50 protein-coding genes and 1 pseudogene are annotated in these 52,943 nt (G+C 60.3%); 26 read left to right on the top strand and 25 right to left on the bottom strand.

Features of this window, described 5'->3' with window-relative positions; all coding sequences use genetic code 11:
* Positions 1–104: 104 nt before the first annotated feature.
* Both ABVS03_RS09215 and ABVS03_RS09210 read left to right on the top strand, forming a co-directional pair.
* On the top strand, positions 105–893 hold the full coding sequence (locus ABVS03_RS09215) for a hypothetical protein (protein ID WP_368018876.1): 789 nt from the start codon (positions 105–107) through the stop codon (positions 891–893).
* A gap of 8 nt (positions 894–901) precedes the next feature.
* Positions 902–1,675, top strand: a complete 774-nt coding sequence (locus ABVS03_RS09210) for an NUDIX domain-containing protein (protein WP_368018875.1) — start codon at positions 902–904, stop codon at positions 1,673–1,675.
* On the opposite strand, the gene ABVS03_RS09205 is transcribed toward ABVS03_RS09210, so the two are convergent.
* From ABVS03_RS09205 to ABVS03_RS09180, 6 genes are all read right to left on the bottom strand, one after another.
* Positions 1,672–3,507, bottom strand: a complete 1,836-nt coding sequence (locus ABVS03_RS09205) for an adenine deaminase (protein WP_368018874.1) — start codon at positions 3,505–3,507, stop codon at positions 1,672–1,674. The genes ABVS03_RS09210 and ABVS03_RS09205 overlap by 4 nt on opposite strands.
* 155 nt (positions 3,508–3,662) lie before the next feature.
* Positions 3,663–4,547: a type I methionyl aminopeptidase gene (gene map, locus ABVS03_RS09200; protein ID WP_368018873.1), complete on the bottom strand. Its 885-nt coding sequence runs from the start codon at positions 4,545–4,547 to the stop codon at positions 3,663–3,665.
* Positions 4,548–4,718: 171 nt separating this feature from the next.
* On the bottom strand, positions 4,719–6,329 hold the full coding sequence (locus ABVS03_RS09195) for an MFS transporter (RefSeq protein ID WP_368018872.1): 1,611 nt from the start codon (positions 6,327–6,329) through the stop codon (positions 4,719–4,721).
* An 88-nt stretch (positions 6,330–6,417) separates the two neighbouring features.
* The gene (locus ABVS03_RS09190) at positions 6,418–6,861 is read right to left on the bottom strand and encodes a hypothetical protein (protein WP_330972762.1); all 444 of its coding nucleotides are present in this window, start codon (positions 6,859–6,861) and stop codon (positions 6,418–6,420) included.
* A gap of 2 nt (positions 6,862–6,863) precedes the next feature.
* Positions 6,864–10,181 carry a glycoside hydrolase family 3 C-terminal domain-containing protein gene (locus ABVS03_RS09185; protein WP_368018871.1) on the bottom strand — a complete coding sequence of 1,106 codons (3,318 nt, stop codon included), beginning with the start codon at positions 10,179–10,181 and terminating at the stop codon, positions 6,864–6,866.
* A gap of 129 nt (positions 10,182–10,310) precedes the next feature.
* Positions 10,311–12,263 carry a glycoside hydrolase family 2 TIM barrel-domain containing protein gene (locus tag ABVS03_RS09180; protein ID WP_368018870.1) on the bottom strand — a complete coding sequence of 651 codons (1,953 nt, stop codon included), beginning with the start codon at positions 12,261–12,263 and terminating at the stop codon, positions 10,311–10,313.
* Between the two features lie 481 nt (positions 12,264–12,744).
* Here ABVS03_RS09180 and ABVS03_RS09175 point away from each other — a divergent pair, with 481 nt between their 5' ends.
* On the top strand, positions 12,745–12,954 hold the full coding sequence (locus tag ABVS03_RS09175) for a hypothetical protein (protein ID WP_330972759.1): 210 nt from the start codon (positions 12,745–12,747) through the stop codon (positions 12,952–12,954).
* A gap of 399 nt (positions 12,955–13,353) precedes the next feature.
* Here ABVS03_RS09175 and uxaC read toward each other — a convergent pair whose 3' ends face one another.
* Genes uxaC through ABVS03_RS09160 form a run of 3 tightly spaced genes read right to left on the bottom strand, consistent with a single transcriptional unit; the run spans position 13,354 to position 17,520 of the window.
* Positions 13,354–14,775, bottom strand: coding sequence for a glucuronate isomerase (gene uxaC, locus ABVS03_RS09170; protein WP_368018869.1), 1,422 nt, complete (start codon positions 14,773–14,775; stop codon positions 13,354–13,356).
* A 5-nt stretch (positions 14,776–14,780) separates the two neighbouring features.
* Positions 14,781–15,875: a mannonate dehydratase gene (gene uxuA / locus ABVS03_RS09165; protein WP_368018868.1), complete on the bottom strand. Its 1,095-nt coding sequence runs from the start codon at positions 15,873–15,875 to the stop codon at positions 14,781–14,783.
* Between the two features lie 28 nt (positions 15,876–15,903).
* Positions 15,904–17,520 (bottom strand): mannitol dehydrogenase family protein, encoded by a 1,617-nt coding sequence (locus ABVS03_RS09160; protein WP_368018867.1) that lies wholly within the window; start codon positions 17,518–17,520, stop codon positions 15,904–15,906.
* Positions 17,521–17,818: 298 nt separating this feature from the next.
* On the opposite strand from ABVS03_RS09160, the gene ABVS03_RS09155 reads away from it, so the two are divergent.
* The 3 genes from ABVS03_RS09155 (at position 17,819) to ABVS03_RS09145 (ending at position 20,628) form a co-directional block, all read left to right on the top strand.
* Complete coding sequence (locus ABVS03_RS09155) at positions 17,819–18,538, top strand: GntR family transcriptional regulator (RefSeq protein ID WP_368018866.1); 720 nt, start codon at positions 17,819–17,821, stop codon at positions 18,536–18,538.
* Positions 18,539–18,684: 146 nt separating this feature from the next.
* Positions 18,685–19,308: a TMEM175 family protein gene (locus ABVS03_RS09150; RefSeq protein WP_368018865.1), complete on the top strand. Its 624-nt coding sequence runs from the start codon at positions 18,685–18,687 to the stop codon at positions 19,306–19,308.
* A gap of 201 nt (positions 19,309–19,509) precedes the next feature.
* Positions 19,510–20,628 (top strand): glycerol dehydrogenase, encoded by a 1,119-nt coding sequence (locus ABVS03_RS09145; RefSeq protein ID WP_368018864.1) that lies wholly within the window; start codon positions 19,510–19,512, stop codon positions 20,626–20,628.
* Positions 20,629–20,736: 108 nt separating this feature from the next.
* Here the strand turns inward: ABVS03_RS09145 and ABVS03_RS09140 are convergent, their stop codons facing one another.
* The 3 genes from ABVS03_RS09140 to ABVS03_RS09130 form a co-directional block, all read right to left on the bottom strand.
* Positions 20,737–20,997 (bottom strand): hypothetical protein, encoded by a 261-nt coding sequence (locus tag ABVS03_RS09140; protein ID WP_330972752.1) that lies wholly within the window; start codon positions 20,995–20,997, stop codon positions 20,737–20,739.
* A complete protein-coding gene (locus tag ABVS03_RS09135; protein WP_368018863.1) occupies positions 20,982–21,701 on the bottom strand; it encodes an AEC family transporter in 720 nt (239 codons plus the stop codon). The genes ABVS03_RS09140 and ABVS03_RS09135 overlap by 16 nt, the downstream gene beginning before the upstream one ends.
* Positions 21,702–22,894: 1,193 nt before the next feature.
* Complete coding sequence (locus tag ABVS03_RS09130) at positions 22,895–23,668, bottom strand: PhzF family phenazine biosynthesis protein (protein WP_368018862.1); 774 nt, start codon at positions 23,666–23,668, stop codon at positions 22,895–22,897.
* A 180-nt stretch (positions 23,669–23,848) separates the two neighbouring features.
* Here ABVS03_RS09130 and ABVS03_RS09125 point away from each other — a divergent pair, with 180 nt between their 5' ends.
* The 3 genes from ABVS03_RS09125 (at position 23,849) to ABVS03_RS09115 (ending at position 25,165) form a co-directional block, all read left to right on the top strand.
* Positions 23,849–24,298, top strand: coding sequence for a hypothetical protein (locus tag ABVS03_RS09125; RefSeq protein ID WP_368018861.1), 450 nt, complete (start codon positions 23,849–23,851; stop codon positions 24,296–24,298).
* 79 nt (positions 24,299–24,377) lie between these two features.
* Complete coding sequence (locus ABVS03_RS09120) at positions 24,378–24,683, top strand: DUF1805 domain-containing protein (RefSeq protein WP_330972748.1); 306 nt, start codon at positions 24,378–24,380, stop codon at positions 24,681–24,683.
* A 179-nt stretch (positions 24,684–24,862) separates the two neighbouring features.
* Complete coding sequence (locus tag ABVS03_RS09115) at positions 24,863–25,165, top strand: YhbY family RNA-binding protein (protein WP_368018860.1); 303 nt, start codon at positions 24,863–24,865, stop codon at positions 25,163–25,165.
* A 96-nt stretch (positions 25,166–25,261) separates the two neighbouring features.
* Here ABVS03_RS09115 and ABVS03_RS09110 read toward each other — a convergent pair whose 3' ends face one another.
* The 3 genes from ABVS03_RS09110 to ABVS03_RS09100 form a co-directional block, all read right to left on the bottom strand.
* Positions 25,262–26,533, bottom strand: a complete 1,272-nt coding sequence (locus tag ABVS03_RS09110) for a DUF4143 domain-containing protein (RefSeq protein ID WP_330972746.1) — start codon at positions 26,531–26,533, stop codon at positions 25,262–25,264.
* A gap of 151 nt (positions 26,534–26,684) precedes the next feature.
* The gene (locus ABVS03_RS09105; RefSeq protein ID WP_368018859.1) at positions 26,685–27,632 is read right to left on the bottom strand and encodes a tRNA dihydrouridine synthase; all 948 of its coding nucleotides are present in this window, start codon (positions 27,630–27,632) and stop codon (positions 26,685–26,687) included.
* A 344-nt stretch (positions 27,633–27,976) separates the two neighbouring features.
* Entirely contained in the window at positions 27,977–28,243 is a 267-nt protein-coding gene (locus tag ABVS03_RS09100) for a hypothetical protein (protein ID WP_368018858.1), read from the bottom strand.
* Between the two features lie 182 nt (positions 28,244–28,425).
* On the opposite strand from ABVS03_RS09100, the gene ABVS03_RS09095 reads away from it, so the two are divergent.
* The gene (locus ABVS03_RS09095; RefSeq protein WP_368018857.1) at positions 28,426–28,785 is read left to right on the top strand and encodes a DUF488 domain-containing protein; all 360 of its coding nucleotides are present in this window, start codon (positions 28,426–28,428) and stop codon (positions 28,783–28,785) included.
* On the opposite strand, the gene ABVS03_RS09090 is transcribed toward ABVS03_RS09095, so the two are convergent.
* Positions 28,782–29,555 carry a MerR family transcriptional regulator gene (locus ABVS03_RS09090; RefSeq protein ID WP_368018856.1) on the bottom strand — a complete coding sequence of 258 codons (774 nt, stop codon included), beginning with the start codon at positions 29,553–29,555 and terminating at the stop codon, positions 28,782–28,784. The two genes, ABVS03_RS09095 and ABVS03_RS09090, sit on opposite strands and share 4 nt — an antisense overlap.
* 157 nt (positions 29,556–29,712) lie before the next feature.
* Here ABVS03_RS09090 and ABVS03_RS09085 point away from each other — a divergent pair, with 157 nt between their 5' ends.
* The 3 genes from ABVS03_RS09085 (at position 29,713) to ABVS03_RS09075 (ending at position 33,505) form a co-directional block, all read left to right on the top strand.
* The gene (locus ABVS03_RS09085; RefSeq protein ID WP_368018855.1) at positions 29,713–31,068 is read left to right on the top strand and encodes an NAD(P)/FAD-dependent oxidoreductase; all 1,356 of its coding nucleotides are present in this window, start codon (positions 29,713–29,715) and stop codon (positions 31,066–31,068) included.
* Positions 31,069–31,278: 210 nt separating this feature from the next.
* On the top strand, positions 31,279–31,929 hold the full coding sequence (locus ABVS03_RS09080) for a cupin domain-containing protein (protein ID WP_368018854.1): 651 nt from the start codon (positions 31,279–31,281) through the stop codon (positions 31,927–31,929).
* A gap of 31 nt (positions 31,930–31,960) precedes the next feature.
* Positions 31,961–33,505 carry a DUF438 domain-containing protein gene (locus tag ABVS03_RS09075; RefSeq protein WP_368018853.1) on the top strand — a complete coding sequence of 515 codons (1,545 nt, stop codon included), beginning with the start codon at positions 31,961–31,963 and terminating at the stop codon, positions 33,503–33,505.
* Positions 33,506–33,567: 62 nt separating this feature from the next.
* Here ABVS03_RS09075 and ABVS03_RS09070 read toward each other — a convergent pair whose 3' ends face one another.
* Positions 33,568–34,449 (bottom strand): NAD-dependent deacetylase, encoded by an 882-nt coding sequence (locus ABVS03_RS09070; protein WP_368018852.1) that lies wholly within the window; start codon positions 34,447–34,449, stop codon positions 33,568–33,570.
* A complete protein-coding gene (locus tag ABVS03_RS09065; protein ID WP_368018851.1) occupies positions 34,394–35,188 on the bottom strand; it encodes a protein-ADP-ribose hydrolase in 795 nt (264 codons plus the stop codon). The genes ABVS03_RS09070 and ABVS03_RS09065 overlap by 56 nt, the downstream gene beginning before the upstream one ends.
* A 299-nt stretch (positions 35,189–35,487) precedes the next feature.
* Between ABVS03_RS09065 and ABVS03_RS09060 the strand changes: the two genes are divergently transcribed.
* From ABVS03_RS09060 to ABVS03_RS09035, 6 genes are all read left to right on the top strand, one after another.
* On the top strand, positions 35,488–36,096 hold the full coding sequence (locus tag ABVS03_RS09060; protein ID WP_368018850.1) for a 4Fe-4S binding protein: 609 nt from the start codon (positions 35,488–35,490) through the stop codon (positions 36,094–36,096).
* A 4-nt stretch (positions 36,097–36,100) separates the two neighbouring features.
* Positions 36,101–37,645 (top strand): glycine betaine ABC transporter substrate-binding protein, encoded by a 1,545-nt coding sequence (locus tag ABVS03_RS09055; RefSeq protein ID WP_368018849.1) that lies wholly within the window; start codon positions 36,101–36,103, stop codon positions 37,643–37,645.
* Positions 37,642–38,460, top strand: coding sequence for an ABC transporter ATP-binding protein (locus ABVS03_RS09050; RefSeq protein ID WP_368018848.1), 819 nt, complete (start codon positions 37,642–37,644; stop codon positions 38,458–38,460). Before ABVS03_RS09055 ends, ABVS03_RS09050 begins: the two co-directional genes overlap by 4 nt.
* 51 nt (positions 38,461–38,511) lie before the next feature.
* Positions 38,512–39,492, top strand: coding sequence for a zinc-binding dehydrogenase (locus tag ABVS03_RS09045; RefSeq protein WP_368018847.1), 981 nt, complete (start codon positions 38,512–38,514; stop codon positions 39,490–39,492).
* A gap of 35 nt (positions 39,493–39,527) precedes the next feature.
* Entirely contained in the window at positions 39,528–39,950 is a 423-nt protein-coding gene (locus ABVS03_RS09040; RefSeq protein ID WP_368018846.1) for an Rrf2 family transcriptional regulator, read from the top strand.
* A gap of 306 nt (positions 39,951–40,256) precedes the next feature.
* Positions 40,257–40,832 carry a xanthine phosphoribosyltransferase gene (locus tag ABVS03_RS09035; RefSeq protein WP_330972966.1) on the top strand — a complete coding sequence of 192 codons (576 nt, stop codon included), beginning with the start codon at positions 40,257–40,259 and terminating at the stop codon, positions 40,830–40,832.
* 64 nt (positions 40,833–40,896) lie between these two features.
* Here the strand turns inward: ABVS03_RS09035 and ABVS03_RS09030 are convergent.
* Positions 40,897–41,793: pseudogene (locus ABVS03_RS09030) on the bottom strand (DUF5131 family protein).
* Positions 41,794–41,795: 2 nt separating this feature from the next.
* Positions 41,796–42,716 (bottom strand): alpha/beta hydrolase, encoded by a 921-nt coding sequence (locus tag ABVS03_RS09025; RefSeq protein WP_368018845.1) that lies wholly within the window; start codon positions 42,714–42,716, stop codon positions 41,796–41,798.
* Positions 42,717–42,966: 250 nt separating this feature from the next.
* Between ABVS03_RS09025 and ABVS03_RS09020 the strand changes: the two genes are divergently transcribed.
* The gene (locus ABVS03_RS09020) at positions 42,967–43,497 is read left to right on the top strand and encodes a pyridoxamine 5'-phosphate oxidase family protein (protein ID WP_368018844.1); all 531 of its coding nucleotides are present in this window, start codon (positions 42,967–42,969) and stop codon (positions 43,495–43,497) included.
* Between the two features lie 136 nt (positions 43,498–43,633).
* The gene (locus tag ABVS03_RS09015; protein ID WP_368018843.1) at positions 43,634–44,767 is read left to right on the top strand and encodes a hypothetical protein; all 1,134 of its coding nucleotides are present in this window, start codon (positions 43,634–43,636) and stop codon (positions 44,765–44,767) included.
* A 68-nt stretch (positions 44,768–44,835) separates the two neighbouring features.
* Here the strand turns inward: ABVS03_RS09015 and ABVS03_RS09010 are convergent, their stop codons facing one another.
* Positions 44,836–45,522 (bottom strand): transaldolase family protein, encoded by a 687-nt coding sequence (locus ABVS03_RS09010; protein WP_368018842.1) that lies wholly within the window; start codon positions 45,520–45,522, stop codon positions 44,836–44,838.
* A 267-nt stretch (positions 45,523–45,789) separates the two neighbouring features.
* On the opposite strand from ABVS03_RS09010, the gene ABVS03_RS09005 reads away from it, so the two are divergent.
* The gene (locus ABVS03_RS09005; RefSeq protein WP_368018841.1) at positions 45,790–46,587 is read left to right on the top strand and encodes a methylated-DNA--[protein]-cysteine S-methyltransferase; all 798 of its coding nucleotides are present in this window, start codon (positions 45,790–45,792) and stop codon (positions 46,585–46,587) included.
* Positions 46,588–46,777: 190 nt separating this feature from the next.
* On the opposite strand, the gene ABVS03_RS09000 is transcribed toward ABVS03_RS09005, so the two are convergent.
* Complete coding sequence (locus tag ABVS03_RS09000) at positions 46,778–47,218, bottom strand: hypothetical protein (protein ID WP_368018840.1); 441 nt, start codon at positions 47,216–47,218, stop codon at positions 46,778–46,780.
* A 33-nt stretch (positions 47,219–47,251) separates the two neighbouring features.
* Positions 47,252–47,581: a hypothetical protein gene (locus tag ABVS03_RS08995; RefSeq protein ID WP_368018839.1), complete on the bottom strand. Its 330-nt coding sequence runs from the start codon at positions 47,579–47,581 to the stop codon at positions 47,252–47,254.
* 357 nt (positions 47,582–47,938) lie between these two features.
* On the opposite strand from ABVS03_RS08995, the gene ABVS03_RS08990 reads away from it, so the two are divergent.
* From ABVS03_RS08990 to ABVS03_RS08975, 4 genes are all read left to right on the top strand, one after another.
* Complete coding sequence (locus ABVS03_RS08990; RefSeq protein ID WP_368018838.1) at positions 47,939–49,237, top strand: amidohydrolase family protein; 1,299 nt, start codon at positions 47,939–47,941, stop codon at positions 49,235–49,237.
* A gap of 469 nt (positions 49,238–49,706) precedes the next feature.
* Positions 49,707–49,904, top strand: a complete 198-nt coding sequence (locus ABVS03_RS08985; protein WP_368018837.1) for a hypothetical protein — start codon at positions 49,707–49,709, stop codon at positions 49,902–49,904.
* A gap of 177 nt (positions 49,905–50,081) precedes the next feature.
* Positions 50,082–50,348, top strand: coding sequence for a hypothetical protein (locus ABVS03_RS08980; protein ID WP_368018836.1), 267 nt, complete (start codon positions 50,082–50,084; stop codon positions 50,346–50,348).
* On the top strand, positions 50,345–50,833 hold the full coding sequence (locus ABVS03_RS08975) for a hypothetical protein (RefSeq protein WP_368018835.1): 489 nt from the start codon (positions 50,345–50,347) through the stop codon (positions 50,831–50,833). Before ABVS03_RS08980 ends, ABVS03_RS08975 begins: the two co-directional genes overlap by 4 nt.
* Positions 50,834–51,216: 383 nt before the next feature.
* Here ABVS03_RS08975 and ABVS03_RS08970 read toward each other — a convergent pair whose 3' ends face one another.
* Both ABVS03_RS08970 and ABVS03_RS08965 read right to left on the bottom strand, forming a co-directional pair.
* Positions 51,217–51,600, bottom strand: coding sequence for a type II toxin-antitoxin system death-on-curing family toxin (locus tag ABVS03_RS08970; RefSeq protein ID WP_368018834.1), 384 nt, complete (start codon positions 51,598–51,600; stop codon positions 51,217–51,219).
* A complete protein-coding gene (locus ABVS03_RS08965; protein ID WP_368018833.1) occupies positions 51,597–51,809 on the bottom strand; it encodes a type II toxin-antitoxin system Phd/YefM family antitoxin in 213 nt (70 codons plus the stop codon). Before ABVS03_RS08965 ends, ABVS03_RS08970 begins: the two co-directional genes overlap by 4 nt.
* Positions 51,810–52,943: the final 1,134 nt, after the last annotated feature.

Here is a 52,943-nt window from a genome sequence, read left to right as displayed (position 1 = left end):
TTTCCGACTAGCAGATTGTTACCCTCGGCAAACGTAACAGCGCCGCAAAACGCGGACCCCTTAGACTTGAACCATCAGGCAATGCACTTTCCGGAGGGCAGGCTATGGATACCATCTTCTCCTTCACGCTCCGCGGCACGAAAGCAGCCAACGAAGATGTCTTCGGCAGGGCAGGCAGCTATGCCTGGATGATCGACGGTGCGACCGATGTCTTCCCCGACCGCCATTTCGCGTCAAGCGACAGCCAGTTCCTTGCGCGTCTTGTCTCCTTCGAGCTCGCAACCCATGCAGATGAATTCCCGGCCTTTCCGGAAGACGATCCTGCCTCCCTTATGAAAGAGGCCCTCTCCTTCTGCAGCGAGCTGGCCACAGAGTTTGACCCCACTATTGAGGAAGTCCCCGCCTATACACTCCCCTCCTTTGCCTTCGTGCTCGTACAGGACAGACATGACGGCACAATCGAAGCAGCAGCCCTCTGCGACTGCCATCTCTTCATGGACACCGGCACACATTTCACCGACACACGCTTCGCCTCAATCGTCGAGCGCAACAGGCGCGCAATCGCAACGCTCGAGCATGACACGCCGGAAGCGCGGCGGAAGATCTTCCAGGACACCCGGAAGCTCATGAACCGGGAGGATGGCTACTGGGTAGGGACGCTCGACGGACAAGGCCTCGCCCATGTCGCGAGAGCGCGCATCAATGCCCCTGCCGGCACGAGGATCGCGCTTGCAAGCGACGGCTTTGTGGCAGCGCTCGAGCAGGAAGCGAAGGACAGCACCGATATCTTTGCCGCCATCCCGAAAGCGGCAGCGCACCTCGCGGCATCATGCAGCCAAAAAGATGCCTCTGAACACCGCGATGATGCCTCTGTTCTTGTGGTCGAGGTCTAGGAGCGTCCATGTTCATAGCCGCGCCGGAACACATGCGCTACGAGCTTCTGTCTTCGACCTTCTCCTCCGTCTTCACGCCGGAAGAAGAGACGATCCTTGCAGGCGAGATTGCCCAAGGGGCCTGGAACGGGAAGACCGTACGCCTCGAACGTCTCTTAAAAGAAGCCGATACGCTCACGCTCGGCCTGGCACCTTCGCGCTACTTCGACCTTCTGTCCACGAACCTGCTCGTGAGCCGCGATGTCTCAGGCTGGACGCCCGCGATGCAGGCACTTGCTGCACGCCTGAAGCAGAAGGCCGCAGCTCTGAGCCTTGCAGAAGATCCGCTCCAGATCCTTTCCTGTCCCTTTCTGGCGAATGACCTCGCTGTGAGCGTGCTTGTGCATGACGGGAAGGGAAGGTGTCTTCTTGCAGAACGGTCAGGCGCTGTCGCAATCGCGCCGAGAACGTTCTCCGTCTCCGTGACAGGAGCGCTCGACGAGCGTGACTTGGAAGCAGAAGACCCCATCCGTTCCTGCGCTGCCCGCGAATGCGCAGAGGAGCTCGGAGCCGCGATTCCTGAGGATGCCTTCCATCTGCTTGGCATCTTCATCGGCGAGCGCAAGCTCCAGCCCATAGCCCTCATTGAGGCAGTGCTTCCCTCATTCGAAGGCATCTCCCAGAACTTCGAGACAAGACGCTTCCTCATGGTGCCGAAAGAGGAGCTGGACAGCTTCTGCGGGCTGCCCATGAGCGAGGCAGCCCGCTTCCAGCTCAATCTCTTCCAGAAGAGAGAAGCCTAGCCTTCGTCCTCGACGAGGAGCGGCACGAAGCAGTAGCGGCAGCAGTCGACAAGGCCACGGTCAGTAAGCCTCAGCTCCGGTATGCAGGCAAGCGACAGCAGCCCCATTGTCATGAATGGGCTCGGCATCGTGCATCCCATCTTCTTCCAGGCGCGCTCGATGCCCGCGACATCATGCGCGACGTCCTCGACAGGAGACGTGGACATGATGCCGAAAAGGGGAAGGGCGACCTTTCCCAATATCTTCCCATCCTGGACGGCTACCTCGCCACCGCCCGAAGCGATGAGCGTGCGTGCTGCGATGGCCATATCCTTGTCCGAGTCTCCGACGACGAGCAGGTTGTGCGCATCATGGGCCACGGTCTGGGCAAGCGCGCCGTGGATGCCGAAGCCTTTCGCGAAGGCGCAGGCATGACGTCCGCCTGCGTGGTGGCGGTCGAAGACGAAGGCCTTGAGGATATCCTGTGCTGGGTCTGCCAGAAGCGCTCCGTCCCGCACGGGCACCGTGAGGTGTTCCTCTTTCGTCAGGGTCGAGCCTGCTGAGGAGGCGATGACGCGGACAAGGGCAGCTCCGTCTGCAATCGCCGTGCCATCCTTCTTCACGGCAGGAATCCGGAACGTCTCGGCCGAGATCTCGTCCGTGATATGCATCGTATGGAGGAACTCTTCTGGCCAGGCGAAGGGCTCGGGCGCAAAGAGCGCGCGTCCATCTTCTGCCACAAGATCGCCGTCGATGAAGACAAGGTGGGCATGGAAGTCCTTGAGGTCGTCGAGCACGACGATATCTGCACACTTGCCTGGCGTCACAGAGCCCAGGTCTCCTGCAAGCCCGAAGCACTGCGCCACATTGATCGTGACCATCTGGATGGCGGTGATGGGGTCGATCCCGAAGGAGACCGCCTTCCGAAGGATCCGGTCGAGATGCCCCTCCGAGACAAGCGTCTCGGGATGGGTGTCATCCGTCACGAGATTCACGAAGCGCGTATCGATCTTTCTGTCCGTCACGGCATGCGCAAGCTCTTCGAGATTGTGCCAGGCAGAGCCTTCACGCAGCTGTGCATACTGCCCGAAGCGCAGCTTTGCCAGCGCATCTTCGCGCGTGACCGACTCATGGCAGCATGAGACGCCGGAAGCGATATAGGCCTCGAGGCCCCGGTCGGTATCCCCCATCGTGTAGTGGCCTGTGACGGTCTTTCCTGCCCTGAGCGTCTCCTCGATCTCTTCGAGCGGGCCTTCTGCGCAGGAGAGCACACCAGGGTCGTTCATCATCTCGCCGAGGCCTGCCACCTCGTCGAGCTTCATCGCCTCATGGATGTCTGACGCATCGATCGTGGCCCCCGTATCCTCGAAGCCCGGTACTGCCGGCACGCAGGAACCCGGCGTCACATAGCATTTGAGGGGCACGCGCTTCGCATCCTCCATGAGAGCAGAAAGCGCGCCCATGCCGGCGACATTCATTGCCTCATGCGGGTCCCACATGATCGCAGAGGTGCCATGGGGCACGACCGCACGGGCATACTCGGCGGGGCCGACCATAGCGGACTCCACATGGATATGGCCATCCATGAAGGAAGGGGCCACGTAGGTACCGGCAAGGTCGAAGACCTTGGTCTTCTCGCCGATGCAGTGCTCTGCCGTATGCCCTTCTATCCCGATATAGGCGATGCGTCCTTGAGCGATCGCGATGTCGGCATCCTCCAGAAGCTCATGGGTCGTCACGCTCACGAGCGTGGCATGCCTCAGAACGATATCGGCCGGCTCCTTGCCCTGCGCCACCCGGATGAGCGTGGCGTGGCACTCCCAGAGAGGATGCTTCGAGAAATGGTTCAGCATGGCAGGACCCCTTTCCTGTACGCATTTCCTCCAGTCTAGCCGCGCGCTCCGGCGCTTCAAAGACCCCAGCATGCAGACGGCACGCCCGATACGGAAGAAGGCATGCAGGGAATGCCCCCGCATGCCTTCCGACGAAGCGTCCTTCGAGTCTCTGCCTACCAGGACAGAAGCTCGTAGCCATCCTCGGTCACGACGAGCTGGACTTCCCACTGGGCGGAGTCGGAGCCATCCCGCGTGCGGACGATCCAGCCGTTGCTCCGGTCCGTGCGGATGCCCGGCTTGCCGGCGTTTACCATCGGCTCGATCGTGAAGCACATGCCCGGCACGAGGATGGGGCCGGTTCCTGGATCGGAGACGAAGCTCACGAACGGATCCTCGTGGAACTCCTTGCCGATACCGTGGCCACCGTATTCCTCTATGACCGTGAACCCTGCGTCGGTGCAGACCTTGTGCACGGCTGCACCCACATCTCCCAGATGTCCCCAGGGCTTCACGGCAGCAAGGCCGGCCTTCACCGACTCATGGCAGACCTCGACCAGGCGCCTGCGCTCAGGCGAGACCTCGCCGATGCAGAACATGCGGGAGGAATCGGAGAAGTAGCCGCCCTTGATCGTGGACATGTCCACATTGATGATGTCACCATCCTGGAGCACGTCATCATTGTTCGGGAAGCCGTGGCATACGACATCGTTGATGGAGGTGCAGACGCTATAGGGGTAGCCCTCGAAATTGAGGTCGGCCGACACGGCGCCATGTGCCGAAAGATAGGACTCGACCCACTCGTTGATGTCCATCGTCGAGACGCCGGCACGGATATGCTCTCCCACATAGTCGAGCACGCCCATGTTCACGGCAGCAGAGGCCTTGATGCCCTCGATATCTCTCGGCATCTTCAAAAGCGAGCGCGGCAGCACTTCTTCGCCGTCATCGTAGAGCCGCTCCATCTTCATGTCGGATGCTTCATGGCATTTCTTGTATTTCTTCCCGCTTCCGCACCAGCAGGGATCGTTCCTGCCCGGCACCGGCTCATGATCGAACATCGGGTTTCCTCCTTCGGCCACACCATTTCATCAGCTCCACCATACTCCAAATAGGAGCGGCGCAAGGCACGGCACGGCCCCTCCCCTGAGGCTCCACTCCAAAGCCTCCGGAAAAGAGAAAGTCCGGCCCTTTCGGGCCGGACTCCATATAGACCGATCGCAAGCGGCTATCTAGGCCTTAGCTCCATCTTCGAGGTCTTGCGCATCCTTCCAGCGCTCCATCGCCTCTTCAACCGGCATGCCTGCCTCGATGGCGGCCTTGCGGGCGCCATTCACGGCCTGGATCTCCTCCATCCTCTTGCCGGTCAGCGTGTAGCCCTTCATAGCGACAAGGGTGAGCACCCAGGCAACCATCGGGATGATGCAGAAGAGCACGATCGTGAGGCCCTTCATGCCCGGCACATAGGCCGTGGTGGTATCGGGCAGATGGCTGAGGCCGACCGCCAGGAGGGCGATGCCTACCACCGTGGTCGAAAGCGAGCTCACGAGCTTGTCCACGAACGAGAAGAGCGTGCCGATCACGCCCGGCGCATAGCTGCCCGAACGGAACATCTCGTAGTCGGAGACATCGGCAATCATCGGGATGGCCATGTCTGCCGTCGAGTAGTAGGCGCCATAGCCCAGCCCATAGAGCACGATGAAGACAATCGTGTAGGCATTGAGCGTCAGGTGGAAGCCGCCCTCTGTCGAGAAGATGGAAAGAGTCAGCGCAGGATTGCCTGGCTGCCACAGCATGAGCAGCGCGCAGACGCCGAGGTACAGCACAAGCGCAAGCGACGTGAACGTGACCAGCGTCTTCTTCTGGCCCTGCTTCTGCGAGAGCTTCAGGCCGCCCAGGAAGAACGGAGCCGAGAACGCATAGCCAAGGACATACATCGGCAGGTAGAGGCCGTTGTAGTTGCCCATCATGCAGCTGTAGAGCAGGATGCCGACCGAGGTGTTCGTGGCGACGGCGAAGGCGAACTTCGTGCCGGAGGCAGCGACGATCAGGCGCTTGAGCTCATGGTTCTCGCGGAAGATCCGTACATAGTCGCGGACCTTGAGCTCGGGAGCATCTGCGCCGGTGCCGAGCCCCCAGAACTCGGGCCTGTCCTTGCCTGCGATGCCGATGACGGCCAGCGCCGTCAGGGCAGCGGAAAGGCAGATCACGAGCGGGATCACGATGTCGAAGAACTGCTCGGTCCTGAAGCCGACGACGCCGCCCACGAGCGATGCCACTGCCATGGTGACGCCCATGCCGACGAGGGAGGCGATGGTGTTGAAGAGCGTGAAGGTCGGGCGCTGCTTCGGGTCGTTCGTGAGGCAGGTCTGTCCCGCACGCGTACAGGAGGTCTGGATCGAGTAGCCGACCATGAGGAGGATGTAGAAGAACGTGTAGCCCACGTAGCGCACAGCGACATTGTCCGCCGGGATGAGCCTTGTGCCATAGAACAGGCAGAGGGACGAGACGACCATGACAAGGTTTCCGAGCACCATGAAGGGGCGGAACTTGCCGAAGCGGGTCTGGGTGCGGTCGATCAGCATGCCGACGACGGGGTCGATGAAGGCATCGAGCGCACGCGTCACCGTGACCATCGTCGTCGCGAAGGCCAGGAGCAGCCCGAGCACGCCTTCTGCATAGTAGGCGATATAGTTCATGAGGAGGACGTAGTAGACGTTCGTCGCGCCATTGTTGAACGGGAAGAGCACGAGCTGGTAGAGCTTGGCGCGGTTGAGCCCGTCTGCCCCTGTGCGCATGCTGGCGGCGTCCGTGCGTCCGTCAGTCTTGCTTGCCTGTGGCATAGGATATCTCGCTTTCTTGTTCGGACAGATCGGATTGCGCATCAGGCGCTGCCGCCTGCACGGGAAGGATGCAGGCGGCAGCCAGATGCTAGGCGCGCTTTGCGTCAGGAGCGAAGGCCCTCACGACGAGGAGCACGGCAGCCGCAAGCAGAAGGGCAGCCGCTACCACGGTGGCCCTGAAGACGCTCCAGCCGACTGCATTGCCGGAGTTCCAGGTGAAGAGGCCGGAGATCAGCAGGATTCGCGCTGCGAGCACATCGAGGGCGACGCGCGCCAGCAAAAACACGCTCACGCCCTGGGCGATGAAGGGCACGAAGAGCTGTGCCTTGCCCTTGAGCTGGACTGCCTTCGGCACGGCTGCGAGCACGATCGCGCAGACGATGCCCAGAAGGACGAGTGGCAGATTGGCCAGCGCATAGTCGGCGCTGATCGTGCTCGAAAAGACAGCTGCAGCGGCACCTGCCACAGCCAGGATGAGGGCGACGGCTCCGATGTAGAAGCCTGCGCCTTTCTTCTTGTTCATAGCAGCCATTGCTATTCCTCCTTGCCGGCGCCATCGCCGTCATCGGCTGCGCCCTTGGATGCGAGACGGGCCTGGGATGCGAGCGCGCCGATGGCAAGGACGCCGGATGCGGCAGCGAGCCCCAGATACGATCCTCTCCACCAGGTCATGCGCTTCTCGACCTTTGCCGTCGTGTTGTAGCGGTTCACGAGGTTGCTCTGTGCCAAGGCATAGAGCACGTTGTGTGCCGATTCCTTGACATGCTGCTGCAGGTTCGCATCATGCTCGACCGTTGCCATGCCTGCCTGGATCCCATTTGCCTGGGTCCTGAACAACTGGTTGCCCTCGATCGTGGTGCCGGCGCTGTCGAAGCCGGAGATGCCACGAGTATCGTAGCAGCTGACGCCGGAATTGAGGACAGCGGCATAGAGGTCGACGTCGTCGTAAATGTCGGTGACGAAGTAGCCGCGCCCTCCCCATTCGTTTTTGAGGATGTCGGTCATGAGGCCTTCGGAGCAGGTGCACTCGACGGCACCGATCTTGCTGAACGATGTCATCACGCCCTTGAGGCGGCGCGACGGATCGTCTGTGGCATACTTCGCAGCCTCGAACGCAATCTGGAAGGCGCGCAGATCCCCTTCGCGTGCCTTCTGCTCGCTCATGTACGGAGCGACACCGGCGCGGTTCGTTTCCTGGTCATTGAAGGCAAAGTGCTTCGGTGCGACCACGAGGCCGAAGTCCTCGGCACCGACCGCGAATTCCATGCCACAGGTGCCGGTCAGCACCGGATCTTCGGAATAGTACTCGCCGTTGCGGCCGTTATAGGCATGGCGGTGGGTATTGAGGCCCGGACCCCAGAGGATCGGCAGGCCGACAAAGAGCGATTCCTCGCCGACGAGCTGGCCCTCCGCATACATGAGATCGGGATCGAACGATGCAGCGAGCAGCGTGGCTCCGCCCAGGACGCTTCCCTGCCATGCGGCATTGGGGTCTTTCGCATCGATTGCCCAGGGGGAGTTGGCATCGACATTGGCTGTCAGCGACACCGCGAAGCCGATGCCCATGTTCTCGGTCATGTTCGCTTCGCAGAGCCCCAGAGACTTCACGCCTGGGATGGCAGGGCCGCCGAACGTCGCAAGGAAGAGCGCTTCCTTGAGAGACATCTTGTCGAGGGCATCGTTCCAGAGCTCGTCGTCGTAGTCGAGTCCCGCAAGATCCCAGAACATCACGTCCGAGCTCTTGTCCCAGACGATGCCGGAAGTGTCGTCTGTGGTCCTGACCTCGTAGTAGTTGCCGTTCAGGTAGTCGATAAGCTGGGAGTCCGTGAGCGTGAGGTCGGAGTAGGAGTGCGGGTAGGTCCCTGCCCAGTCTGCGCGGGAAAGATAGGTGACCTCGCCCGGCTGGAAGTGGTTCCAGTCTGCATAGTCGAGATGGTTGCTCACTGCCACGCCCGTCTTCGAGACCGAGAACGCATCGGCAGGAAGGACGGCATCCGTGACATCGAGACGCCAGGCATGGGACGCATCTGCGCTTCCCGCGAGGCGTCCGGCATCGACGCCCGAGGCAGCAAGGACTGCATTCAGGGCATCGTGGGCGCCATTGCCAAAGGCGAACCAGTAGGTGCCCGGCTCGAAGACAAAGGAGCCCGTCGTGCCGTCCGCATTCGTCTTTGTCCCGTCATAGCTTGCAAGGTGCTCGAGATCGACCTCGACCGTCACGGTCTCATGGCCACCCGGCTGGATGACGGAGGTCTTCGCGAAGCCCAGAAGCTGGATGGCAGGCTTCTCGACGCCTCCTGCCACATACGGTGCCTGTCCATAGATCTGGACGACCGAGCGGCCCTCAGAAGACCCGGTGTTTGCGACATCGACCGCGACGGTAAGGCGCACCTCGGTGCTGCCCTGCTTGCCCTTCGTGACCGAAAGCTTCGGCTCGCCTGCAAATGTCTGCACGAACGTCGTGTAGGAAAGGCCGTAGCCGAAGCCATAGGTGACCTCGGAGGCGTAGTCCCAGCGGTCTTCGAGGACCGTGGCGCCAGCAGCAGAGGAGGCATTGCCCTGTCCGAGCACGGCGTCGGCGTAGCGCGTCTCATAGTAGCGGTAGCCAGTATAGATGCCTTCTGCCTCGACCACATAGTGGGAAGAGGTATCGGACATACCGCTCGGACGGGTCAGGACATCCTTTGCATTCGCATAGCTGTAGCTGCCCATGTTCTGCATGGCAGGAGCGCTCATGTTGTGTGTTGCCATGATGTCGGAAAGGCAGCCCGACGGGCTCTCGCGGCCAATCAGGATATCTGCGACGCCCAGAAGGCCATAGCAGCCCGGGAAGCCGACAGAGAGGATGGCAGAGATTCCCTCGTCGTCGACAAGCTCTCTGACCTCCATCGTGTTGGAGGAGTTCAGCAGCACGATAACGTTCTGGGAGCACTGCTTGGCCATCTCGATCGCGGCACGCTCGTTGTCGGTCAGGGCAAGCGGCTCTTTGGCACCGGTCCCTTCGGCTACGCCGCCCGGCAGATAGTCGATATTCTCGGCGCTCGGACGTCCCAGGACGACGATGGCTGCATCGGAGTACTGGCCGAAGCTGTCACGGAAGCCCGGCGCTGCCTCTTCGAGCTGGTCCTGCGATGCCTCACGAGGATCGAATGAAGGGGAAGCAGGCTCGTTGTTGCCGAGCTTGTTGCTCTGGTTCACCGCATCATAGGCGGAGATCATCGTGGGGTTCAGCTCGAGGCCTGCACCCTCAATCTCGAACTCGTCTCCCGCCCAAGACTGAATCGTCGGAGCAGGATCGCTGAAGACAATGGCAGAAGAGCCATCCGGATTCTTCACGTGCTTCTTTGCGGCAGCGGTCGCGATGGTGTGGGCGAAGTCGGTCGATGTATCAGACCCCAGCGCCTGCTCGAGCGTGATGCAGGGGCCGGTCGCCTTGGTGCCCATGCCGGAGCCGAGAAGGGGCGTATGGGAACGAGAGCCGAAGAGCGTGACGCGCTCGCCAGGCGCAAGAGGCAGGCCGCGGCCATCTGCGGTCTCGTTCTTCAGAAGGACCGTACCAGAGACTGCCTGGCGCCTTCCCATATCGATTGCCTTCTGGATCAGTGCATGCGAATTTCCGGAACCATCTGCGTTGAGAAGCTCCTCGCTTGGCCTGAATGCCTGATACAGCGGCTCTGCGTCGGTGCTCGTCGAGATGAACTCGGAGCTCTTCGTACCGAAATTCTGGTCGAGCGTCGCAGCATACTGCTCGACAGCGCCGCCGATGCCCGATGCCGCCGCAAGGCCCAGCGCTCCTACCGAAAAGAAGCCGCGGCGGGTCATCAGCCTGTGTTCTGGTGACTTCTTGCCCATGTACTTCACTCCCCCATTTCGCATGGATATCTCTCTGCCTGCGCATGGCAGGCACCTATTTCCCTGCCTGGCCTTTAGAGCCAGGCGCGGTTGCCATATTGGATTGGATTTCTTGTGGTGCCGAAGGCCCTACGTCCAGTTGCCTCCGCCGCCCTTGCCCTTCAGGCTGTAGGCGCCGTTCTCCTTCCTGACGCGCCAGAACTCGGCCGTGTCGGAAAGCGCGCCGGCCTTGGCAGCGATCAAGTTCCTGCCAGGCTGGAGCGTGATGTCGAACGTGAAGACCTTGTCTGCCTGCTTCGCTGCCACAGCCTCGCCGTTCACGCAGAGCGTGACTTCCGGCTGGTTCGAGTAGACCTTGACGCGGATCTTGTCCTGTGCACGGTCGCGGAACCTCTTCGAGCAGATGTGGACCATGGGCTCGGGGTTCCACCAGCACTTGTAGAGATAGAACGCATCCTTCTTCGTCGCCCGGTCGAAGGTGACGAGCCCCTTGTGGTTCATGCCGGGCTCGCCGCCCTGGTCTCTGGCGTCAGCCGCGAAGTCGAACATGTTCCACACATGCGTCGCCCACAGATACGGGTGCCTGCCGAAGAAGCGCAGCATGTACTCATGGTAGATGCACTGGTACTCTTCCGTGTGGTCGCCCCGCCTGGGGTGCTCGGAGTGCAGGTTCGGCATTGCCTCGCATCCGTACTCGCTCATGCCGACCGTGCGCTTCGGATGCACGAGATGGAAGAAGCCGAACCACAGGTCGTTCAGGAACAGGCCTGGCACATACCATCCCAGATAAAGGTTCCAGCTGACCACATCGCTCACGAAGGCTGTCCGGTTGAAGGGGCCGCACATCGCGTAGCAGGCAAGCGTCGTGAACCGCGCAGGATCGAGCTTGTGGCAGAGGTCGTTGAGCGCATGGTGGTTCTCGAGCATCGCCTTCTTGTCGTGCGTCGAGATCGTGATCTCGTTCGAGAGGCCCCAGCACACGATGGACGGATGGTTCGCGTTCTGGACGATGAGCTCTTCCATCTGCGAGCGGGCATTCCCGTTGCCGTGGGCAAGATGCTCGGAGATGTAGGGAATCTCTGCCCAGACGACAAGGCCCCGCTCGTCGCAGAGGTCATAGAAGTGCTGGTCATGCTGGTAGTGGGCAAGGCGCACCGTGTTGGCGCCGACCTCGCAGATCAGCTCGATGTCCTCCTCGTGCATGGCAGGCGTGAGCGCATTGCCGATGCCCTTCCTGTCCTGGTGGCGGGAGACGCCGTGCAGAGGATAGCTCCTGCCATTCAGGAAGAAGCCCTTCTTCGGGTCATAGGAGAAGCTCCTCACGCCGAAGCGCGTGCTCACCTCGTCGAGCTGCGTGCCATCTGCCGCCACGAGCACGGCCTCTGCACGGTAGAGATAGGGGTCATGCGTGCCATCCCAGCGGTGCGCGCCTTCGAGCATGAGCGTCACATCCGTGCCGGTGCCCGAGGCCACACATGCTCCGTCCGCATCGAAGATGCGGACCTTCGTCTCGCAGCTTCCGGCGTCCGGACCCGAGACCCAGGTCCTCACCTGGACCGGCGCATCCCTGTCCCCGTCATGCACCTCAGGCACCACATGGATGCCCGGCGTGCCAGCATATCCAAGCTCGAAATGCGTCTTCGGTACCACGATCAGCTTCACGTCGCGATAGATTCCTCCGTAGAACGTGAAGTCTGCCTTCTGCGGATACACGCGATCATTGATGGAATTGTCGACTGCCACCTCGAGCTCGTCTGCAGTCCCTGCCGGAGCCAGCACGTCCGTGGCATCGACCCTGAAGGTCGAATATCCACCATCATGGTGGGCAAGCAGATGTCCATTGACCGTCACGTCGGCAGAGGCATTGACGCCGCGGAATTCGAGCCATGCCTCCATGGTGGCAGCATCGAAGCCGTCAGGGACCTCGAAGCGGCGCCTGTAGGTGCAGGTGCCACGCCAGTAGTCGTTTCCTCCATCCTGGCCATCCTCGGCGTTCCAGGTATGCGGTACATCGACCTGAACCGTTTCCCCCGAAGGGCCTGTGAACTGCCAGCCCTTGTCCAGATCAAGACAATTGCGCACTGTCCCTCCTGTCTCCCATTTCCTGACTCCTATACTAGTATATCAGTCATACCGGAATCGTCGGAATCTCTCTCTTTTTCCTGCCCATCGGCCAGTGGTTATATATCAGTTGTGAACGGAGTTCTTCCACACTGTGCTGCTGGCATTATGCATTTTTTGCTGGTAATGCGCTATTCAATTCGTCCTATAGGGGCAATCATTCGTTCAGATTCCTCAATTGTCATCCATCAAACTCGTATATTTGTACGAATTACAAGATGTCTTATATATCAGTATGTATGCCACTCCGGAGCAAATCCGGAGCCGGCAGCTCCTTCCACACGTTCTGGGGTGGCGGTAACAGAAGGGCTGGCGGCATGATGTACGCTCTCCGAGTCCTCTTCTTGGACTTCGCGAAAGCAGGTGAGATATCTGTCGTTGGGCCCGGGAATGACCTCTGATTCAAGTCACCGGACCTCGATCTGTATATAGGGGGTCTTCGATGCACGAAGAACCTGGCAGCCCCATCGACGAAAACGTCAAATGCCTCTCCGAGGGCGATGAAGCAAGCGCGTGGGCAGAGCGATGGCTCTCGCCCGAGCGCCTCGCACCCTACCTCGCGTCGTGCGGCGGCATAGAGAAGGCGCTGGACCTCTACGAGTGGAACGCCACCCTCACGCAGGTAGTCATGCGCAAAATCTGCCGCTTCTAGGTCGCGCTGCGAAATGCCTACGACCGCGTGATGTGCGAGCGCTGGGATTCTGGGTCCATCTCACCGACCGTTCCCGCGAGACCGCGATATGGAGGACGTGCCTCTATCGCGCGTGGCCGAAGGGGACGAGAAGGAAGGAGTTCCAGCACCTGCTGAACGGAATACTCCGCGTGAGGAACCGGGCAGCACACACCGAGCGCCTGTTCAACCCTGCCGAGGCAGAGCTCTCTTCCCTCTCGGCAGTTTCTGACGCCATGAGCTGAAATAGCAGCCAGGGTGCATGCCATTGCTTCTGCGAGCAAGGACTTTGAGGCACGCCACCGCTCATGCAGGAACAGCCAGGCTAAAGAGCAGAATGCCTCCCGGCCTTGCCGGGAGGCATTCTGCATGTTTTCTGGCTTAGCGCTCTTCTTCGAAGAAGCCGAAGTAGTCGTGGGCATTTCTGTAGGAGATGTCCTCCACGATCCCGCCGAGCCATTCTTCGTCGGCAGGAATCCTTCCCTGCTCTGCCCATTGCCCGAGAAGGCGGCACAGGACACGCCGGAAGTACTCATGGCGAGGATACGACAGGAAGCTGCGCGAGTCGGTCAGCATGCCGCAGAAGTTGGCAAGCAGGCTCTCCTGGGCAAACACTTCGAGCTGCCTCGTTATCCCTGCGAAGGAATCGGAGAACCACCAGGCGCATCCCAGCTGCATGCGCTGCCGCACGCCGCCCTGGAAGGACTGCATGAGGGTCGCAAGCCCCATCCACTGCGCCTCGTCGAGAGAGTAGAGTATCGTGCGCGGAAGCGCAGAGTGCGTCTGCGCTGCATCGAGAAGCGATGCCACCTCATGCACCAGGCCCGGCTGGTCTCCGACCGAATCGAAGCCGGTGTCAGGACCAAGCTCCTGGAAGCGGCGGGTATTCGCATTGCGGAAGACATTCATGTGGAGCTGGAGCGTCCAGCCATGGGACTCGTACTCCCCCATCAGGAAGAGCGTGAGTGCCGTGCGGTAGGCCTCTGCCTCCTGAGGAGAGACCGGCTCATGGGCAAGCGCCTTAGCGACGATGGCCGCGACCTCTTCCTCATCTGCCGCGACGAACCTGAAGCTGTTGAGTCCATGGTCAGCAAGACGGCCGCCCACCGTGTGGAACGCCTCCACGCGCTGCGCTACTGCCTCCTTAAGGCTCTTCCAGTCCACGATCTCGATACCGGACGCTGCCGAGAGACGCTGCATATAGGACGCAAATCCTTCTGCCTCGATAGCGGAGAGGGCATCAGGACGGAAGGTCGGCAGCATCTTGAAGCCGGGGTCCCTCTCTTCGGCGAGCTTCCTGTGCCAGGAAAGATCGGATGCCGGATCGTCGGTCGTGCAGATGCAGCGCACGCCGAAGCGGCGGATGAGGCCGCGGGCAGAAAAGCCAGGCTCTGCAATGCGCTCGTTTGCGCGCCGCCAGATCTCGGGCGCATTCTTCTCCGTGATTGTGAGGTCTATCCCGAAGGCACGGCGCAGCTCCAGATGGCTCCACTCATAGAGCGGATTGCCTGGTGCCCGCCCGATCGTGCGGACATAGGCACAGAACTTCTCGTATGGCTCCCCGTCGCCGGTGATCAGGCGCTCCGGCACGCCCTCCGCACGCATCAGGCGCCACTTGTAATGGTCGCCTCCGCCATTGTCGAAGAGCCACAGCTGGGTCAGGTCCTTGAAGTGCACATCCTCGACGACCTGGGCCGGATCGAGATGGCAGTGGTAGTCGATGATGGGCTGGCCTTCTGCATGCCCATGGAAGAGCTTTCTGGCCCACTCGGTGTCGAGCAGGAAATCATCGTCCATGAACATGGAGATCATGCCTCCTTGGCAAGGGCGGCGTCCTTCTCGAGCGTCTCCCAGATGCCGTTGATGTAGGTGCAGCCAAGCGCCCTGTCATAGAGGCCATAGCCCGGACGTCCGGTCTCGCCCCAGATCATGCGGCCATGGTCGGGACGGATATAGCCGTCGAACCCGTTCTCGAAGAGCGCCCGGCACATGCGCCAGACATCGAGCGAGCCTTCGCGGGACAGGTGCGGCGCCTCGTAGAAGTCCTTGCTCTTTCCCGGCTCGAGATAGCGGATGTTGCGCATGTGGACGAAGTGGATGCGTCCGCGCTTAGAGAACTCGTCGAGGATCGCATAGACGTCGTTTGCGGGCTCCTCCGCGATCGACCCGCAGCAGAGCGTGATGCCGTTCGCGGGGGAATCGACCGCACGGCAGAGCCAGTCGAGGTCGTCGCGGCTCTTGATGATGCGGGGAAGGCCGAACATCGAGTAGGGGGGATCGTCCGGATGGATCGCCATCTTCACGCCGCACTCCTCGCAGGTCGGGATGATGGCCTTGAGGAAGTAGACGAGGTTGTCGCGCAGGGCCTGCTCGTCGACGTCCCTGTAGAGCTCGAAGAGCTCCTTCAGGTGGGCGAGGCGCTCGGGCTCCCAGCCGGGAAGGACATAGCCGTCCGTGCCGTGCGCGTAGCGCTCGAGCAGCGCGTCCGGGTCGTCGGGGATGTCCTCCTTCCTGAAGCAGAGCGTGGAGGATCCGTCGGGAAGGCGATAGTCGAGGTCGGACTTCACCCAGTCGAAGACCGGCATGAAGTTGTAGCAGATGACCTTGACGCCGAACTCGGCGAGATTCCTGATGGTCTCCTTGTAGTTCTCGATGTAGCGGTCGCGGGAGGGAAGGCCTGCCTTGATGTCGTCGTGGATGTTCACGGACTCGATGACCTCGCACCCGAGGCCATGCTCCGCCGCCTGGCCCACGAGCGCCGCGATCTTCTCCTTCGGCCATACCTCGCCTGCCGGCACGTCCATCAGGCATCCGACGATGCCCGAGACGCCCGGGATCTGATGGATGTAGTCCAGAGGGATCGGATCGGACCCTTCCCCGTACCACCTGAATGTCATCTTCATGAGCGGAATCCTCTTTTCGCTGTGATGCCTATCCGACATAGTGCTTGATCGTTGCTGCAACGGCTCCCGGACCGGAAAGCTCCTCGAGCAGCATCTGCTCCACCTTCGCGCCGAGCCCCGCCTCATAGAGGTCGACGACGAAGATCTCCCTGTTCGAAAGGATCGGCCCTGCCGCAGCATGCACGGATGCCGCATCGGCACAGCCGAGCGAAAGCGGAGAGAGCTGTGCCTGGAGCTCGTCCAGGAGCGGATCGGGGCTGGGGTCGAACGGAGCGCCATTGTCGTCCACGCCGATCAGGTAGCGCAGCCACCCTGCGATCGCGAGCGGGATGAAGGTCAGGCCGGACGGATCGAGGTCCGGATTCTCTGCATAGGCCTTGAGCGTATGCCCGAAGCGCACCGGCACCTTCTGGGAGGTATCGGTCGCGATGCGCTGCGGCGCATCGGGGAGCGCCTTGTTCGGCAGGCGCTTCTCGACGAGCTCGTCGATGAAGGAGCCTGGGTCGATCACCTTGGGATCGACGACGACGGGCAGGTCCTCGTCGTAGCCGATATGGCGGATCAGCGCCACCAGATCCGGGTTTTCCATCTCCTGCCAGATGCGCGTATAGCCGAGAAGGCACCCATAGACGGCAAGCGCCGTGTGGAGCGGATTCAGGCAGGCGGTGACCTTCATCGTGTCGGCACGCTCAGCCGTCTCGCGGTCGCAGAGGATGACGCCGCCGGCCGAAAGGTCGGGGCGGCCGTTCGGGAAGGAGTCCTCGACGACGAGGTAGTGCGCCTGCTCGGTGTTGGAGAAGCCGGCGAAGTGCGCACGGCCGGCAGCGATGAGCGGCAGGTCGCCGAAGCCCTGCTCCTTCAAGGCCGCTTCCGTCTCGGGGGAGGGGTTCGGCGTGATGCGGTCGATCATGGTCCAGGGGAAGCTCACCCGGGACTCGTCGGACACATAGGAGACGAAGCCCCCGTCCACGAATCCGTGCTCCTGCCATGCCTGGGCGACATCGAGGACCGCCGTGCGGAAATGCTCGCCGTTGCGGCTGAAGTTGTCGGTCGAGACCATGGCGATGGGGGCAGCCCCTGCCTGGTAGCGGGCATGGAGCAGGGCTGCGAAGGTCCCCATCGTCGTCTTCGGCGCAGCGGGGCCGGAAGCGAAGTCGCTCTCTGCCGGGGCAGAGAAGCTGCCATCTGCCGTGCGCAGGGCATAGCCCTTCTCGGTGATCGTCACCGTGACGAGCTGGAGCTCGGGGCTCTCGAAATAGGCCCTGGCACGTGCCCAGTCCTCGGGACGCTCCGCATTCGCGAAGAGCGCATCTGCCGTCGAGGCAAGGACACGCTCCGAAAGCGAGCCATCGGGATTCATGATGACCTGGAGGATATCGTCGTTGTACGGCTTGTAGAGCTCGTCGACCGTGAAGGGGCGGAAGGTCTCCATGACGACGACGCCGCGGGAAAGCTCTCCTGCATCGATCAGGTCCTGGGCGATGGCTGCATGGAAGGCGCGGTAGAGGTTGCCACCTCCCACATGGATCCACACCGGCTGCTTCCTGCCGGCCTCGCGCACGGCATCGACGTCGCCTTTCGGCAGCCTGATGCCGTGTTCCTCGAATTCCCTGCGCTGGCTCTGCCACTGTTTGAGGGACAACATGTCGATCTCCTTGACTTTAGGGCGCTGTTCGGGCTCCTGCTTGGTATTGATGGTGGTACTAGTATATCAGTTGAATCGGCTTGTATAGTACAGTTTCGCCTGAAATTCTTGAGATTTCGGTCACTGTCTGATACCAATTCTTGCTAATGCCCCAAATATGCCCAAACAGATGTGGGAGCAGCGCAGAACCCAGCGCAATTCTCCGCCTATACTCGTATATCAATCATGCCGGTTCGCTGCTGCATGAAAATGAACTAATATACTCTTGAGCGTCATCAATACCAACCAAGGAGCTGTCATGGCAGACGAGCAGACCCAGGAATCAGGAGAGAGCCTCCAGCTCAGAGCCTACGAGACCATCCGCGAAGGCATCCTGTATGCGACCTATGCCCCCGGAGACAGGCTCCAGGTCAAGGACCTGTGCCAGGATCTCGATATGGGCAGGACCCCGGTCCGCGAATCCCTGGTACGTCTCAGGCAGGAGGGGCTGGTCGAGACCGTTCCCCAGAGCGGCACCTACGTGCGCTGCATCAGCCTGCGCTCTGTCGAATGCGCACGCTATGTGCGCGAGACCCTCGAGCGCCAGGTCGCGGTCGAGTGCTGTGCACGCATCGATGCCGCGGGCGAGGAGCTGCTCTCCCAGATCATGCACCGTGCCCAGGAAGCCTGCGCGTCCCACGGGACACGGGAGTTCTTCGACAGCGACAACGAGTTCCATGAGGCGCTCTACCGCATTGCCGGAAGGGACCGGGTCTGGGAGTGGCTCGGCACCCTCGATATGGACCTGCAGCGCTACCGGTGGCTGCGCGTGCTGACAGAAAAGCTCGACTGGAATGCGATCATGCACCAGCATGACAGGATCTTCGACGCAATCTCCGGCCACGATGCAGAGGAGACCGACTTTCTGGTCAGCAACCACCTGCATCTGCTGTTCGAGGAATCCTCTGCCGTCATCGACCGCTTCCCCACCTACTTCATCGAGGACCGCCCCCAGAAGCAAGCGCATGGCCGCGCCTGAGCCTGCCCAGAAGCATCAGCCCCGTCGGCTAAAGACATCTTCTCGAGCATGCAGCAGCCCGCACTGCCGCTCTGCCGCGCATCTTCTACAATCGGGAGCAGAGAAGGGCTTTGGCCCTTCGGAAAAGCGATCAGAAAGGCGGGCTCATGCCAAAAGGGCGTATGGAAGCCATGAGCGACGGCGTCATTGCAATCATCATCACGATCATGGTCCTTACCATCTCGGCTCCTGAAGGAGCGACGTTCGAAGACCTTGCCTCGCTCGGCCCGGCAGTGCTTTCCTACGCAATCAGCTTCGTCGGCGTCGGCACCTACTGGAACAACCACCACCATCTGCTGAATCTGGTGCAGCGGGTCGACGGCAGGATGCTGTGGTCGAACCTGCTCTTCCTCTTTGTCATGTCCTTCATGCCGGTAGCGACCGACTGGCTCCAGAAGACCCATTTCCAGACGCTTCCGACCACCGTCTACGTCGTGCTCAACCTGCTGCTGTCGCTTTCCTACATGAACCTCGAGCGCGTCATCCGCCACGACCTGGCGTGCCAGTACTCCGTCACGGGCATGGAAGAGCTCCAGAAGCGCTCGCTGGTGAAGGAGCGCGCAACGCTTGGCCTGGAAGTTGCTGGCATCGTTCTGGCAATCTTTGCTCCCCAGACGCATATCGCCTTGGCCGCCATAGCGCTTGCCTTCGCATTCTGGGTGGTCCCTGACCTGAGAATCGTGCATCTGCTCGATTTCATGTCCTCGGACAGCGAAGACGGAACACGTTAGGCCAGAGAAGAAGGCTTCCTTCGGCAGAGGCCGAGCGCAGCACGGCGCCTTCTTTCCGACAGCTGTCTTCTTCTCCCTTTCCATGCTAGAGCGAAGGCTGTAATGGGGTATCAACACAGGAAGGCCGCCAGGGCCGCACAGCGGTCTTCGGCTTCCCGGAACCTGCGATGCCGGCACATGGCAAAAAAGGAGAGGATAACGATGAAGCTTCTTCGTGCAATGCGCGAGCCCCTGAAGTATGTCCAGGGCAAGGATGCGCTCCTGAAGTTCAAGGACGAGATGGGATACATGGGGAGCCGCTGGCTCTTCATCTGCTCCAAGAGCGGCTACAAGGCCTGTCACGACAAGATCGAGCAGAGCTTCGGCGATGACTCAAGCTATCGCCGCTACGAGGTCTTCGGCGGCATCTCGAGCAAGGGCGAGATTGCCAAGATGAAGAAGATCGTCGAACAGGACAAGATCGACGCCGTGGTTGCCTGCGGCGGCGGCTCGGCAGTCGATACCGCAAAGGCGACAGCCTACTACACCGGCAAGAAGGTCGTCATCATCCCGACGGTCGCCGCGACCGATGCCCCCTGCACCGGACTCTCCGTCATCTACAACGACGACGGCAGCTTCGACAAGTATCTCTTCTATCCCCAGAACCCGGACGCCGTGATGGTCGACTCCCAGGTCATCGCTGATGCACCGGCACGCTTCCTCATTGCCGGCATGGGCGATGCTCTGGGCACCTACTTCGAGGGCCGCGCCTCCATCCGCACCGAGTCCCCGAGCCTTGAAGGCACCGGCATCACGCGTGCCGGCATGGCACTGGCAAAGCTCTGCTACGAGACACTCAAGAACTACGGAAAGCAGGCTCTTGCTGCCTGCGAGAACCATGTGGTCACGCCGGCACTCGATGCAATCATCGAGGCAAACGTCTATCTGTCCGGCGTGGGCGCAGACAACGTGAACTGCGCTGCTGCCCACTCGTTCTATAACGGGCTCACGGCACTCGGCGGCCATAGCGTGCCGCACGGAAACTGCGTCGCCTTCGGCACGCTGGTCCAGCTCACGCTCGAAGGTGCCACGAAGGAGGAGTTCGAGGACATCCAGGACTTCTGCCTGGAGGTCGGCCTGCCTGTGACGCTCGAAGAGCTCGGCGTCACGACCGACGAGCAGATCCACACGATCGCAGAGCATGCCTGCGTCCCCGGCGAGACGATCCACAACCTTGCAGGCGATGTCACGCCCGACGAACTCTATGCCGCCATCGTCGCGACCAATGCCCAGGGCGAGGCACTGCTTGCTTCCAAGGGCGAGGGCTCCACTGCCTGCTAGCAGGCACTCCTGCCCCATCCGCCGCATGGAGAAGGGGATTCTGGCCAGGCCAGGGTCCCCTTTTCCCTGCCTATGGGACAGGGAAAAGGACGCAGAGCCGATGCTTCCCTATGCCACGAAGCCGCCGGCACGCAGCATCCAGAGCCACAGCGTGAGCGTCAGGGCGCATCCCAGCGTTGTCATCATCACGATGGTCGAGGTGAGCGTCCCGTCGTGTCCCATATTGCGCGCCATAACATAGCAGCTCACCGTGGAGGCAGACCCCAGCATCACAAGCAGGGCAATGAGCTGCTGGTTGCGAAATCCCATATGGATAGCCAGGGGCATGAAGACCACGACGAGCCCCACAAGCTTCACGACGCTTGCCACGGCAGAGGCGCCCAGGCTCCTGCGCGCAGGCGGAACCTGAACTCCGCCCCCAGAGCCATGAGACCCAGAGGCGTCGCGAGCACCGCCACGTTGCCAACGGTCGACGCCAGAATCTTGGGCATGGGCAGGCCCAGAAGCGACCAGGCAAACCCTGCAGCGATTCCCAGGATGATGGGGTTGGTCGCAACGCCGAAGAGCGCCTTGCGCACCAGCGCGCCCACCGTAGGGCCAGACGAGCCATCTCCTGGCGCCGTGAGCGTAAGCACCACTACGGCAGCCACGTTGTAGAGCGGAACGCTCCCCAAGATCATGAGCGCCGCCATGCTGGTCGAAGAGCTTCCATAGACATTCTGGATGAAGGCAATGCCCAGAATCGCTGCCGAGCTGCGGCAGCTCGCCTGGATGAATTCGCCGCGCTCGGCCACATCGTGCACGACCAGATGGGACAGCAGCACGATTGCCACCATGCTCGCCGCTGTAGCGACGAAGCAGAACAGCACATAGCGCCCATCCCAGGCAGCCACAAAATCCTGGGTCGCAAGATCCTGGAACAGCAGGACGGGAAGGGCCACTTTGAACACGAAGGCGTTGAGGTAGTCTGCAAAGCGCCTGTCCATCAGCCCGATATGCCGCAGGAACATGTCCAGGAGCATGGTAAGAAAGATGGGAAATGTCGCATTGACGCTGAAGATGAAGCTGTCCACAAGGTTCCTTTCGCAATCCGCCTGTGCCGTGGCGCCACCCACCGGCAGCGACGCAGTCTGAGGCATTGTAGACCCAGGCGCATCGAGCGGACGGATCCGCAACGCCCCGGTTACCACATGCAGGCAAGAACGCCAAAGTCTGCAGCCGGACCAGGTCGTGCGTCCTCCCTTGAAAGGAAGCTTCCTTAGAGGCAGCCAGCCATTCAAGCTGTTCGCCGCTTGATGATTCTCGGGGAACGGCATCAGGCTGCCAGGAGAAGAAGCCCGGAAAGCCCCTGCGGCACAGTCTCCAAAGCACCGCATCGGAGCGCGCTCCATACGCCATGCCAGCCGTCTGAAGCGGCAAAAAGGGCTCTTCGCTGTTTCTGGCGGGCAACACCTGCCAGCTTCTTCTGGGAAGCGAAGCCCAGGTGGCCCCATCTCAGGAATGTCATCGTTCTGTAGCAGGCGATGCTCCTGAAGCCCCTGGCAGCGCTGCGGCGGACCGGATCGTCGCATCGAGGCCTTCGCGGACAGACTCTCTCTTCCGCCAGCTGGGCATGCGCTCCCGCTCCTTCCCGAGCGTTCCTGTTGTGGCCTTCATCTCGGCCAATGGGGAGCGCATCATCCAGGAACAGAGCCTGCCGAGTGCGGCCGCACGCCTCGGCATCCGCCAGACAGCCCCGCCCGGCATGCGCAGCGCCGAATCCATCTGGACCGCCGTCAGCCCGGGGGCCATGACCAGCGTCTGTGGCTCGAAAAGGGCATGAGGCGTGAGCCCATCCTGCCCCCTGGCATGGATGCCATGCTCCGTGTGTTTTGTCAACACGGTCTTGTCCGAGATTGCCCGCTGACCAGTTTCGCTAGGAACGCATTCCTGCTGAAGCCCGGCGGATCGGCAATGCGCATGCTCTTCTTGTCCGCGAGCTCTTCCTCCGTCCCGGCCTCCTTTGCCCGGTTGAGGGCAGCCCAGCCCTTGAGCCAGCCAGCGCGCCTGCTTGCGTGCGTGATGATGGAGACTGCCGCGGACCTGTCCGGCGTGTCCATGGCACATAGGGCAGACTGGAGCCTCCGGGCCGGACTTATGGCCCATGCGAGCCGCTCCGGCACCCGGGCCACTGCGATACCGAAAGGACATTTCCCAGGCTTTGCCGGACGGACCTGCAGACGTGGCTGCAGCTGGCCGGGCGGGACTGAAGGCAAGGCATCGGCAGCTAGACGCTCAGCTCCGCTTCCGCGAACAGGACCGCCTTGCCGGCAATCTTCACACGGCCGTCCGCCAGGGTAGCACGAAGCTCGCCTCCCCGCTCGGATGCCTGATAGCAGCTGAGCTCCGTCTTTCCCAGCCTTGCACACCAGTACGGCGCAATCATGCAGTGCGTGCTGCCGGTTACGGGATCCTCGTCGATAGCGAGCTTGGGTGCAAAGACCCGCGAGACGCAGTCGTATTTCTCGCCTCGTGCCGTCACGGCCACAAGAAGCCCATCCAGCTCCTTCATGCGTCCCTGGTCGGGATGGAGCTCGCGGACGTCTTTCTCCGAGGGAAGCACGAGCATAAGATCACGGTCGAGATAGGCCTCCTTGGGCCTCACGCCAATCGCTGCCTCCATAGCATCAGTGACAGGAACGGCTGTGCAGGCGTAGGACGGAAAGTCCATCACATAGAGGTCGCCCTGCCGCTCGACAGAGCACCTGCCCACCTGCGTGTCGAAGGCAATGGATGCGGCATCCGGACAATAGAAGCGGAAGAGCACGAATGCGGTGCCGAGGGTCGCATGCCCGCAGAAGTCGATCTCACCGCCCGGCGTGAACCAGCGCAGATGCCACCCTTGCTGCTCCCGCACGACGAATGCCGTCTCCGAGAACCGGTTCTCCTTCGCGATGTCTTGCATCAGCCGGTCGGTAGGCCATTCGTCGACGACGCAGACGGCAGCCTGGTTCCCGCAAAAGAGCTGGTCGGTAAAGGCATCGACAATGTATTGCTTCATGGAAGTCTCCTGTTTCTGCCGCTTTCCAGAGCGTGACCATTCTCCCACAGCCCCGGCTCTCTGCCAGGGACGCCTGCAAAGGCAGACAGACTCTTGACGGCACGGCACTGCCCTGAAGCGAAGTCCTGTTGCCAAGGACGGCTATGATGGCAGTCAGAAGAGCCGCGAGAAAGGTGAAGCATGGAGAAGCTGCCGCCTCTGCAGAAGGTCTATGAAGCATGGAGCGCCCTTGCCGATGGCAGGGTCGAGATGGGAGAGGACACCGCAGACGTCGCTTCCTCGAACGGTGCCAAGCACTACATGGTCAGCTGGACCGAAGACACGTATTCCTCGAACGACAATGCAAGCTACTGGCAAGGATATGCAGGATATCCCGTCCTCGCTGTCCTCATGAAGCAGGGAAAGCTGCCCTGCGCCGATATGCTCGTCCCCCGCTTTGCGCATATCGACTGGAATGCCCTCAACAAGAAGCACAAGAGGGACTATGCCGCAGCGGCACAGGAAGCCTTCGAGGAGGCAGGCCTTGCCGCTGACGAGATCGCTCGGGCAGAGGCGGCAGCCCAGAAGGCGCTCGAGGCCCTGGCGGCCCTTCCCATCAGGATGAAGCGCAAGGGACGCCCTGCCAAGTAAACGAGCAGGAAATGTATCCGCCGTATCATCGAAGCGGACCGATCCAAGCTGTCAGAGCAGCCAGAACAGAGGAGGAGCAATGACTACGACCGAGCTCATCAGACTGGACAATGGATATGCAGAAGGAACCATGGTGCCGGCACTTGCCGGCGAGGGACACGCAAACCTGCTTGTGATCCGCTGTGCCAGGGGCTTTCTCATGTGCGGATACCTGAGCCTCGAGAAGGCAGAGCAGCTCGGCGATGCAGCCGTGCGTGTCGCAGGGTCGAGCTTCGATGAGGTCCTCACGAACAAGATCACCGGCATGACGCCTGCCGCCGAAGCCCTTGGCATCACGCCTGGCATGAGCGGCCGCGAGGCGGCAGGGATCCTGAACCGGCAGTAGGCAGGGGCGCAGCTCCTGCATGTCTGTCCTTCCGCTCATGGATTGCAGGAGTATTTGCCTCATCCTGCCATCCGATACCGTATCATCGGGTGGGCCAGATTGCCGGACACCGCTGCCGGCCCATCACAGATACGAGGCAGGCAGACATCTCTGCCTGCACTTTCCAGAAAGAGGATTCCATGGAACTCACCGGCCGCCAGATCAGGCAGCTCCGCAGCCTCGCCAACAGGCTCGAGGCAACCGTAGGCATCGGCAAGGCAGGCATCACGGATGCTGTCGTGCACCAGATGGACAATGCACTCGAAGCCCATGAGCTGGTGAAGTGCTCTGTCCAGGGAAGCGCTGGCATGGACGCCCGCGAGGCTGCTATTGCCCTCTCCCGACCGACCCATTCTGCCGTCGTCCAGGTCATCGGCCACCGCTTCGTGCTCTACCGCGAGACCCACCGCGACGATGTGGAGAAGATCCAGCTCGTCAAGTAGAGCCTACTCAGACAGCCAATTGCCCAGTCAGCCCGCTTCCAGATGGAGGCGGGCCGACTTTGTATCAGAGGAGCATCGAAAGATGGAGCCATCTGGTCAATGTGCCAGACAGCCAAGCGGAACGACATGGACACCATCAGGCCGCGTGTAGGCATACTTGCCCCCGGTCAGCACCATCAGGAAACTCGGAGCACCCATCTTCTCGTGATCCACCTTCTCAGATAGCGACAAGAGATTGCCGGCGCCTTCCTCTATGCGGTCCTTGCCTCCGAGCTTCACCTCTATGCCAGCCCAGTGCCCATCATTGAGCTGGATGACAGCATCAGCCTCGAGGCCGTTTTTGTCTCGATAGTGATAGATTCTCCCTCCGAGCGGACGTGCATACACGCGCAGATCGCGAACGCAGAGCGTCTCGAACAGATAGCCCATGGTATTCAGGTCGTTGAGCAGTCCTTGCGCATTGCAGCCCAGCGCAGCTGCCGCAAGAGACGGATCGCACAGGTGCCAGACACGTGCCTTGCGAAGCGGTGTCTTGGAACGAAGATTGGGAGCCCAGGCTTCGATATCAGTAATGACATAAAGCCTACGCAGCGCATTGAGATAGACCCTGAGCGTCGGGTCGCTGATCTTGACCGTGTCCTGGACATCTGCCAGAAGGGTTGCCAACGATGCTTCCTGAGCGCTGCAGCGCGCAAGAGAGCGCAGAAGAGCCCGTGTCCTTGATGAATCGAGATCCTGGTTTGCAGCTTGTGAGACATCTGTTTCGCAGAGCGCCTCTATGTAATCTTCCGCGATGCCTGGATCTGGCCTTCCGAACGAGATGGGCGCGGGCCAGCCTCCATTGCAGATGAGTTCAGCATAGCCCTCGATATCGATATCCGAGCTTCCCTGAACGCGCCCATTCTCCTCAAAGAGTTTTGCCAAACTCACGTCTTTGGAGGAATCCCCCGACTCTTCCAGCGTCATGGTATCCATCTCCATGCGCGCGATACGGCCTGTTCCCGTATGCTTCGGAGCATCCTCCTCGTCGAGGCTGAGAGGAGTTGCAGAACCAGTCAAGATATACTGGCCTGGAACGCCGCCCGCAACATCCACGGCATTGATTACCGTATCCCAGAGCACAGGAGCTACCTGCCACTCATCAATCAGGCGCGGTTTGCCTCCTCTCAGCAGGAGAGACGGCTGTATCTCAAGTGCATCCGCGCTAGCAGCAAGCACATCTGGATCGCGAAGCATAAGGGAGCTCTTTGCTACCTGCTGACAGGTCGACGTCTTGCCGCACCACTTTGGCCCGCGTACAAGAAGTGCACCAGAACGGTCAAGACGCTTTGAAAGCTCTTCGTCAGCTATCCTAGGCATGTATTTCATATTAGGCCTCCCATCAGGGAATATTGTACCCTACTTTAGGGTTTGGCTGCTGTTCCGCTTTAGGGTTTGGCTGCTGTTCCGCTTTAGGGTTTGGCTGCCGGCGCAGTCTCCGACATTGCTCGGGCAGCCAAACCTCAGCGCTCATTGCACTTCAGGGACGATATACCGCCTCATCTGCCAGCTCTACCCCATTGAAGATACGCTCCACTGCCTTCTCGTACTCATCTGCCTTGCGGACCTTCCTCACAAGACGCCACACCTTCTGCGGATCTGCGAAAGCGAACCGCGCATAGGACCACCACTCCTTCATGCGGAAGAGGGCATTGCCTCCCATCTCTTCCTCATATCCCTCGAATAGCCTGTCATGGAACTCCCTGATCTCCTCAGCTGTAGCGGCAGGACCGCCTTTTAGCATGCGCCCCAGGGCCGGATTTGCCAGGATGCCCCGGCCCAGGAGGACATGCGTGGTCGCAGGATAGCTCCTCAGCAGCTCTTCGAAGTCTGCGACCGAGAAGATGTCCCCGCTGAATGCGACAGGGAAGGGTGCCTTCTCGAGCGTCTCTCCATAGCATGAAAGATGTGGTGTCCCCCGGTAGAGCTCTGTCCTCACCCGGGGATGGACGATGAGCTCCTTCAGAGGGCAGCGGCAGAGGACAGCAAGGATTCTCCCGTATTCCCCGACATCGGCAAGGCCCAGGCGTGTCTTGACCGAGACAGGCAGAGGCGACCTGGCACAGATGTCCTGGAGAAACCTCTCGAGCCCTTCCGCATCGCGCAGAAGCCCGGCGCCCTTGCCTTTTGCGACAACCGTTCCGGAAGGACAGCCCAGATTGAGATTGACCTCGCTGTACCCGAGCTCGGCCAGAAGGCCCGCTGTCCAGACAAAATCGTCGGCATCCTTCGTCAGCAGCTGGGGGATGACAGAGCGGCCATCCTGTTTTCCCAATGCCTTCAGCGTCTTCTCGGTGAAGGCCTTCCCTGGATGTGCCGGCGCGATGAAGGGGAGATAGCAGCTGTCGAGCGCACCGAAACAGGAAGCATGGGCTTTGCGGAAGACAGGTCCGGTTATTCCCTCCATAGGTGCCAGCGAGAGCTTCACAGGCTTCTCCTCCATCTCGTCTCGGCAGAAACAGCAACTCCATTGTATCCGCCGATGGCGCACCGCCATGAAGTCCCTCAGCATATAGAAGAAGGGAGATGCCCCGAGCATCTCCCCTTTCTGCAATCCGTCCAACTCTTTTATCTCTATGCCTTGTGCCAAGGTGCATGGCCATTCGCGATGTTGAGGAGGCTCGTTGCCAGCCATACCGGCATAGCCCCTCCTGCGCAGTTGACGAGGCCGAAAAGTGCACATCCTGCGCTCGATGGCACCGGCAAGCGCCTGGCCCACCTGGCACACGGTCATCATGGCCGTGCCGCCACGTGTCAAGAGCACGTTCTTCTTCATCTTGGCAATGGACTCGACAAGGAAGACCCAGACGGGACGCCTGCTGCGAAGATGAAGTCATCGCAGCTGCAGAAGTGGGCCTTGAGCTCATCATCTGACATCTCGAGGTAGTTGCCGAACTCGATCTTCATCTCCGGAGGAAGCGGCGCCCCTTCCGGCAGCGGCGGCAATGCGAGCGTTGCCGCCTCATGGCCGCGGGCTATGAGCTCGTGCACCGCCTCGCTTCCCAGAAGCCCTGTGCCGCCGACCATGAACACCTCCATGGAATCCTCTCGCCATCTGTCCAGCCTTCGATTGCAGGAAACGATAGCGGCGGGAGGAGCTTCAAGTATTATCTATAAGTCCTCAATCTTTCATATCTGTCATTGCATGCCAGCACAGCAGAGAATCTGCACAGCGAAAGAGACCTACCATAGGGAAGACAGCAAGAGAAAGAAGGCTCTCCATGGATATCAGGATCAAGCGCCCCTATGAGGCGGCAGCGCCCGACGACGGCTACCGCATGCTTGTGGACCGCCTCTGGCCCCGCGGCATCAAGAAGGAGAATCTCAGCATGGACGAGTGGGCAAAGTGCTTTGCCCCCTCGACCGAAGCAAGGAAGGCCTTCGGCCACAAGCCAGAGAACTTCGATACGTTCAGGCAGCAGTACCTGGCCGAGCTCAGCTCATCCGATGAGGCAAAAGCAGAGGCAGCAAAGCTCAAGGAGCTTGCGCCCGAGACGATCACACTCCTCGTCGGCGCCAAGGACCCCGCCTTGAGCCAAGGCCCCATCCTCAAGGAATGGCTCGAGCAGCAGCTTGCCTAGATATCGGATGCCTCGATAGCGGTGACCAGGAATGCAGCGGCGCCCGCGCCTGCCCTGGAGTCGTAGTACTCCTGGAAGCGCGGATCTGCCACATACATCTGGCCCAAGCCCACATGCATCTCATGCGTGAGTGTACGGCTCTTGCCCCAATGCGCCTGCACCCAGGCTGCATGCAGGCGCACGAGCTCCGCCGCTTCTGCGTCAGACGGGTCGCCGGACTCCATGGCAGCCTTCAGCTGCACGATGATTCTTCCTTCGAGCGTTGCAAGGTCATTCCACTCGTCCTTGTCCATGCTCCGCACAGCCTCGTTTGCCGCGTCGACCGCTGCATCGCCGTACCGGGCCCTGGCTTCGCCGCCATAGCGCCTTTCGTTCTCCTCGATTGCAGCCTCCTTGAGGCCATGGAACCTCTCCTCCGAGCTCATCTTCTTTCCTTTCTGCATGTTCTCGAGCGTGCGCTCGGCGCACTCCCGTGCTGCACGCACTCCACGCTCGCGCTCCTCGAGCAGCGCTATCTGCTCTTGAAGCGCCTCTTCCTCATCCACGCCGCGTCTTTCGAGAAGCTCCCCTATGCGGGCAAGCGGCATCCCGCAGGCACGCCAGAGAAGGATCTTCTGCAGCCGCGCTGCATCAGCCTCCGAATAGATGCGGTAGCCATTCTCCTGCCGCTTCGGCACGAGGAGCCCCCGTTCGTCGTAGAGCCGAAGCGTACGCACGCTCACGCCAGCAAGCGTGCCAAGCTCCTGTATCGAATAGCCATGTGCGCTCACGGGCGCTTCCTTTCTCTCTGACATCTGCATGCTAGACCCTGACGTTGCGTGAGGGTCAAGAACTTCCTGCTGTCTTTTTCGGGATCTGGCTTGACTTACTATATTGATTGTACACAATTGTATTGTACGCAATACTTCATGGATTCAGGAGGCTCCCATGTACGATTACGATGTCGCATTCATCGGTTCAGGCCACGCAGCATGGCATGCAGCGCTGATGCTCAGGAAAGCAGGAAAGCGCGTTGCCTTTGTCGAGGAGGATACGGTTGCCGGCACCTGCACGAACTGGGGCTGCAATGCGAAGATCCTGCTCGATACGCCTTTCGACTATGTGGATGGCCTCGAGCGCTTCCGCGGCATGGGCATCGATTCGGTGCCTTCCGTAAACTGGGAGGAGCTCATGGCCTACAAGAAGAAGGTCGTGAATCCGATGCACACGGTGCTCGAAGGCATGTTCCAGAAGGCGGGCATGCCGGTCTACCATGCCCATGGCACGCTCGTCGATGCCCATACAATCCAGGCAGGAGATGAGCGCATCACGGCCGAGACGATCGTTCTCGGCACAGGCGAGCATCCGAGAAAGCTTGCCATCCCCGGCTCCGAGCACATCCACGACAGCCGCGACTTCCTCGACCTCGACCAGTTCCCGGCACGCATCGCCTTCATCGGTGCCGGCATCATCTCGATGGAGTTTGCCTCCATCGCCGCCAAGCTCGGTGCCGAGACCACCGTCATCCAGCACGACCAGCGAATCCTCGGCATGTACCCGAAAAAGTATGTGGACCGCGTCGTCCTGAAGATGGAGCAGGAAGGCGTCACGTTCCTGCTCGACCACGATGTGGCAGAGGTGAAGAAGACAGGAGAGGCCTACCAGCTCGTCTTCTCTGACGGAGAGGCCCTCGAGACCGACTACGTCCTCGGCGCCACAGGGCGCGAGGCGAATGTGGAAGGCCTCGGCCTCGACGCTCTCGGCATCGCCTGCTCCCCACGCGGCATCGAGGTCGATGACCACATGAGGACCTCCGTGCCGAACATCTATGCCTCGGGCGACTGCGTCGCAAAGCGCATCCCGAAGCTCACACCGACCGCGACCTTCGAATCGAACTATATCGCCGCACAGATCCTGGGCCTCTCCGATGCTCCGATCTCCTATCCCGCCATCCCGAACCTTGTCTTCACCCTGCCCCGCATCTCCCAGGTCGGCGTCACGCTCGACGAGGCGGCCAAGCATCCCGAGCTCTGGCGCACCGAGACCGTGGAGTACGGCAAGAGGCTCCTGTTCGAGGCAAAGAACGAGATGGACGCCGAGTTCACGTTCGTGTTCTCGAAGGAGACGGGGCTCCTCGAAGGCGCTGCCTTCTTGGGCGAGGATGCCGGCATCTGGGCCGACCTCGCAGCGCTCGTGATCTCGCAGAAGATGAGCGGACTTGCGCTCTCCCAGCTCATCTTCACGTTCCCGACCGAGTCCCAGGGCATGCTCTCCCTGCTGATTCCGCTCCTGCCCCTGAAGTAGAAAAGCGGCACAACCTTGTCCTGCGGCCTGGCGGCATCCCCGCCAGGCCGCATTCATGTGAAAAGACCGCGTTCCGTCTAATTGGCACCATTTTTCTATCATTTTTTTCCTACTATTGCGCTAGGTGTTGTCATAACCACGGAATTTGGGGTAGGCACCCAATACGCTGGTCTCCAGCGAAGCAAAGATACATCAGTCAGGAGGCACCCTATGAACGAGACAGCAGGACGCACCTTCTCCATCGCAGACGAGAATCCAGCAGCCGAGGGCTGCACGATCTCCAAGGCCATCGAGGATTCGAGCGGCAACACCATCTCCTATTTCAGCCTCGGCCAAGACACCGACATCTCGGCCGAGCTCTATAGCTACCCGAAGATCCACTATGTCGTCTCGGGCACGCTCGAGGAGACCGGAGCCAATCCGGCCACCCTCAAGGCAGGAGACGCCTACCTCACGCCGATCGATGTCCCTTCCGGCCAGCATGCGACGGAGGACACCGTCTACCTCGAGATCGCTCTTGCAAAGGACTCTGCCACGAACCTTCCCGCCGAGGCAGGCAAGGCCTTCACGCTCGCAGATGCTGTGCCTTACGCTGACGGCCGCATCGTGAACCGCGACCTTGCCCACAATGCACACCTGAAGCTCGTCGAGATGGCATTCGACGCCGGTACCGGCCTCTCCGAGCATGCCGCTCCGGGCGATGCGCTCCTGCTTGCCCTCGACGGCGAGGCGACCGTCATCTACGAAGGCAAGGAGCACGCCTTCCCGGCAGGCTCTGCCTTCAAGTTCGATGCGGGCGGCAGGCACGCCATCCGCGCCGACAAGCGCTTCAAGATGGCGCTCCTCATCTCCCTCATCTGATAGAAACCCGCTGCCGGAAAGGATATGGATCATGGCAGAAGCGATAGATCTCGATGCCAGCGTCTTTGAGACATGCACGGCACACCCTGAAGTCAAGGACCTTATGGCCGGAGCAGGCTTCTCGGAGATCGTGAAGCCCGGGATGCTCCAGACGATGGGGAAATTCATGACAATCAGGAAGGGATGCAGCGTCAGGGGCGTCAATCTCGACGAGCTTGTCCGCACCTTCCAGGCTCATGGCCTCGCTGTCAAGGGCTATGAGGAGGCACAGAAGGCAGCTGAGCCCGAGGCTCCTGCTCCCGCAGCCGGGCCTGAGCCGGCAGCCGAGGCTCCTGAGGCGGCTGCTCCCAAGGGCCCCAAGACCGCAGCCGAACGCGAGGAGGAGCTCGCAAGCTTCGTCTCCCGCCTTTCTCGGGGCGAGGACCTCGAGAGCGTCCGCGCCGACTTCGTGCGCGACTTTGCGCAGGTCTCTGCAGAGGAGATCGCCCACGCCGAGCAGAAGCTCATCGAGGGCGGCGTGCCTGTGCCTGAGGTCCAGAAGCTCTGCGACGTGCACTCCGCACTCTTCCACGGCAGGACCGAAGAGGAATGCACGCTCTCGAACCTCACGCCGAACACCCTTCCCCAGGGCCATCCCGTCTCGATCCTGAAGCTCGAGAACACGGGGCTCGAGCAGGTACTCGATGCACTCGACAGGGCGCTTGCAGCAGGAGATGCCGATAGCGTGAAGCAGCAGCTCAATGCCCTGCGCGACCTCAGGAAGCACTATGCAAAGAAGGAAGAGCTCCTGATGCCGCCTCTCTATGAGGCAGGCTTCACCGGCCCCTCTGATGTCATGTGGGGCGTCGACGACGAGATCGTGCATGAGCTCTCCGACATCTCGAGGAGCTGGAATGCAGAGACCGCAGCAGAGCTCACGCCCCGTCTCGAGAAGCTCGTCTCCCGCATCCGCGAGATGATCTACAAGGAGGAGCAGATCCTCTTCCCGCTCTGCCAGGAGAACTTCGACAAGGATACCTGGTATGAGGTCTACCGCGACCTGCCTGACTTCGGCTGGGCCTTCATCGAGTCTGCCCCGAAGTGGCTTGACGGCGAGGTCTGGGCAAAGCTCGAGGCAAAGAAGGGCGAAGCTACTCCTTCCGAGGATGGCTATGTGACGCTGCCGACCGGCAAGCTCACGGTCTCCCAGCTTTCCCTGATCTTGAAGCTCCTGCCGGTCGACCTCACGTTCGTCGACGCCGAGGACCATACGCAGTTCTTCACGAACGAGGGCAAGGTCTTTGCCCGTCCGCTCTCCTGCCTCGGCCGCGAGGTCTGGAGCTGCCATCCGCCCCGCGTCCAGCCGATCGTCCGTTCCCTCATTGCCGACTTCAAGGCCGGCACGCGCGACAGCATGGAGGTATGGATGCCGAAGGAGGGCATCCCGACCCGCGTGCAGTATCTTGCCGTGCGCGCTGAGGACGGCACCTACCAGGGCACGCTCGAGATCGTACAGCAGTTCGACGGCGTCCTCGAGAAGCTCGAGGGCCTGGCCCAGGGTGGCGCAAAGCCGCCCATGCCGCCTGCGCAGGCATAGCGGGAAAGAAAGGCAGCGACACCAGAAGAGGCAGCTCCCAGGGAGCTGCCTCTTCTTTCATGCTATGCCAGCTTCTCCCTCAGCGTGGAGAGCATCTTGGCTGCATCCCCATCGACGAGGATGGCCCGCTCCGCAAGCTCCGCCGGAGCGAAGACCTCGCCGGCATTGAGCTGGACATACGTTGCGTGCCTGTTCCCGAGCGCCATGCGCCAGAACGGGAACTTGATGATCGAAGGCGTATTGCCGCCGACACCGATCTCAAGCAGCACGACCCGGTCCCGGCGGTGGTCCTTGAGGAACTTGTCATAGCGTTCGGCTGCTGCATGCCAGCCTGCATCCTCGACGAACGTGTCGTCGCAGCGCAGGTTGGGAACGAGGGGCTCGCCGCACCGGGGGCAGCGCGGCACAAGCTCTGACGGCACGCGCATATCCTTCTGCTCGCGCACCATTGCCTCGACCATGTCCTTGTTATCGTAGGTCTTCTGATGGCAGGGAACGGAGCACTGGAAGAGGCCGTAATCGCCCTGCGTATAGAAGAGCCGCCCCTTCTCTATTCCGGCGCGCTGGAACTGATGGTCCACATTCGTCGTGAGCACGAAGTAGTCGCACCCTTGAAGCAGGGCGGCAAGGTCCTTATATGCTTCGCCTACGGGACACGCATAGCGGTTCACCCATATCATGCGGCTCCACCATGCCCATAAGGTCTCCTTGTCCGGGAAGGGATAGAAGCCTCCTGTATACATGTCCTCGATTCCGAAGCGCTCATGGAAATCGGCAAAATGCTGCTCGAAGCGTTTCCCGCCATACGAGAAGCCAGCTGCGGTTGAAAGCCCGGCACCGGCACCCACGAGCACGGCATCGGCTCCCCCGATCGCCTCTGCAATGCGCTCAGCCGATTGCGAGAAGCTCCCGGTAGATTCTGTCATCCACTGGCTTGAAGACATCGAAGATCACCTCCATATCCGATTCATGTTCCTGTTTCCATTGCCTGACACAGGAGACTGCGGTTGCAGCCGCCTCCTTGTGCGGGTAGCGGAACTCGCCTGTCGAGATGCAGCAGAACGCGATGCTCCTGCACCCCTTCTCTTCTGCCGCATCGAGCGAGGAGGTGTAGCACGAGGCCAGAAGCCTTCGGTCTTCCAGAGTCGGCTCTGGCCCATAGACGATCGGCCCTACCGTATGGACCACATAGGAAGACGGCAGATTGAAGGCAGGCGTGACCTTCGCCTTTCCTGTCTCCTCCTCATGTCCCTGTGCTTTCATAAGCTCTGCGCAGGCAAGCCTCAGCTCGATGCCGGCATAGGTATGGATCGCATTGTCGATGCAGTGGTGGTTCGGCACAAAGCAGCCGAGCATCTGGCTGTTTGCGGCATTGACGATCGCATCGGCAGAAAGCCTCGTGATATCGCCCTGCCAGACTGCAAGACCCTCCTCTGTCACCGGGATGCTCTCCAGCGGGACAGCACCTCCACGCTCTTCAAGCCTCCCTGCAAGGTAGCGGTCCTGGACCGCGAGAAGCTCGGAGGAAGCCTGCCAGGGCGGGCGCACATTCACAAGTGCCCGGAGCAGCAGCCTCTGGTCCTGTGCATCCTCCGGAACCTCGAGCCCCGCCAGATCGTCCCGCTCCGCTATGAGATGCTCTATGAGCCAGAGCCTGCGTTCATCCTGCGTCATGTCCTTCATGGGAACCACCTCTCTAGAACTTTCCGGAGTTCGCGAGCTCCGCGCATGGCGGCACAGGCTCTGCGACATCCCAGTGCTCTGCGATTCTGCCGTCCTCGATGCGGAAGATATCGAAGAGAGCGCACTCGACGCCGTCGATATCTGCCTGCTCATCTCAGCACCCGCCTCCTGTCGCTCTGCGGCCTCATTTCCTCTTGCCGCTATGGACTATACCAAACCTGTCATATTTTTGTTGACAGCTTAGGTGTCACAACGTATATTACACATTGACAAGCAATGTCAGACCAGAGGAGAGGGCCATGGACGCACAGACGTGCCTGCACATGCTGAGAGAGATCAAGGACGTTTCGCTAGCCACCATCAACGAGGAAGGACACCCCGAGATCCGCATCATAGATATGATGCTCGAAGAGAAGGGTGCCCTCATCTTCTGCACCTCGCGCGGGAAGGACTTCTACACGCAGCTCGAGCGCGATTCCCATATCGCGATCGATGCCCTCACGAAAGACTGGAAGATGGTGCGGCTCATGGGAACGGCAGTGCGCATCGAGGACAATCCCCACGCCTGGATCGACCGCATCTTCGACGAGAATCCATCCATGAACGATATCTATCCAGGGGACTCCCGCTATGCGCTCGAGCCCTTCCGCATCGCGGAGGGCGAGGTCGAGCTCTTCGACCTCGGCGTATCGCCGATCGAGCGCCACACGTTCGCGCTCGGTGCCGCACATCCCAAGCCCCGTGGCTTCGTTATCACCGATGCCTGCATCGGCTGCGGGAAGTGCGCCCGCGTCTGTCCGCAGAAGGCGATTGTCGCAGGCACGCCCTACTCCATCATGCAGGACCACTGCCTCCACTGCGGCCTCTGCTTCGAGTCCTGCCCCGTCAAAGCCATAAGAAAGAGGTAGCGCCATGCTCCAGGACATGTGGAACCTGCTCATCACACGCTTGGATTTCTTCGGCGGCCTTCTTCTCGAGCATATCGAGATATCGCTTGTCGCCATCGCGATCGCCATCGTGTTCGGCGGCATCGCCGGCATCCTGATCAGCGAGTACCAGAAGGCGGCAAAGCCCACGCTCGCCGTCATCAATTTCCTCTATACGATTCCCTCGATCTCGATGCTTGGATTCCTGATCCCGTTCTCGGGCGTCGGCGACACCACTGCCATCATCGCACTCACGATCTATGCCCTGCTGCCCATGGTGAGGGCAGTGCATACAGGAATGACGAACGTGAATCCGGCCATCCTCGAAGCCTCTGAAGGCATGGGCAGCACCCGCTTCCAGACGCTCGTGAAGGTCCAGCTCCCCCTTGCCCTCCCTTACATCATGAGCGGCATCAGGAACATGGTGGTAATGACAATAGCCTTGGCAGGCATTGCCTCCTTCATCGGTGCAGGCGGCCTGGGCGTTGCCATCTACCGCGGCATCACGACGAACAATGCAGCAATGACGATGGTGGGAAGCCTCCTGATCGCCGTGCTGGCGCTTGTGGTGGATGCCGTGCTCGGCTTTGTGGAGAAGCGCCAGAAGCTGCGCTCGAAGAAGGCCAAGCGCCAGAACCGCCGCATGCTTCTAGGCGCAGGCGCGGCAGCCATCCTTGTTGCTTGCGGCATCGCAGCACCGCAGCTCTTCGCAGCGCCGCAGGACACAATCCATCTCGCGACGAAGCCGATGACAGAGGAGTATGTGCTCGGCGAGATGCTGAAGCAGATGATCGAGCAGGACACAAACCTCAAGGTCGAAGTGACCCAGGGCATCGGCGGCGGCACTTCGAACATCGAGCCTGCCATGGAGTCAGGAGACTTCGACCTCTATCCCGAATACACCGGCACCGGCTGGGCCATGGTCTTGAAGCAGGATGGCACCTACGACGAGAGCCAGTTCCCGGAGCTCGAGGCAGGATATGAGGAGAAGGGCCTCACCTGGCGCGGCATGTATGGCTTCGAGAATACCTATGGCATAGCCGTGAGGGAAGACATTGCCGAGAAGTACGATCTCCACACCTATTCCGACCTGGCGAAGGTTGCAGGCCAGCTCACGCTTGGTGCCGAATATGACTTCTATGAGCGCGAGGACGGCTATGATGCCCTGTGCTCTGCCTACGGCATGAACTTTGCCAAGACCATGGACCTCGACATCGGCCTCAAGTACCAGGCACTCGAAGAGGGCAGCGCCGATGCAATCATCGTCTTCACGACAGACGGCAAGCTTAGCCAGGCAAATGCCCGCGTGCTCGAGGACAATCTGCACTTCTTCCCGTCCTACCAGTGCGGAAACGTCGTGCGCGAAGAGGTGCTCGAGAAGCATCCAGAACTTGGAGATGTCCTCGACAAGCTCCAGGACACGATCACGGACAGCGATATGGCAGAGATGAACTTTGAGGTGGAAGAGGAAGGCAAAGACCCTGCCTCCGTCGCCACCGCATACCTGAAGCAGAAGGGACTCCTGAAATGACAGAGTACGCAATCGAATACCGCGATGTCACGAAGTCCTACGGAGATACGCCCGTCCTTTCCCACTTCAGCCTCAAGGTGCCCAAAGGCGAGTTCGTGACCTTCATCGGCACCTCGGGATCTGGCAAGACGACGGCACTCAAGATGGTGAACGGGCTTGTCGAGCCGACCTCGGGAGAGATCCTCGTGAACGGCAAGGGCATCAGGAACCAGGACAAGATAGCCCTGCGCCGCTCCATCGGCTACGCAATCCAGGGAAGCGTCCTCTTCCCGCATATGACGGTCGAAGAGAACATTGCCTACGTGCCGAATCTTCTGAATGGCAAGGACCATGAGAAGACGGCTGCCGCCGTGAAGAAGTGGCTCCATATCGTGGGGCTCGGAGAGGATCTCCTCGAGCGCTATCCGGCAGAGCTCTCCGGCGGCCAGCAGCAGCGTGTCGGCATTGCCCGTGCACTTGCCGCCTCGCCGGATATCCTCCTTATGGACGAGCCGTTCGGCGCCGTCGATGAGATCACGCGCTCCCAGCTGCAGACGGAAATCTCGCGCATCCACCGCGAGACCGGCATCACCGTACTGTTCGTGACCCACGATATCGGCGAAGCGCTGCTTCTGGGCACGCACATGCTGGTGCTGGATGCGGGCAGGGTGCAGCAGTTCGGCTCCCCAGAGGAGATTCTCGCACGCCCGGCGACCGAGTTCGTACGGAAGCTGGTGGCACGCCAGCGCCACACCTGCGACCTGGCGGAGGACCAGCTGTGTGCCTGCGAGCACAGCGGCGCGGCGCGCGCCGAGGCGGCACTCGCCGCACGGTAGCACCCAAGCGCATGGCACACTGGAAACGGAGCACAGAAGATGAGGAGAGCGATGGGAGATTCGATTCCCAAGACGATGCGAGCCATAGTAGTCCGCGAGGCCGGCGGGCCCGAGATGCTGAGCCTGGAGCAGCGTCCCGTGCCCGCCGTGCGGCCGGGCTGGTCGCTGGTGCGCGTACGCGCCCGCGGGCTCAACCACTCCGAAGTGTTCACGCGTCAGGGCTTCTCGCCCACCGTCAGGTTCCCGCGCATCCTGGGAATCGAATGTGTGGGTGAGGTCGTGGCTACGACGGACCCTGCACGCCTGCCCGTGGGCCAGAAGGCCGTCTCTATCATGGGCGAGATGGGCCGGGCCTTCGATGGCAGCTATGCAGACTACGCCCTTCTCCCCAACGAGCAGATCCATCCCATCGAGTCGGACCTTCCCTGGGAAGCCCTCGCAGCGATTCCCGAGACCTGCTACACAGCCTACGGCTCCCTTCTCAACCTGCATCTGGAGGCAGGACAGACTGTCCTCGTGCGCGGAGCGACCAGTGGCGTCGGCATGGCATTCGCGAAGCTGGCCCGATTCACGGCGGAAGGGCTGCACCTTGTGGGCACCACCCGCAGCGAAGCCCGTGCAGACCTGCTGCTCAAGGGCGGATACGACGACACAGTGCTTGATCTGGACGGGAAGCTGCAGGTGGAGGGCCATCCCTACCAGCGTGTCCTGGAGCTCGTGGGGCCAGCAACCCTTAAGGACACATGCAGCCATGTGTCGGAGGGCGGCATCGTCTGCAGCACAGGCCAGCTGGGCGGTGTATGGTACATGGAGGACTTCGACCCCATAGTCGACCTGCCGCCCAACGGCTTCCTGACGAGCTTCTACTCGGGGAACGTGGACGAGGGGAAGCTCGCGGGACTCATCGAGTACGTCGAGCAGAGGGGCGTGGACATGAAGCCCACCAAGGTCTTCTCGCTCGACCAGATGGCAGATGCACATCGCTTCCTGGAGAGCTCAGAGGGCTTTGGCAAGATAGTAGTTACGGAATAGGCAGACGCAGCACTCGAGAAGCAGGGACGCTAGCAATGCAGATAACAAGCAGGCTGACCATGGCAGCACACATGGTCTGTGCCATTGACTATTTCAAGGATACGCAGCCCGTCACGAGCTCGTTTCTGGCCAAGAGCATCGGCACGAGCCCGGTCATGGTGAGGACGATCATGGGCATGCTCAAGGAGGCAGGCATCATCTCCTCGAGCAAGGGCAAGCGCGGGATCGACCTGGCCCGTCCCCTCAAGGACATCACGCTCCTCGATCTCTGGCGTGCTGTCGACGAGACAGAGGCAGACTCGCTCTTCCACTTCCATGAGAACCCCTCTCCGCTCTGCCCGGTCGGCAGGAACATCCATGCCGCCTTGGACGAGGATCTCGCCCGTGCCCAGAAGGCCCTCGAAGACCAGCTTGCCGCCGTGCATATGGACGAGGTCGAAGGCACGATCAGGAAGTGAAACGGGCTCGTGGCCTAGGACCTGCCTCAGGCGGAACAGCTCCATCGTGCCGGAAGCCCCTGCGGGGGCTTCCGGCACTTTCTGTATGCCGATACAGTGCGCAGAGCATCAGGGCAGCCTCGGCTTTCGCGCAGAAACCGTGAGGCTTTCGGCAAGAGTCCTCATGCTGCACTGCGCCCCTCGCTGCAGCAGGGCAGGAGGACTCAGCCTTCGCCATCGTGGTATTCATGCTGAAGGGCCCGCCATTCGCGCAAAGCCGTATAATCAGTCCACATGATGGCAGATGAGCAGAAAGGACCATATCGCATGGAGCTTCTGGAACAGCGCATCCTCAAGGATGCTTCCGTCAAGGAAGGCAATGTCCTCAAGGTCGATTCGTTCCTGAACCACCAGATCGATATGGAGCTCCTGCACCAGATGGCGCTCCAGTGGAAGCACGATTTCGCCGATGCTCCCATCAACAAGGTCCTGACAATCGAGGCTTCCGGCATCGCTATCGCTGCAGCCGCCGGCATCGTCTTCGGCGTCCCTGTCCTGTTCGCTAAGAAGTCGAAGACCATCAACATCGACGGCGAGGTGCTCTCGACCCAGGTCGAGTCCTTCACCCACAAGAACATCTCCACGGTCATCGTCTCGAAGCGCTTCCTCGGACCTTCCGACCATGTGCTGATTGTCGATGACTTCATGGCAAACGGCTGCGCGATGGAGGGCCTCTGCGACCTCTGCCACCAGGCAGGAGCCACGGTCGAAGGCATCGGCATTGCTATCGAGAAGGGCTTCCAGGGAGGCGGCGACCGTCTGCGCGCCCAGGGCTACCGTGTCGATTCCCTCGCGATTGTGGATGCCATGGACCCCGCTACCGAATCTGTCACCTTCAGATAGCAGAAGCCATCCCATCCGCACCGCCATGCACTGCGCCTGTCACCCTATCGTGCCAGGCGCATTTTCATGCCGTTGGATCTGCAGGCACCTGTCCGCACCTGCCGCATCTCGTGCAGCCATTGCAGATGGGACGGCTGGCGCACTGCTCGCACCTGCTGGAAAACCAGGGATGCCACCTCTCCTCTTCCGGCACGGCGAGCCCTATCGGATAGCGCAGATCGAACGCGACGGACCTGCCCTGGTAGTTCATCCCCGATTTCCATGCCATGACCGACTGCAGCCTCTTGTCGGGAAGGTGGTACGTCCTGCCGTCCTTCACAAAGAGCGAGCCTGTCTCGGTAAACGTGAAGCTCACATCGTGCGCCACACATTCGCGACGCAGCGCCTGCACCCAGCCGAAGTCGCACGGACGGCATCCGGCGTAGTTCTCCCCTCCGCAGACGGCCCGCTCTATCTGCCCGGCGTCCAGGTACTTTTCTATGCTCACCGGCCCTATGAAGGGAGCGCACATGATGCCCTTGTGGAAAAACGGCAACTCCAGCAGAAGCGGTATCCGTTCATCGGCACGCTTCTGGTTCTCGCAGGTGACATTGAAGAAGATATTTCTTCAGCCCTCTCCCCAGTCCTTCGGAAGGCACTCTTTCACCCGCTCGGGCCGCTTCGTCAGGAGAAAGAACACGACGTCAGGCCGCTCCCGCATCATCTCCCAGGCTTCATCACGCCAGGCATCGGCTTCCTCCAGGAAGAAGTCTGATGTCATGCATACCCTCAGGGTCTCCCCGCTCCTGATGCGGAAGGCGCCCGTACGGTCTTTCTGCACCGGCTTGTCGAAGTCCGCCTTCGTGCGGCGGATATCGCTGCCATCCTGCCCGCGCAGCCCATCGAGATAGTACATGTAGCAGTGCGCGCAGCCCTCGGAGCACTTCCTGCAGCCATGCCAGGGATTCCATATGTCATGCATGCTCATTGCCGGGCACCCCTGCCTTCCGCCTCGATGCCCAAGAGCCAGGAGAAGAGGTGCTTCAGGGGCATGAATGCATCAGGATCCTTGCGGTGCAGCGTGACCGTGCCGATCATGTGCTGCCATCGCGGATCGTCTATGGTCTCGAGCACCGCCTCTGTCCCCTGTTTCTTTAGCGCCTCCACGAACGCCTTCTGGTGCACATAGGGATTCAGGGTATCGGAGCTTCCCTGTATCGCGAAGAAGGGCGGAAGCGCGATGCCATCCTCTCCTTCGACAAGCGCTATCGGCGAATACGGCAGGAGCGTCTCGTGTATGGCAGCCCTGTCCTTCGTATCTCTGCAGGGAAGGTCGACGAAGCTCTTCCAGAACGAGAGCGGATGAATCGGCTGAAGCTCAAGATCGTCTGCATCGACAATGGCAGCGCAGCTCACGACCGCAGAAACTGCTCTCCTATCAAACCCGTAACGCTTTGCCAGCTTGTCGCTATACCCCAGAAGGCAGGCAAGCTGCCCTCCGGCAGAGCTGCCGCCGACGATAACATGCTCGTACGGAAGACCATGGTCCTTGAGCCAGGTCTGGGTGGCCAGAACACCCTTATAGGCATCATCCACCTGAGCCGGGAACCGGTCATGGGGGACAAGGCGAAAGCCGACCGAGACGAAGCGGTACCCCTCATGGCACCAGACCCGCGCAGCATCGATCATGGACTCGGGCGTCCCAACAAGGAATGCCCCGCCATGGAACCAGAAGACCGGCTCTTCATGCACGGCCTCTGCAGGCTCCCAGATGACACAGTGCTGGAGACGCCCTGGTCCGAAGCCGATGCGTTCCGGCGCACCGGCAAACATCTCGTCTACCGAAAGGCGAGGACGCTCTGCGTAGGCAAAGGGCGTCGAGACGATCTCATAGAGCACACCCATGGACTTGCGGCCTCCCAGCCATCTGGCCCTGCCTGCAAGCGAGCAGGGCATTGACGAACATTTGTTCTTATTCTAGCATCTGAGCAGAAAATGCGGTAGAGGCTGACCAAGCAGGCTGTCCTTCCCCAGACAGTAGGAAGCCCTTTCGGCCACAAACACCCGAAAGAAACCGTCCGACAGGCGCAGGGCAGCAGCGCCCTGCGGTGTAGAGTGTCAGCGGGAAGATCTGCCGAGAGACAGGAGATGCTCTATGGTTCCCATGAGACGAGTGCACCGCGAGATCCAGGACCCTGATGCCATCCACGCCCTGATCGATGCCTGCCAGACCGTGCGCATCGGCGCCACGGATGACCATGGCCCTTTCGTCGTGCCCATGAGCTTTGGCTACGTATGGGACGAAGAAGCCTGGCAGAAGATGCGCGATGGCAGCACGGAGCATCCCGTGCCGCTCAGGCTCTATCTCCACTCGGCCACAGATGGCAGGAAGACACACTGCTTTGCTGCCTCTCCCCGTATCGCGATCGAGATGGACCGCGAGCTCGGTGTCATCACCGGCTCTTATGCCTGTGCCTATTCCTACTCCTACCAGTCCCTTATGGGAGCGGGCACCATCGTCCCCATCGAGGACGAAGCAGACAAGGCAGAGGCCCTCGCGCATCTTATGGAGCACATGGCACCAGGCGCACCGACATCCTTCCTGCCTGAGGCTATGGCCCGCGTCGCTTGCTGGCGCATCGATGTAGACGAGCTCTCCGGCAAGGAGCGCTACCCGAAGGGATAACGCGGCTCATACCTCCTGCCTCATACTTCGGGATGACGGCAGAAAGCTGGGCTTTCCGTATCATCGGCTGCAGCGAACGACAGCCGTTACGGAAGGCATGCCATGACCTCAAGATATCCCGCATCCAGGCGATTCCTTGCCATCCTCCTTTCAGGCACGCTCCCGTGCCGCTTCCTTCGCCGATGGACAGATCGACCAGGTCGACCTCATCTGTCTGACCGAGCGGACCGACTTCGATGGGAAGGATAGCCTCGAGGCTGCTGTCAGGAGCTGCGTGAAGTACCGCTCGGCCACAAGCACCGAGGGCGCCAACGGCTTGGCGCTCTGCTTCCCCTACGACGAGGTCTCGTCCTGCAAAGGCATGCGCTCGACGCTTGCGGAGATCTCCTGTACGAAGCTGACAGAGTTCTACGACTACTTCCTCTCAATCATGGGCTCCTCCACAGGGCCTCTTCCCGAGACCGGCACAGGCAGCATCCCCTCCTCGATACAGAGCGCAATCTCCTCTGCTGCAGGATCGGATGAAGCTGTTTCCTCTGCCTCGGGCAGCGACTTTGCCGCAGACGCTCTGGACGGTTCTTCCTGGCTCAGCGATGTCTCGGAGAGCTTTGCCTACGACGAGCTGCCAAGCTCGCTTGAGCTCGCTGAGACCGATGATGGCTACGTTGTCGAGATGGACGATACGCTCTGGGATGTCCTTGGCGACTTCCAGGTCTCTGTCATGCAGCGAAACCCGAAGAACGGAGATGAATACATCCTCCTCGGCTCAGACAATGTCTGGGATACCGACGCGTACGACAGCATCATTGTCGGCTTTGACGGCACCTGGACCGCGATCGGCGGCCATATCGTCTCGTTCTTCGGCGATGCACCAACCGCGCTTTCTGATGGCACCTACAGCTTCACGGGCACGATCCCTGCCATCTTGAACGGCGAGGAGCGCATCGATATCGTGGTGTACTGGCCGCCCGATGACCAGTCCCGTGGCTACATCCAGGGTTGGAGAAGCCATGAGCAGACGCAGAGCCATGTCTTCGGCCATGGCTTCAGCAGCTTCTCTCCAGGAGATGAGATTGTCCCCCTCTTCGATGTCTACAGCGAAGAGGGAAACTGGCTCCGTACGATGGCAGGAGATGCCATCACCATCTCGGACCCCAAGAATATCGAGGTCACCTACGAACCTGCACGCGATACCGCGACCTATTTCAGGGGCACGCTCACGACCGTCTACGGAAACGCAATCGACACCGAAGTGCTCGTGATCGAGTAGACGCATGAAGAGGGCCACACCGGCAAGCATGCCCTGTGCGGCCCCTGCATTGTCTCGTCTGGCAGCCGCTAAGCCTGCCCGCCTGCCACTTTGGCCCAGTCTGCATCGAACTTCGCCCGGCCCTCGACCGTCAGGGGATGGCGGATGCACTTCCTGAGCGTCGCGAAGGGCACGGTCGCGATATCAGCGCCGAGAAGCGCCGCCTGTGTCACGTGGTTTACGGAACGCACCGAGGCCGCGATGATCTCAGGACCTCCCTCCTCGTCCCACCAACCGTACTTATAGTTCTTCACGCACCTGATGACCTGCTCGAGCTGGCCTGTCCCATCATCTCCGATATCGTCGAAGCGGCCGATGAAGGGGCTTATGTAGCGCGCACCGGCGCGTGCAGCAAGCAGCGCCTGCGGCGCCGAGAAGACGAGCGTCATGTTCACGCGGACGCCCTCCTCGGCAAGCGTGCGCGTGGCGGGAAGGCTCTCCTCGCAGATCGGGAGCTTGATCACGATGTTGGGAGCAAGCGCGGAAAGGCGCCTGCCGTCCTCGATCATGCCCTCTGTCGTCTTTGCCTGGGACTCCGCAGAGACCGCAAGGCCTTCGCAGGCCTTGCAGATCTTCTGCATATGCCCCTCGAAGCCAGAGAGCTTCCCGCCCGTCTTTGCATAGAGCGAAGGATTCGTCGTGACGCCTGCAAGGACGCCCCAGGACTTCGCCGTCTCGATCTCTTCCAGATTGGCTGTATCGATGAAGAACTTCATGACATGCCCCCCTTGGCTCTGCTCTGCTGCATCCATAAGCATCCTGCATGCAGGCCTGCATCTGCATATCGTGCCTGCATATATAGCACTGCAGCAGGCACATGGGCAGAACCCATCTGCTGCACAGGTCTGCGCTCCGGCAAGCGGTATTCAGGATGTCCCAAGCTGTCATGCACCGGCATTCCACGCATCTGGGCGTAGAATAGGAACAGATGTGCGCAGACTCGCTGCCGCTGCCAATGCATGCTGCCAGCAGGAAGGGAAGCCATGTATTTCACGGAATGCCGCACCCCGATCATCGGCACGCTCACGGTTGCAAGCGACGGGAAAGACATCTGCGGCTGCTGGTTCGACAATGACCGCCACTTCGGATATGGCATAGCAGATGAGATGGAACGCAGGGACGATCTTGCCGTGCTGCAGCAGGCACGAGACTGGCTCGACCGCTATTTCGCAGGCGAGCGTCCTGACCCCAGAGAGCTCCCGCTTGCAGACCGCGGCACAGCATTCCAGAAGCTTGTCCGTTCTGCCATGCTCGAAATCCCCTACGGCGAGACCGTGACCTACGGCGACATCGCAAAGTCCCTCGAAGCAAGGACCGGCAGGCAGCAATCGCCCCGAGCCATCGGTGGTGCTGTCGGCCACAACATATATTGCGTGATTGTCCCCTGCCACCGCGTCGTCGGATCCGACGGCAGCCTCACAGGCTTCGGTGGCGGCATCGACAGGAAGATTGCGCTCCTCGAGTTCGAGGGTGCCATGAAGCCCTCCTTCAAGCGTCCGAAGAAGGGGACGGCACTCACAGGCATCCCGAATTCCGCCCGCATGGGACACGGCGCTGCCTATGCCTTCTCCGACCTCACTCCCGATGATATGCATGAGATCCTGGAAGCACACGACAGCTCGTTTGCCCAGGCCTTCGTCGTTGCAGATACGGCATCCAGAGCTTTCTGGAGGCCCGGCACATCCAATCCGGCACCGCCCCAGGAGCGCTGCCGCTACTTCGCGACGGCTGAAGATGCCACAGCGGCAGGATTCCACGCGCTGAAGGAGCAGGCAGAATAGCATGGCGCGCTGCTTCGAGTACGGCAAAAAGGAAGTTGCATGCCTGAAGAATCATGACAAGAATGCCCAAGCGGCGCATTCCATGAGCCCGCCTGCTCAGCTCCCCTGCGATGCTATCCCTTTCCGATAGCAGCAAGGCAGCCATCGGCCGAGAAGAAGCACAGCCTGCAAGCAGGAAGCTTTAGCCCAGTCACGAGAGCGCAGCACGGACAAGATCGCGCCCTGTTGCATAGCTCTCTCCCTCACTAGCCTCTATCATCTCTTCGGTCTCGCAGATAGCCTCAAGCGATTCATCATTGGATTCGCAGCCGATAGAAGCAGGCAGCGCGACGTGCCCATCTGCCCTCTCTTCAATGCTTGTGCAGGCCGTCCCAGATAGCCCTTCCGTCCCTGAACATGAATCGGAATCAGCCAGAGCCGTCTCTACAAGACTGCGGGCATCCATGAAACGTCCCCTCTTGCCAGAAGCAAGGAACATATCGCCTTCGGCCATGGCAGCAAGGCTTTCTGCGTTCGGTTCGCCAGATATAGCAATGATGTAGCACGGATCAGCCACGTCAATGCAGGCAACGGCCGTATCAGAACCTTCTGCATCGCACCGAAGTCCATCTGCCAGCTGTCTGTCAGCCATTTATGGCGCCTCCCTCTCTTGCGCCTGCGCTCTTCACGGCTGCCATCCTTCCAGCTCATGGAGATGCCCCAGATGGATGCCAATATGGCCGACAGCGATGATGATGGCAGAGATCGCTGCCAGAGGAGACTTGTGCCATATGCCCAGAAGGACGAAGGCCGCAACTGGCAGGCTCGCTATCGGCACAGGAACAGGTCCCAGGGGCTGATACATCCCATCGAGCTTCTCTCCATCCCTGAAATAGCGGACCCAGGCAATCTCATAGAGGATCATCAGAAGCGCTGCAGCGATGAGCACGAAGACCCCGGGAAACGGGGCGCCTTCGGGACAGACGGATATGAGCGACGTGCAGGTGGTGAGCACCTGGCCCACACGTTCGAGCGCGAGCAGGACCCTGCTCTCACGCTTCTGAAGCTCCTCATGTCCTGCAGGCCGCCTCTTTGCCCATCTGATGTTGGGAATGAAGAGCGCAAGCAGGAACGCGGAGCCGACGACCGAAAAGCCAAGCTACATTGTTGCCTCCATGCCTCCGCCCCAACACTTCCCGCATTGTACGGTACGGGCATTGCTGTACCATGCAGGCCTTACACTCTCGGTACAAGGGACGACAGGTGCGGCTCTCGCGAGGCACGCCAGGCAATGCATTCTTCCGCAGTTCTTTGATGCATCATTTTTGCTAGACTCGCACCCAATACCGCAAAATCCAGAAGGAGAAGGCATATGGACGCGACCGGACGCACTGCATATATCGGAGCAACCATCCTCGATGGCAGGAAAGACATGGAGCCCCAGGAGGGCATGGTCCTCATCACTTCCGGCAGCCACATCGAGGCAATCGTTCCCGAGTCAGAGAAGAGCGCCTACGCAGGCTGCGAAGTCCGCAGCCTCAAAGGCCGTTTCCTCATGCCTGGTCTCATCAACATGCATGTCCATCTGGCGGGAAATGGCAAGCCGCAGAAGAAGCAGCGCGACAATGCGGCACTGGTCAGAAAGATCATGAGCACAGGCCTTACCCGAGCGGTGGCCTATCGGCTCGTGCGCCAGTATGCGCAGATCGAGCTCATGAGCGGCGTCACGACCATCAGAACCGTAGGCGGCCTCGGCGACTTCGACACACGCTGCCGTGACGAGATTGCATCCGGCAAGGTGCTGGGCCCGCGCATCCTCGCAGCCAATGAGGGCATCTCGGTGCCGGGAGGCCATATGGCAGGATCGGTCGCAATAGCCGCAACCTCCATCGACGAAGCTCTTGCTCAGGTCGAGCGCTCGAGGCAGCAGCGCGCAGACCTCATCAAGCTCATGATCACGGGCGGCGTGCTCGATGGCAAGAGAAAGGGCGAGGCAGGCCTTCTCCGCATGGATCCTGCCATGATAAAGGCCGTCTGCGACCGTGCCCATGAGCTCGGCTACAAGGTCGCGGCCCATGTCGAAGGTGTCGACGGACTCAGGGCCGCTCTCGAGAACGGTGTCGACTCCATAGAGCATGGCGCCAAGCCCGACGCCACCATCATGGAGCTCTTCAAGGCCACCGGAGCCACGCTCTGCACGACGCTTTCCCCCGCCCTTCCCTATGCTCTCTTCGACCGCTCCATCTCCCATGCATCCGAGATAGAGCAGTACAACGGCAACATGGTCTTCGAGGGCATCATCGCCTGCTCCAAGGCTGCGCTCGATGCGGGCATACCAGTTGCCCTCGGAAACGATGTGGGCTGCCCCTGGATCACGCAGTACGATTTCTGGCGCGAGCTCATCTATTACTGCAGATACGTCGGTGTGGCTCCATCGTTTGCCCTCTATAGCGCCACGCTCGGCAACGCGCAGATAGCAGGCATCAACGATGTGACCGGCTCTCTCGAGCCCGGCAAGCACGCAGACATGATCGTGACCGACGCCAACCCCCTCGACGACCTCACTACCCTCCGCAATGTCAGGCATGTGATGCGGGACGGCATCTTCATTGCAGAGCCCCACGTCAAGCGCAAGCCAGAGGTCGACCGCGAGCTCGACAAGTTCCTGTAGGGTGCTGCAGGCCCTGGCTTTTCCCGTCGACCAGCCCGTCCGCAGATATGGTGCTTTTGCCGAACGTCCCGGAATCGAACTCCAAGCGAGCATCGCCTCATCATCTGATGGTGCTAGTTCTGGAAGGCTGCAGGCCATTGCTTGGATTAGCCCTGCAGCCACCTGCATCTTGTTGACGGCTAGACCCTCAATCCCTATACGACGTTCTCGTTCTTGTCCGCTTCAGGGCGCACAGTAGGCTTGCCCCCATAGCAGATAGGTGCTGCCGATAGCAGCAGTCAGAAGGAAGATGCGGATGGTTACCTACGAGCTCATTCACCGAAGCGGCAACGAGCTGCTTTGACAGTATTGGCCAGAGGACGACCGGAGCTCACGTCCCGAACGGATAGCCATCGATATCAATCGCGAGACATCATCATTGGGGGAGCCTGCGGAACGCGATTTCCAAGACAGCGCCACCGGAGCGGATATGAACGCTCTGCGTGATGCCATCAACGACATGCGCCGCGAGAGAGGCGAAGATCCTCTGACGGAGGAGGAGCTGCCAGCTGAACCAGATAATGCAGTCTGCCGATGGTGGTACTACTACGACCATGTGGTTCAAGGCCTGTCGAGGCGGCTCGACAAAGGAGAGAGACCGGAGCACGGGACGGTGGCCTGGTACTAGGGATTGTAGGTTGGTATGGAAATCGAAAGGGCCGCTGAGTGTGTGGATGATTGTTGCACCGGGCGTTTCTGGTGGGATAGGAACCGCTGGAAATACGCTGCTTAGTCCGGCGAACATTCGTGTCTGATGTTGACGGTAAAATTGAACTATCATTGCAACGTACTACAGGAGACAACAATGGATGATCTTTCGATTGAGGTTGGCCTCACGTGCCCAACTTGCGGTTGCACGAATTTCGAATCGGAGCAGCCCGGAGAAGATGAAGATTACACCGATGACTGGCCATTCACCTGTGCGCACTGCGGAAGGACCTTTACTCGCAAGGAGCTCATAGAGACGAATGCCGAGTCTATTGATACTGCCGTCGACGACATGAAAGACGAAATCGTCGAAGCAGCAGCGAAAGAGCTCAAGAAGGCGTTCAAAGGGTGGAAGATTAAATGAGTACCGAGCTTTCACTTGTTGCCACATGGGCGCCTATCGTTATCTCTGTTGTGAGCCTTATCCTCACTGGCTTTTTCTCCATCAGAAGCTACCGCCTCGACAAAAGCGATAAAGAGCAAAATGCGGAACTTCGCCAAATTCAGAAACAACTAAGCGAGCTGCAGCTGCAAAAAGCCCAGGAAGATGCAGCCGCAAAAACATCCTCAAAAGTCGAAGCATGCCATGTATTGGTCGGGCTCAAGAAGCATCACATTCGCATCGCAAACGTCGGTGGCACGGTTGTGACCGACGTGACTACCACTTGCGACGACGGTCCCTATGTGTACATGCAGGACAAGGAACCATTCGAACGTCTGGAACCCGGAAAAAGTTTTGATCAGACTGTAGTCTTTGCTGCCGGATCGCCATCGAAATTCAAAATCACGACTCACTGGCATGACGCTAATGGCAATGAGCACAGCCTAGACAACATCATCACGTGGTAGCCAGCAACACTCAATAGCTAGGCTGTTAGCGAACTATGACCTAGCGTGGCTTAGCGTGGCCTAACGTCCTGCGTGGCTTTGCGCACGCGCCTCCCATCAGGTATCTCTCTGCCTGTCCCGTCGAATAGACGCGACTCCTTGGGCCTCATTGCGATCCGAGGGCACCAGATGCAAGACGAGAGGACGGTAGGCCACCCCATGAAAGACGACATCCTCCAGATGCCACGAGACGCGTTCCCGACGCCCATCGGAATATCGGATAATGATGCCGAAAGCCGCGAGAATGCCGGGGCGGAGATGCTAAGGATCTGCGGCCTCCTCGACATCCGAAGCAAGCGGCCTGCCCGACTGCCTCATGGACGTGCTGCAGGTTACGAGATTTCTTAGTCTACGACGCTGCTAACCCACCCAACAAGCGCGTCATAGCTTACCGATCCATCCGCAACGCCTAGCATAGCTTTGAGGAAAACTGCATGTTCTGGCCTGAAATCAATGCCAGACATTCTGAGATACGTACCGAGCAGGGCAGCGCCCGTTCTCTTATTCCCATCGATAAACGGATGGTCGGATATGATGCCGAAGGCGTATCGGCACGCCTTATCGATAGCGCTTGGGTACAAGTCTGCGCCATCAAAAGTTTGGAACGGTTGCGCCAGCGCTGAATCGAGAAGTCCCTCGTCGCGCAGGCCGGCAAGTCCGCCGAACCGCTCGATTGCCGCCGCATGGATGACCAAGACCTCTTCTTTGGAGAAGGCCATAACGCTCATTTAGCAAGCTCTTCGAACACGTCAGCGTATTCATCCATAAAGTCGACAGCAACATCGGTGGCGCTGCTGCTACTCCGAGCCGGCTGAATCACGACCCAAGGCTTGTTGTTCTTCAAGATGGTGACCGACCTTCCAGTCCTGTTCACCTCTGCCGTCACGCGTGAAAAGTTGTTCTTGGCCTCTGCGAGCCCCATCGTCAAAGCTGCCATTTCCGACCTCCTAAATACTATCCAGTATTTTAGCCAGTATATAAGGCTATTTCAAGTAATAGTTTAGATGGTAATCTCCTGTACGGCTATCAGGCAATCACGATCGGCGGCTTTGTGGGTGGATGGTTCTCCATTACGAGCAGCTTCCTAAATTGCTTAAAAGTGGTCGCAGGGTTATCGGCGGTGGCAGCAGACTGTACCCCTATGCAGCCATGCTAATGTCCGCAAGAATTAAGCACGGATACACGGCAGCGTCCTGAGGCTGCAACGATTGCGGAAGAATTGTCACTCTCGCATTGCTATTGCCGGTTTTCAGGGCCGAAAAAGGGCCCTAAATGGCTTGTCTCGCGCAGTGCGAAGAGTGACAGACGCTCTTTCAGGAAGCACTCACGCATTCAGGAAGCGATTTAGGAATAGATTCGCGAATAGCTTCCTGAATGTTTGAAGATAATCCTGCCGCTCATGTAGTGGGTATAGATTTACGGCTTGCACATTCATGGTTTGTATCCGTAGAAGTTCAGCACGAATGTACAAGCACAATGTAGAGCCGCAACGATTGCGGAGGAATCGTCACTCTCGCATCACTATTGCCGGTTCTCGGGGCCGAAAAGGGCCCTAAATGGCTTGCCCCACGCAGTGCGAAGAGTGACAGACGCTCTTTCAGGGGGTCCGAAATCGCCGGAAATCGCGGTTTTGCAATTTGTCGCTCTTTACTTCTGCCTGCGGTTTTGCGAAACAGAAGGCACAAAACGGGGTGACTGCCCGATGACTGCATGGCTCGGCCCAAAACGCCAGTGCGGCTAAAGAACGCGATGAAGATACTCTTCTCGCTTTGGCATGTTGGCATCCAGCCTCCTTTCTCGGCAAGAGGTCGCAACGCGTCATCCCAGCGAAGACGGCCGAAGAGTGCTTCCGCAGGCTGACACCCATGAAATTGGCCCCCGAAATCCGAAGATTCCGGGGCTTCTCGCATTTGGCGCTTCGCGAAAGTCTTTGCGGCTTTGCCCAATACAGGGCACGAGTTGCAAGCCACCGCGACTAGAGGTGCGGGATGAGACTGGATGAGATGGCCTATTCCCACTCTATGAATCGAAAGTGCGGGCATTTCCATGTCGTCTCGTATTTTATACGGAA

The organism is Olsenella sp. AGMB03486 (assembly GCF_040884255.1).
Classification (GTDB): domain Bacteria; phylum Actinomycetota; class Coriobacteriia; order Coriobacteriales; family Atopobiaceae; genus Olsenella_L; species Olsenella_L kribbiana.
The sequence above is the reverse complement of the archived record's forward strand: the minus strand, read 5'-3'. Positions and strand labels throughout refer to the sequence as shown.

What these genes read in the sequence shown, in the direction of transcription:
- ABVS03_RS09060 (WP_368018850.1), top strand. Translation starts at nt 35,488, where the DNA reads ATGGACGCACAGACGTGCCTGCACATGCTGAGAGAGATCAAGGACGTT.
- ABVS03_RS09175 (WP_330972759.1), top strand. Translation starts at nt 12,745, where the DNA reads ATGCACGAAGAACCTGGCAGCCCCATCGACGAAAACGTCAAATGCCTC.
- ABVS03_RS09040 (WP_368018846.1), top strand. Translation starts at nt 39,528, where the DNA reads ATGCAGATAACAAGCAGGCTGACCATGGCAGCACACATGGTCTGTGCC.
- ABVS03_RS09020 (WP_368018844.1), top strand. Translation starts at nt 42,967, where the DNA reads ATGGTTCCCATGAGACGAGTGCACCGCGAGATCCAGGACCCTGATGCC.
- map (WP_368018873.1), bottom strand. Translation starts at nt 4,547, where the DNA reads ATGTTCGATCATGAGCCGGTGCCGGGCAGGAACGATCCCTGCTGGTGC.
- ABVS03_RS08990 (WP_368018838.1), top strand. Translation starts at nt 47,939, where the DNA reads ATGGACGCGACCGGACGCACTGCATATATCGGAGCAACCATCCTCGAT.
- ABVS03_RS09185 (WP_368018871.1), bottom strand. Translation starts at nt 10,181, where the DNA reads ATGGGCAAGAAGTCACCAGAACACAGGCTGATGACCCGCCGCGGCTTC.
- ABVS03_RS08975 (WP_368018835.1), top strand. Translation starts at nt 50,345, where the DNA reads ATGAGTACCGAGCTTTCACTTGTTGCCACATGGGCGCCTATCGTTATC.
- ABVS03_RS08965 (WP_368018833.1), bottom strand. Translation starts at nt 51,809, where the DNA reads ATGGCAGCTTTGACGATGGGGCTCGCAGAGGCCAAGAACAACTTTTCA.
- ABVS03_RS09035 (WP_330972966.1), top strand. Translation starts at nt 40,257, where the DNA reads ATGGAGCTTCTGGAACAGCGCATCCTCAAGGATGCTTCCGTCAAGGAA.
- ABVS03_RS09145 (WP_368018864.1), top strand. Translation starts at nt 19,510, where the DNA reads ATGAAGCTTCTTCGTGCAATGCGCGAGCCCCTGAAGTATGTCCAGGGC.
- ABVS03_RS09150 (WP_368018865.1), top strand. Translation starts at nt 18,685, where the DNA reads ATGCCAAAAGGGCGTATGGAAGCCATGAGCGACGGCGTCATTGCAATC.
- ABVS03_RS09095 (WP_368018857.1), top strand. Translation starts at nt 28,426, where the DNA reads ATGGATATCAGGATCAAGCGCCCCTATGAGGCGGCAGCGCCCGACGAC.
- ABVS03_RS09110 (WP_330972746.1), bottom strand. Translation starts at nt 26,533, where the DNA reads ATGAAATACATGCCTAGGATAGCTGACGAAGAGCTTTCAAAGCGTCTT.
- ABVS03_RS09125 (WP_368018861.1), top strand. Translation starts at nt 23,849, where the DNA reads ATGGAGAAGCTGCCGCCTCTGCAGAAGGTCTATGAAGCATGGAGCGCC.
- ABVS03_RS09055 (WP_368018849.1), top strand. Translation starts at nt 36,101, where the DNA reads ATGCTCCAGGACATGTGGAACCTGCTCATCACACGCTTGGATTTCTTC.
- ABVS03_RS09155 (WP_368018866.1), top strand. Translation starts at nt 17,819, where the DNA reads ATGGCAGACGAGCAGACCCAGGAATCAGGAGAGAGCCTCCAGCTCAGA.
- ABVS03_RS09210 (WP_368018875.1), top strand. Translation starts at nt 902, where the DNA reads ATGTTCATAGCCGCGCCGGAACACATGCGCTACGAGCTTCTGTCTTCG.
- ABVS03_RS09215 (WP_368018876.1), top strand. Translation starts at nt 105, where the DNA reads ATGGATACCATCTTCTCCTTCACGCTCCGCGGCACGAAAGCAGCCAAC.
- ABVS03_RS09100 (WP_368018858.1), bottom strand. Translation starts at nt 28,243, where the DNA reads ATGGAGGTGTTCATGGTCGGCGGCACAGGGCTTCTGGGAAGCGAGGCG.
- ABVS03_RS09120 (WP_330972748.1), top strand. Translation starts at nt 24,378, where the DNA reads ATGACTACGACCGAGCTCATCAGACTGGACAATGGATATGCAGAAGGA.
- ABVS03_RS08970 (WP_368018834.1), bottom strand. Translation starts at nt 51,600, where the DNA reads ATGAGCGTTATGGCCTTCTCCAAAGAAGAGGTCTTGGTCATCCATGCG.
- ABVS03_RS09010 (WP_368018842.1), bottom strand. Translation starts at nt 45,522, where the DNA reads ATGAAGTTCTTCATCGATACAGCCAATCTGGAAGAGATCGAGACGGCG.
- ABVS03_RS09000 (WP_368018840.1), bottom strand. Translation starts at nt 47,218, where the DNA reads ATGGCTGACAGACAGCTGGCAGATGGACTTCGGTGCGATGCAGAAGGT.
- ABVS03_RS09085 (WP_368018855.1), top strand. Translation starts at nt 29,713, where the DNA reads ATGTACGATTACGATGTCGCATTCATCGGTTCAGGCCACGCAGCATGG.
- ABVS03_RS09005 (WP_368018841.1), top strand. Translation starts at nt 45,790, where the DNA reads ATGTATTTCACGGAATGCCGCACCCCGATCATCGGCACGCTCACGGTT.
- ABVS03_RS08985 (WP_368018837.1), top strand. Translation starts at nt 49,707, where the DNA reads ATGAACGCTCTGCGTGATGCCATCAACGACATGCGCCGCGAGAGAGGC.
- ABVS03_RS09045 (WP_368018847.1), top strand. Translation starts at nt 38,512, where the DNA reads ATGGGAGATTCGATTCCCAAGACGATGCGAGCCATAGTAGTCCGCGAG.
- ABVS03_RS09160 (WP_368018867.1), bottom strand. Translation starts at nt 17,520, where the DNA reads ATGTTGTCCCTCAAACAGTGGCAGAGCCAGCGCAGGGAATTCGAGGAA.
- ABVS03_RS09195 (WP_368018872.1), bottom strand. Translation starts at nt 6,329, where the DNA reads ATGCCACAGGCAAGCAAGACTGACGGACGCACGGACGCCGCCAGCATG.
- ABVS03_RS09115 (WP_368018860.1), top strand. Translation starts at nt 24,863, where the DNA reads ATGGAACTCACCGGCCGCCAGATCAGGCAGCTCCGCAGCCTCGCCAAC.
- uxuA (WP_368018868.1), bottom strand. Translation starts at nt 15,875, where the DNA reads ATGAAGATGACATTCAGGTGGTACGGGGAAGGGTCCGATCCGATCCCT.
- ABVS03_RS09130 (WP_368018862.1), bottom strand. Translation starts at nt 23,668, where the DNA reads ATGAAGCAATACATTGTCGATGCCTTTACCGACCAGCTCTTTTGCGGG.
- ABVS03_RS09025 (WP_368018845.1), bottom strand. Translation starts at nt 42,716, where the DNA reads ATGGGTGTGCTCTATGAGATCGTCTCGACGCCCTTTGCCTACGCAGAG.
- ABVS03_RS09080 (WP_368018854.1), top strand. Translation starts at nt 31,279, where the DNA reads ATGAACGAGACAGCAGGACGCACCTTCTCCATCGCAGACGAGAATCCA.
- ABVS03_RS09075 (WP_368018853.1), top strand. Translation starts at nt 31,961, where the DNA reads ATGGCAGAAGCGATAGATCTCGATGCCAGCGTCTTTGAGACATGCACG.
- ABVS03_RS09190 (WP_330972762.1), bottom strand. Translation starts at nt 6,861, where the DNA reads ATGGCTGCTATGAACAAGAAGAAAGGCGCAGGCTTCTACATCGGAGCC.
- uxaC (WP_368018869.1), bottom strand. Translation starts at nt 14,775, where the DNA reads ATGTTCATGGACGATGATTTCCTGCTCGACACCGAGTGGGCCAGAAAG.
- ABVS03_RS09050 (WP_368018848.1), top strand. Translation starts at nt 37,642, where the DNA reads ATGACAGAGTACGCAATCGAATACCGCGATGTCACGAAGTCCTACGGA.
- ABVS03_RS09205 (WP_368018874.1), bottom strand. Translation starts at nt 3,507, where the DNA reads ATGCTGAACCATTTCTCGAAGCATCCTCTCTGGGAGTGCCACGCCACG.
- ABVS03_RS09070 (WP_368018852.1), bottom strand. Translation starts at nt 34,449, where the DNA reads ATGTCTTCAAGCCAGTGGATGACAGAATCTACCGGGAGCTTCTCGCAA.
- ABVS03_RS09065 (WP_368018851.1), bottom strand. Translation starts at nt 35,188, where the DNA reads ATGAAGGACATGACGCAGGATGAACGCAGGCTCTGGCTCATAGAGCAT.
- ABVS03_RS08980 (WP_368018836.1), top strand. Translation starts at nt 50,082, where the DNA reads ATGGATGATCTTTCGATTGAGGTTGGCCTCACGTGCCCAACTTGCGGT.